The sequence below is a fragment of the Xenorhabdus stockiae genome (assembly GCF_002632825.1).
GTDB lineage: Bacteria > Pseudomonadota > Gammaproteobacteria > Enterobacterales > Enterobacteriaceae > Xenorhabdus > Xenorhabdus stockiae.
This window is the reverse complement of sequence record NZ_NJAJ01000002.1, coordinates 115,343-173,013: the sequence shown is the minus strand read 5'-3', so window position 1 is coordinate 173,013 and position 57,671 is coordinate 115,343. Positions and strand designations below refer to the sequence as shown.

The following is a 57,671-nucleotide window of genomic DNA, read 5'->3' as shown; positions in this document are numbered from 1 at the left end:
TCTAATGCTAAAAGGTTCTTATTTACTGGATCAGTAGAGCCATCAAATTTAACTTTGGCATGTTTAATTGATTCTGGACAGCCTGTTAGTTTTATACTGAATTTTGTTGCAGCAGCTGTTCGATTTCCTTCAAGTAGAGTTTGTGCACTGACAGTGCCCATAGTGACAGTTTGATTTTTAGAATTAGAATCAATTTTACATGCATCAGCGATTACGCTTCCGGTAAATTTAACATGACCGTCATCGGCATGTGCTAAAGGCATAAATACAGAAGAAATGAATAAGGATGAAATAATTAACTTGGTTTTCATTTTTAATATATCCCATCCCTGGTGTATGAATACAACAGGGATATAGCTGATTTAATTAACATTAAAGCCGTACAAATATAATACAGCAAATGAGTAGTCTAAGTTGATATCTGAAAGACGGTACAAGAAGATACCAAAGTTCTCTATCCGACAGATATTGCAAAGCATATAGTAGCGATCAATTACCAAAGGTCAAAATAATAACTCGACAAAGCACAATATTCGAAACATTATTCTGCCAACTTTCCATTAATAGAATTGTAATTCAGAAAATAGAATATTTTTCAATCTTGAATGTATTTTTATTCTATCTTATAAGTTTAACTATTAATTTCGGGAAATCTCAGAAAATAAATATGAAGATAAAAGTGCTTATTTTTGTAGTTTTATATTTTTCCTATATATTTAACTAAATATTATTTATTTGTGACGCAAGTCGCAAAATTAGCATTAATGCCTGATATTTAGCATTAGTCAGCTCCTTAAGCTATTTTTTTTCAAAAAAGCAAGACTTAAAACCAACTCAAGTTAACTGGCTGTTAATAATAACTGGTATGACATGATTTGTATGATGAATACTATTAAAAAATAGTGTAACGACGAAACTGAATAAATATTTATGTATAGGTTATTTTACCTCCAATAAAGCCGAGTATTAGTTACAACATACTTTTAAAAGAAACCTAAAACAACACTCATCAATATAGAGTACAAAAAAGCTTAACAAGGTTTATTTTCAAAAAATGGCGCGAGGAAAAAACAAGAAGAAATATTTTAAGGATTGTTGGAGGGGAGAGAACAACTTCTCTCCCTATCTTTAACAAAGAATGCAGCTTAGGAAATATGCTGTAAATATTTTAGTGCATCAGTAACCATGTAGAAGGAATTGTAGTCAATAATAGAACAGCAATTGCAGATTTCTCTATTTTATTCAGTCTACTACTATCATCCATTTGCTTGCGTGCATATAGAAAAACAAGTAATCCTGGTGCATATAGGATGACCGAAAGCAGCAAATGCATTAAGCCAGAGGCATAAAGCAGCCATAAGCCATACATGCAAGCACCTGTAGCAATAAATAGTAAGACGCGGTTACTACGCTCAAAAGAAACTTTTGCTAAAAATGCACCGACTAAAAAGTAAGGTACGAGCACCATTTCTGATGCGATAGAAAGCAGGGTATTGTAATCGCTTCCACTTAACCAGATTAAAATCAGAGCAACCTGAACAGCACCATTTGTGATCCACAATGAAGATGCTGGCGCTTTTTTGTCATTTTGCTTGCTAAATATTTTAGGAAATGAGTTATGTAAAGAAGCAATGAAGGGTACTTCTGCCGCCATGATTGTCCAGCTCAGGTAAGCACCACAGACAGAAACAATTAAGCCTGCAACAATAATGAATTGGCCTGCTGAGCCAATTAATCCTACCATCAGGTTTGCCATAGAAGGATTACGTATTGCAGCCAGTTCCGGTCTGGTGACCAGACCCAGGGAGAGCAGGGTAACCAGCACATAAACGCCTAATGCTGAAATCACAGCCAGTAAGGTCGCAATTCCAATATCTTTACGCCTTTTAGCTCTACCTGAAACGACAACTGCACCTTCAACACCAATAAAAACCCATAGGGTTATCAGCATGGTATTTTTGACTTGTTCCCAGACAGGAACCCCCATTTCAATGCCAGTAAAATCAAATGTAAATACATCCATTTTAAAGGCAATGATGGCCAGAATAATGAATATCCCTAAAGGTAACAGTTTGGCCATTGTTGCTAATTTATTGACGCCAGCCGCTGTTTGTACACCTCTGAGTACAAGCCAGTGAACAAACCAAAGCAAAACAGATTCGCCGATCAACGCCTGCCAGGTATTCCCATCGCCCAAAATTACGGAATGTTCGGTATCAGTAAAAAAGCTTAATGCAGCAAAGACAATGACTAAGTAAGAAACATTAGCAATGATTGCGCAAAACCAATATCCCCATGCAGAACAGAACCCGACTAATTCACCAAAACCTTCTCTGGCATAGGTAAAAATTCCGCCATCCAAATCAGGACGCAAACGAGACAATAAAAGTAAAGAAATGGCTAAAAAGAGAATGCCTATGCCTGTGATCCCCCAACCTATCATTAAGGCAGCGGGGCTTCCTGCGTTTGCCATATTTTGTGGCAAGCTGAATACACCCGCTCCAACCATTGAACTGAAGACTAATGCGGTCAGAGAAGTGAGGCCTAATTTTTTTTCCAAAGATACGTTCCTAAAAGTCAGATAAAATCAACACGATTAGCCAGAACACTTATTCTGAATATCGAACACATATTGGACATTTATTGCATCCATGCGATGGAATGCAGAAATATTCAGTGGTTAAATCTAAAAACAGGGGGATTTTACGGAGTGAAAGGGCTGTATGCAATGGAAAATTATGCAAAAAAACACAAAATTTATGCATAAAAATCTTCATTTCCTAATGAAATAAACAAAAAATAGTTTTCTGACGTTTGATATTCATCGGATTGTCAGTGATATCACAGTAGTAATGAAATGGTACAGTCAACAGAGACAATTTCTAAGGTGACAGGGATGCTATTTCAAAAGGGAGGTTAATGTTCATATTATAAACATTATTCATAAGATAGAATTTATTTTACTTTTAATAAACAAACGATAAACATTTTGGGAAATTATTTAACTAAAAGACAGGTAATGAATCTTATAGATATTACAAAAAGTAGATATATAGATGTGAAATATAGATGTGAAAGCAACAGAGGAGGAAGAATAAAAGAAGTACACATTATTAATGCATACTTCTTTGGTGAGGCTGTTATTTAAACAGATCTGCGCTAATGGTAACGTTTCCACCATTAGACTGCCACTCACGAGTAACATGGTAATATTTTGCCCCTTTTTCTGCGGCACGCTTAGCGACCTGATAAGAGACTTCAGGCGCAGTTGTGTAATAACCGGAGAAAGTAATAGAGTCAAAAGGTACCATTTGGGCGGCAGAGGCTTTATTCAGTTCTTCTATTTTGGTTCCGTTCGGTAGAGTTACAGTGTAACGTCCACCTTTTGATGACTGGGTTTCAAAAAAACGACCAACGATATTACTGGTTGATGTTGATGAAGCGACACCCGGGATTTCTACTTTTTCAGCAGCTTCTCCACCTTGTGCTAAAGCCTGACGTCCTGCTTCAGAATCAGCCGGGATCACCGCCTTATTAGACTGAACCTGACGTTTTGGCGCATCCTCTTTATAGACATAAGCAGTGACGACCTGATTACCTCCATTGTTTGGTGCAATATCACGGGCAATAAAGAAAGACGCAGCATTTTTCTTTTTAGCTGCTTTGGCGAGAGCTTCTTTCAGGTCGGGGTCAGTCGGGAAATAACCACTCACGGTTACTGTATCGAAAGGTTCCAGAATAATAGCTTCAGTTTTAGGCAGTTCTTTAATTCCTCGATAAATACGATATTGAGTCGTCTTATCTACTTTTTCTGCATCCTTATGATATAGATCAGCAACAACACGTAAATTACCGCTTCCATTGAAATCATCCAGACTTTGAATATAGAAACTGTCAGCGCCTTTTTTATCAGCCTGACGGGAAACAGCATCGGCTGCTTCATAGATCGCATTAAAACGCCCGGTTACTGTAATTCGTTCAAAGGGTTTAATCTCAGCAGCTTTCTCTGGTGTTAATTCTTTCGCCGCATTTGCCGTGGTAATTGTCGTTAAGGAGAAGATCGCTGTTGCGATGATCGTAGTTTTCAGCTTCATAAAAAATCCTTTCGCCTTGCGCATTAAAATATTTATAACGTGCTGAACATTGTTCTTTATCACATAGCTTGCAATTATTGCATGTAATAATGTTAATTGTCGCAAAAATTTATTCTATCTAAATAACTGCTTACCTATTTTTGGTAGATGTCGCTAATAATTTTAATAAAAATAGCGATTTATATAAAAAGCATCATGGCTTACATTAAGGGTTGTTTTGCTTTCTACAAAAACGATTATCCACAATGTTTTATTTTCCATGTGATATTATTTCATTTGTTATCACTGAGTGCTTTGTTGATAAATCTCATTGATAGGTTTTACTGATAGTAGTAATAACAACAATCGAATCGTTAAATTAGCTTCAGCAGGTAATAATCAGCAATATTTCATTCTTAGAGAAGGAAACATTATGCATATTGGTGTACCAAAAGAACGATACCCCAATGAGGCTCGGGTTGCTGCTACACCGTCAACTGTAGAGCAATTACTGAAATTGGGATTTAATGTAGTCGTTGAGTCAGGAGCAGGGCATCTAGCCAGTTTTGATGATAATGCTTACCAAAAAGCAGGGGCTGTGATTGCAGAAAATAATGAAGTCTGGCAATCAGATATTATTTTTAAAATCAACGCGCCGGAAGAGAGCGAAATCTCCTTAATGAAGGAAGGCGCTACGCTGCTCAGTTTTATCTGGCCAGCACAGAACCCTCAATTAATGGATAAGTTATCAGAGCGCAATATTACCGTTATGGCAATGGATTCTGTTCCGAGAATTTCCCGCGCTCAGTCACTGGATGCTTTGAGCTCAATGGCGAATATTGCTGGTTATCGTGCCATTGTTGAAGCCGCTCATGAGTTTGGCCGTTTTTTCACTGGGCAAATTACCGCTGCCGGTAAAGTAGCACCCGCTAAGGTTATGATTATTGGTGCTGGTGTTGCGGGCCTTGCAGCCATTGGAGCAGCAGGTAGTCTTGGTGCTGTGGTTCGTGCTTTCGATACTCGTCCTGAGGTTAAGGAACAAGTGCAAAGCATGGGCGCTGAATTCCTTGAATTGAACTTTAAAGAAGAAGCCGGTAGCGGAGACGGTTATGCAAAAGTGATGTCAGAAGCCTTTATCAAGGCGGAGATGGAACTTTTCTCTGCTCAGGCAAAAGAAGTGGATATTATTGTTACAACAGCGTTAATTCCGGGTAAGCCAGCACCAAAACTGATTACTAAAGAAATGGTTGAATCGATGAAACCGGGTAGTGTCATTGTCGATTTGGCTGCACAAAATGGCGGAAACTGTGAACTGACAGAAGCCGACAAACTTGTTGTGACAGATAATGGCGTCAAGATCATTGGTTATACCGATTTACCCAGCCGTTTACCTACTCAGTCATCACAGTTGTACAGTACCAATCTCGTTAACCTGATGAAATTGCTGTGCAAAGAGAAAAACGGTGAGATTACTATTGACTTCGACGATGTCGTTATCCGTGGCGTTACCGTTATTAAAGAAGGTGAGATCACATGGCCAGCGCCTCCAATTCAGGTCTCAGCGCAACCTCCCAAACCTGAACCCGTCAGGAAAGAAGATAAACCTGTTGAAAAGCCCAAATCTCCGTGGCTGAAATATGGATTACTGTCGCTGGCAATGATTCTTTTTGGCTGGCTGGCAAATGTTGCGCCAAAAGAGTTTTTATCCCACTTTACCGTATTTGCTTTATCTTGCGTGGTTGGGTACTACGTTGTATGGAATGTCAGTCATTCATTACATACTCCACTTATGTCAGTTACCAATGCTATCTCTGGGATCATCGTTGTCGGAGCCGTGTTGCAAATAGGTGAAGGTGGTTGGATCAGTTTCTTTTCTTTCATTGCAGTGCTGATCGCCAGTATCAATATCTTTGGTGGCTTCACTGTTACACAACGTATGCTGAAAATGTTTCGGAAAGGATAAGGGGTAACTTATGTCGAACGGAGTAGTCACTGCGGCATACATTGTTGCTGCTATCTTATTTATTTTCAGTCTCGCCGGTCTTTCACGTCATGAAAGTTCGAGACGAGGCAATATCTTTGGCATTATCGGAATGGCGATCGCCCTGATAGCGACTATCTTGGGGCCTGATACAGGAAAAGTGGGTTGGCTTATTCTGGCGATGATTATTGGTGCAGTTATTGGTATTCGTCTCGCTAAGAAAGTAGAGATGACGGAAATGCCCGAATTAGTTGCCATCTTACATAGTTTTGTTGGTCTGGCGGCTGTTTTGGTAGGTTTCAACAGTTTTATTGCCCATGATATTTTTGCTGATGCCATTATGGAAAACATTCATCTGACAGAAGTTTTCCTTGGGATCTTTATCGGTGCAATAACCTTCACTGGTTCAGTTGTGGCATTTGGTAAATTACGCGGGAAAATTTCCTCAAAGCCATTAATGCTGCCTCATCGCCATAAACTTAATCTGGCCGCTTTAATTGTCTCTTTTGTACTAATGGTTATCTTTATCAAAACGGAGAGTGGCGGTTTACAGGTTTTTGTCATGCTAGCCATGACTGCGATTGCCTTAGCATTTGGCTGGCATCTGGTTGCATCCATTGGCGGTGCAGATATGCCGGTTGTGATTTCCATGCTGAACTCCTATTCAGGCTGGGCCGCCGCTGCCGCTGGTTTTATGCTGAGTAATGATCTGTTGATAGTAACAGGTGCTTTAGTCGGTTCATCAGGGGCAATCCTCTCTTATATTATGTGTAAAGCGATGAATCGTTCCTTTATTAGCGTTATCGCTGGGGGTTTTGGTAGTGATGGCGTCTCAACGGGCGATGATCAGGAAATGGGAGAATATCGAGAAACAACCGCAGAAGAGGTCGCTGAACTATTGAGGAATTCCACTTCAGTCATTATTACCCCAGGGTATGGTATGGCTGTTGCTCAGGCTCAATATCCGGTACATGACATTACAGCAAAATTGAGAGAAAAAGGAATCAATGTTCGTTTTGGTATTCATCCAGTGGCGGGACGTTTGCCGGGTCATATGAATGTATTACTGGCAGAAGCCAAAGTACCTTATGATATCGTTTTAGAAATGGACGAAATCAATGATGATTTTGCTGAAACAGATACCGTTCTGGTTATTGGTGCCAATGACACAGTTAATCCGGCTGCACAGGAAGATCCAAACAGCCCGATTGCGGGAATGCCTGTATTGGAAGTCTGGAAAGCGCAAAATGCGATTGTTTTCAAGCGCTCGATGAATACCGGCTATGCAGGCGTACAAAATCCACTGTTCTTTAAAGATAATACACAAATGTTATTTGGTGACGCAAAAGCAAGTGTTGATGCAATATTACGCGCACTATAAACATAAATACCCATAAATTAAAAAAATCGCCTTGAATCAACATTCAAGGCGATTTTTTTAATTCTTAAAATGATTCTCCAATTATACTCTGACTTTTAATTGAACATGTGAAGGTGAGATCCTTTTCTATTTATGAGGTGTGATTTAATCATATTTTGTGGTGAAATATTTCACTATAAAAATAGTTACAGATGAACCATGAAAAATTTATGAACGTTATTGTGTCAGGTTGGGAAAAAGAGCGAATCAGTAATTTTTACCACTAAAATATTTAGAAGAAAATTAATAATAGAATGGGTAAAGAGTAAATATATAAATAAAAACATCCTTATGGATGAGGTTCCTTTTCCATTTTCCATTTTCCATTATCAAATTTAACATAGGTTTTATAATTACTTATCTATTAAAAAATATTATGATTTTATTTTGTTTTTGATAACCAAGTCAAACAATAAATTTGATGGATTTTAATGATGGTATGTTAAGATAAACATCAATCGATTCTTATTATTAATTGAGTGCCATGAAAAAAATACAACAAAACAATCTAAATCTTAAAAACATAAAAGTAACAACCTCGCTCCATTTAAAGCCGCAAGAAAAATAGCCTTATAATATTTGTTAAAGTTCACATTAAAAATATAAGGTCATTTATCCTTCTGAAGAAAAATAATTAAAACAAACTCATTTGATGGATTAATCTTTTATATAAAAAGATTAATAAAATATGTTTTAAATTATTTCATATAAAAGGTGACATATGAAGAATGCCGCTCAAATTGTGGATGAGGCTTTAAATCAAGGGATTACTCTGTTTGTGGCTGATAACCGATTACAATATGAAACCAGCCGAGATAATATCCCGGAAGAATTATTAAATGAGTGGAAATACTATAGGCAAGATTTGATCGATTTCCTGCAACAACTCGATGCAAAAGAAGAAACACAAACATATCAATTGCAGAATATTCAACGAAATAGTAATGCTGAGCATTATCCACTTTCATTTGCTCAGCAACGCTTGTGGTTTATCGATCAACTTACTGATGGCAGTCCTCAATACAACTGCCCCGGCTATCTGAGATTACGGGAAAAGCTCAATGTAAAGGCTTTTAAGGCGGCGGTAAAAACATTACTCGAACGTCATGAAGCATTACGCACCTGCTTTAAGGTTATAGATAACGAACCACGGCAGGTTCTGGTGACTTCCTATGATTTACCTATCACGCAGCATGATTTGACGATGCTCTCTGAAAATGAAAAAGAACACCATATTCAACAATTCAGCAAAGAAGAGGATAACCAAGTTTTTAATCTTAGTGCTGACCTAATGTTACGTATTCGGCTAATAAAACGAGCTGAAAATGATTATGTCGTTCTCTATACCATCCACCATATTGCTTGTGATAGCTGGTCAATAGAAATCTTTATTCATGAACTTATCACATTATATAAGGCTTACTCTCAGGGAATGACCAACCCGTTACCAGAACTAAAAATCCAATATAGTGATTATGCTCAGTGGCAAAAAAATTGGCTGCAAGGGGATATTCTGGAAAAACAACTGGATTACTGGAATAACCAGTTATCAGGTATTTCTCCGTTGCACCGTTTTCCACTGGATAATCCACGGCCAGAACAACAGAGCTTCAAAGGGCTTCTTAAAGAACAACATATCTCAAAAGATCTGGCGCAGGAGATCAAAACATTATGTCACCAACATGAAGTCACATTATTTATGTTTCTGGAGACTGCTTTTGCTGTCTTACTGAGCCGTTACAGTAATGAAAAAGATATTCTGGTAGGAACGCCGCTTGCAGGAAGAACTCATCATGACATTGAACCTCTGATTGGTTTTTTTGTTAACTCTCTGGTGATCAGAACCGATTTATCTGGCCAGCCTACATTCAGTGAATTATTAAAGCGAAATAGCCGCACTATTCTCGATGCTTATGAACATCAGGATCTGCCATTTCAAATGTTGGTAGAGAAAATCAGTCCGGGAAGGAATCTAAATTATAACCCTGTGTTTCAAATTGCGTTTACGCTGGAAAATACCCAGCGGGATGGGACATTGGTGCGGGATAAGAATATTGAGACCGAAGAACGTCTACTTTTGAAAACCCGGTTTGATTTAGAAATTCATATTTATGAAGAAGAGGGTGGCGGGTTATCCCTTTTATGGGTTTATGACAGTAGTCTGTTTAACGATATTACTCTTGAAAGATTGCTTGCCAGTTATGAAACGCTGCTTACTAATATTGTCAGCATGATGAAGCCACGTATCGGCTCAGATCTGATATATAAAGAGCTTTCTGTTCATGCTATTCCACTGCTAGCTGAAGCTGAAATACATACTTTATCCCAATGGAATGGGAGACAGGAATATAATCCGTATAGTGGCTGTTTTCATGAGTTATTTGAGAAACAAGCTGCCGGATATCCTGAAAAAACCGCCGTTGTTTTTGGTAGTGATTCATTGAGTTATCAGGAGCTGAACCAACAGGCTAACCAGCTGGCACACTATCTGATAGCACAAAAGATTAAACCAGAAACATTAGTTGCACTCTGTATTCCCCGTTCAATACGCGCATTAGTTGCACTGCTGGGCGTCATTAAAGCCGGGGGAGCATATGTGCCGTTAGATCCTGATTATCCGGTATCCCGTCTCCAATATATGCTGGAACACAGCGAAGCAGAATTTATTCTGACAGAAACGAGTCTGATAGAAAAACTGCCGATTAGTCAGCAGAAAATTGTCTGTTTGGATACCGAGGCAATACAGTCACAATTGCAGCAAATGCCTATCGACAATATTACTGAACGCCCATTCCCGTTGACGGAAAATAATCTGGCTTACGTTATTTATACATCCGGCTCTACCGGAAAACCGAAAGGCGTTATGTTGGAGCATAAAGGATGGGTCAATCTGGCACTGTCACAAGCGAAATTATTTGGTGTTGATACGCATAGCCGGGGATTACAGTTCGCGTCATGGAGCTTTGATGCCATGATCTTAGAAATATCTATGACACTGGCGTATGGCGCAACACTTTACTTAATTTCAGAAGCCCAGCAGCATTCTCCTGAATGTCTGGACGAAATCGTTGAAAAACATCAAATCACCCATGCTGTATTACCTCCTGCTTTATTGCCTTACCTGAACTTTAACAAGTGGTGTTCTGTTTCAACCTTGCTTTTAGCGGGAGAAGCTGTACCTCCACAACTCTCTGTTCACTGGTCACAGAATAGGAGGCTGTTTAACGTATATGGCCCGACAGAGTGTACAGCCATAGTAACTTCAAGCTTATTAACTGATGAAAAAATTACAATCGGGAAACCGTTGCCGAATATTCTTATGCGTATCCTTGATCCATCAGGGAATCAGGTGCCTATTGGTGTTGCGGGAGAATTATGTATTGGTGGTGTTCAACTGGCGCGCGGCTATTTGAATGCACCTGAAATGGACGCAATCAAATTTATTAAATATTGCAATGAACAAACGGATGAATCCCAGCCTCAACGTTTATACCGAACGGGAGATTTAGTTCGTTGGTTATCTGATGGCAATATCGAATTTATCGGTCGGATTGACTCTCAGGTCAAAATAAGAGGATTCAGGATTGAGTTAGGAGAAATTGAAACCGCACTGAGTGGACATGAAGCTTTAAGTAGTGCTGTAGTTATTACATATGGAGAAGACAAAGATAAAAGGTTGGTTGCCTATGTTTGCCCGACTATCAGCTGGCTGGAAGAAAGAAGCTTGCAATTTGATACCGAAGATATCTCCCAATACTCAGTGATTAAAGCTGAACTTTCAAAATTACTCGAATCTGCACTAAAAAAACAATTACCCGAATATATGGTTCCCAGCCTTTATATTCCTCTAGAGCAAATGCCACTGACACTCAATAACAAGGTGGATAAAAAAGCGTTGCCAGCGCCGAATAGCAGTGATTTTCATCAACAAGATTATGTTGCACCAAGAAATGAAATAGAGAAAAAAATCGGCCAATTATGGGAAGAAGTGCTGGGTATCAGTCAGCCCGGTATTCATGACAATTTTTTTATACTGGGCGGTCATTCCCTCCAGGCAACTCGCCTTATCAGTTCGATACGCAATGAACTGGAGATTGAAATACCACTAAGCAGTGTCTTTGAACATCCGACACTTGAGCAGTTATCAACAATTATTGAGATCCACCTTGTGAAAGAAAAGAGAAAACATTTCCAGACTGAGCAAGAAAAAACACAAAAACTATTGGAAGGTCATATATGAAAAATGCAGCTAAGATTGTGAACGAAGCTTTAAATCAAGGAATTACTCTATTTGTTAGCGATAATAAACTAAAATATAAAACCAATCGTGATAGTATTCCATCTGAATTACTTGAAGAGTGGAAACAGCATAAACAAGAATTGATTGATTTTCTGACTCAGCTTGAATCAGAAGAAGAATCGGATAATCACCGATTACAGGATATACCTCGTTATGAGCGTGCTGAACATTACCCACTTTCATTTGCTCAACAGCGTTTGTGGTTAATTGACCAGCTTACTGAAGGTAGCCCTCAGTATAACTGTTCTGGCGATTTCAGATTACGTGAATCAGTCGATCTTAAAGCCTTTGAAATGGCAGTAGGGGCATTGCTAAAACGCCATGAATCTTTACGTACTCATTTTAAAATAATTGATAACGAACCACGTCAAGTGATTTCTGATTCTTATGATTTGCCCATTACACACTACGATCTAACCGCACTCTCACAAACCGAGCAAGAATATCGGGTTAAACAACTCGGTGAAAATGAATGGAAGCAACCTGTTAACCTCAGTACAGACCTGATGCTACGTCTTCGCTTATTAAAATTGGCAGAAGATGATTATGTGATTCTCTATACGATCCACCATATTGCCTGTGATGGTTGGTCACTGGGGATCTTTCTTCATGAGATCCTCTCGCTATATCGGGCATATTGCCGAGGTGAAGAAAACCCTCTGCCACCGTTAAATGTCCAATATACTGATTACGCTCGTTGGCAAAGAGAATGGCTGCAAGGCGATATACTGGAAAAACAACTTAATTATTGGCAAAACCAATTATCTGGTGCGACGTTAGTTCACCACTTTCCACTGGATAATCCCCGACCAGAAAAACAGAATCTTGAAGGATTTTTACATCCACAGCGTATTTCAAAGAGCTTGACTCAGGAAATCAGGGCACTGTGCGCAAAACAGGGCGTGACATTATTTATGTTTCTGGAAACTGCATTTGCCGTACTGTTGAGTCGCTACAGTAATGAGAAGGATATTCTGATTGGCATGCCGCTGGCCGGGCGCAGACACCGGGATACAGAGTCCCTGATTGGTTTTTTCGTCAATTCAATGGTAATCAGGACGGATTTATCTGGTCAGCTGACATTCAGTGAACTGTTAAAACAGAATAGCCGTACTATTTTGGATGCCTATGCAAATCAGGATCTGCCTTTTGAAATGCTGGTGGAAAAACTTAGCCCGGAACGAAACTTAAATCATAACCCTATTTTCCAGATTATGTTTGCTGTGCAGAATAACCAGCGCAATACAACACTGGATCAAGGCAGTGTGATTGAAGATGGTGAGCGCTCGCTTCTGACAACCCGATTTGATTTGGAAGTCCATATATATGAAGAAGAAAGTGAAGGTGAGCTATCAATTCAGTGGATCGCGGATACCAGCCTATTCAATATAGCAACCCTTGACAGACTACTAGCCAATTACGAAACATTGTTGACTAACATTGTTAATGTGATGAATCATCATACCGGTAACAGCGAACCATCAGTCCATGATATTCCATTACTGGCAGACTCTGAACGAAACACCTTACTTCATCAGTGGGGCAAGCCACAGGTTTCTTACCCAACAGGGAAATGTTTCCACGAACTCTTCGAAGATCAGGTATCAATACACCCTGAAAAAAATGCATTAATCTTTGGTACTGATTCTCTGAGTTATCAGTCGTTAAATGAGCAATCCAATCAATTAGCACACTACTTGATTCAGCAGGGTATTAAACCGGATACGTTGGTTGCGCTTTGTGTACCAAGATCATTACAGGCGGTTGTAGCGCTGCTGGGGATTCTTAAAGCGGGTGGGGTTTATGTACCTTTAGACCCTAGCTATCCGAAAGCCCGTCTTCAATACATGTTAGAGCACAGTGAAGTTGAATTTATCCTGACTGAAACGCAAGAGGTAGAAAAACTGCCTATCACGCAGCAGAAAGTCATTTGTTTAGATACTGATACGATACAATTGCAGTTACAACAAATGCCTAGGGGTAATATCACCGAAAATGAGCGGCCATATCCACTGACAGAAAATAATCTGGCTTATGTCATCTATACTTCTGGCTCAACCGGCAAACCGAAAGGCGTTATGCTGGAGCATAAAGGGTGGGTTAATCTGGCTCTCTCACAGGATGTTTTATTTGACGTTAACTCAAATATTCGTGTATTGCAGTTCGCCTCCTGGAGTTTTGACGCCATGATTTTGGAAATGTCTATGACATTAGCCTATGGCTCAACACTGTATCTTATTTCTGAAACTCAGCGGCGTTCCCCTGAATTGATGGATGAACTTGTTGAAAAACATCAGATAACCCATGCAGTTTTACCACCTGCGTTGCTTCCTCATCTTAATTTTGATAAATGGCGTTCTGTTTCAACATTACTTTTGGCCGGTGAAGCCGTGCTGCCGCAAATCGCTGTTCAATGGTCGCAGAATAGACAATTGTTCAATGTGTATGGCCCGACAGAATGTACCTCTATCGTTACTACGGCTTTATTAACTGACGAACGTATTACTATTGGAAAACCTTTACCTAACGTAGTCATGCGTGTTCTTGATCCAGAAGGTAATCTGGTTCCTATGGGAGTTATCGGAGAGTTGCATATCGGTGGTGTTCAATTGGCACGGGGTTACCGCAACTCACCGGAAATCACAGCAAAACAATTTATTCGTGATCCATTCAGCTCACATTCAACGAATGAGCGGGAAAACAGACTGTATCGTACTGGCGATTTAGTTCGCTGGACACACGATGGTCAATTAGAATTTATCGGTCGCATTGACTCTCAGGTTAAAATTCGTAGCCATCGTATAGAGTTAGGTGAAATAGAATCTGTTTTAAGTAAGCATAACGCCTTAAGTAGCGCTTCTGTGATCGCTTATGGGCAGGATGAAGATAAAAAACTCATTGCATATGTTTGCCCAAGCGCAGAGTGGTTAGGTAAAAAAGCCACTGAATTTAACGCACACAGTGTAGATAACTGGACAGAAATTTTTGATGAACAATACCGTCAAACGGATAATACACAAAAAGACCACACAGATAATGCAGTGACAGCAGAAAGTGATTTTGGTGGTTGGATGAACAGTTACACTGAACAGCCAATTGCCGTTGAACAAATGGAAGAATGGTTAGCTGACATAATGAAGCGGATTGACTCCCTGAATCCTCACCGTTTACTGGAAATTGGCTGTGGTAGTGGATTATTGCTATATCGCTATGCTGAACAATGTGAATCAGTAGTCGCTACCGATATATCGTCTGAGGTGTTAAATCGTCACCAACATATGCTGCAACAGCGTGGCTGGTCACATGTGGAACTCAGAAGAGGGGATGCTCTCAATTCAGGAACATTACATACTGGCGAATTTGATTCTGTCGTAATTAACTCCGTTGTCCAGTATTTCCCTAATGTTCAGTATCTGGAAAAAATGCTTGAGCAAATAATACCTGCATTGACAGCAGGAGGAAAAATTTTGCTGGGCGATATCCGCAACTTAGATCTCTTAACCGCTCACGCGACTACAATAGAACAAAGTCGTCTCAATGGACAACGTATTCAGGTGGGTTCGCTGGCAAATCGTATTCAGCGGCGTTTACAGCAGGAACCGGAATTTTTACTCAGCCCAACTTATTTTGCCCAATTGCCGGAACGTTACCCAGAAATCAGCCGGGTTGATATTCTGGTGAAGCGGGGTGTGGGTGACAATGAAATGATGCGTTATCGCTATGACGTCATATTACATAAAAGAGATGAAAATACAGGATCTCTCTGTGAACGTTCGATAAATTGGCACAATTTTGATTCTTTGGAAAACCTGAAAAACAGACTACAGGCAGGAACAGAAGAGACATTTGGTATTTCAGGTATTCCTAATGTCAGAATTAAAGATGAGTTTGTGTTGGCAGAAGGGTTACGCCACTGGCCCGCCAACCAGATAATCACCCCCCCGGAAAATGCCAGCAGCTTTTCTCCACAAGCATTAAAACAGATTCAGGAACTCGAATCCTTACTGCAATATGCTGAACAATGCGGTTATCAGTGTGGCGTGACATGGTCACAACAGCAACCTGATTTACTGGATATTATTTTCAGCCGGGGCGAATTACCTCCTGTGCTGGCGCGTACTGAATACAATCAGGTACATTTGGCAAATTATCCGCAAATCTCCGCCATTAATGGCGAACTTTCAGAGTTACTGGAATCGACCCTGAAACAGCAATTACCCGAGTATATGGTTCCCAGCCTTTATATTCCTCTGGAACGAATGCCACTTTCGTTAAATAACAAAGTGGATAAAAAAGCGTTGCCAGTCCCAAATGAAGATGATTTACGTCGGCAAACCTATGTCGCTCCAAGAAGTGAAATAGAAATTAAAATCAGTCAGTTGTGGAGAAAATTACTTAACGTTAATCAAGTCGGCATTTATGACAATTTCTTCACTCTCGGAGGTCACTCACTTCAGGCAACTCGTTTTATTAGTTCGATACGCAACGATTTAGGAATAGAAGTACCATTAAGAAGCGTGTTTGAACACCCGACACTTGAACAATTATCGCAAATTATCACCATTCATCTTCTCAAAGAAAAAAGAAAACATTTTCAGGCAGAGCAAAATTCATCTCAGGAATATTTAAGAGGTGAAATATGATAGATGCAGCGCAGATTGTGGATGAAGCGTTAGAGCAGGGGATTACTCTATTTGTTGTTAACAATCGGTTACAATACGAAACCAGTCGTGACAGCATTCCCACTGAATTGCTCAATAAGTGGAAACAACATAAACAAGAGTTGATTGATTTTCTTAATCAGCTTGATTCAGAAGAACAAACTAAAATACACGTTGTTCGGGGTGAGATTCGCAACAATGATAAGCACGAAATATCTAATGGAAAAGTGCCTATTTCTTATAGCCAGAAAATGTTTTGGCATTTTGTTGAAGAAAAATTATTGGAGGATTGTTTCCACGTACCAATTGCTCTACTAATGGAGGGGGAGCTGGATCACTGTGTTTTGGAAAAGAGTTTAAATACCATTTTAGAGCGACATGAAAGTTTACGTTTTAAATTTTATAAGGAAGATGAACAGATCTTCATACAGCCTGATAACAGCATGAAAATAAACCTTCAAGTTATCAAAGAGTTTTCAAAAGGAATGGCGAAGGAAAAAATTGGTATTGAAGTTAATAAACTTTGGCAAACTAAATTAAGAATACCTTTTGATGTTTACAATGATCCACTAATCAGGACATTCTTAATTCCTATATCGGAAAAAATAACGGTATTATTGATTGATATCCATCATATTATTTCCGATGGATGGTCTGTCAATATCATTATGAATGAGTTTAAACAATTATATACGGCCTACTCACTTGGACAAGAAAATCCGTTAGCACCAATTGCCATGCAATATTCTGGTTATATTTATTATTTACAACAAAGTCATACTACTGAGGCAGTTAAAAAACAGATTGAATTTTGGCAGAAACAATTTTCAGATGTTATTGCTGAACGCGAGTTTCCAATTTCCTTCAGCAAACATCCGGCGACAAAATATCGGTCTCATGCCCGTTTAATTAAAACTCCAGACTCACTAAATAAAGTTGTTTTACAATATTGTGAAGATCATAATATTACGCCATATATGTTGTTTATGGCGTTGTTTCATACATGTCTTTTTATGCATTACGGGGGGTCTAAACATATCACTTCTTCACCAAAAGCTGATCGTCCTCGCATAGAAATGTATCAAACAATAGGATTATTTTTGGATGATCTTATGGTCAAATCGACCATAAGTAAAGAAATGAGCCTACAAGAAATTATTAATCAGGTCAGTCAATATATTTATAGTGCCATAGATAATTCAAGTGCCCACATTTCTTCTTTAATTGACTCTGTGGGTGAAAAAATAATAGATAATATTTTTAATGTTGTGTTCAATTATGTAGATATTAAAAGTTTATATGATTTCATCGATATATCTAAAGATGGAAAATTATCATTGCCAAATCTTGATGTTGAATTGATAGAAGTTGAAGTGATTCCTTTTGAATCACTCGGGATGAATTTATTATATATGCCGGAAAGTATAGAGTGTGAGCTGAATTACAACCCGGAACTGTATACAGAAGAGACGATTGATAGCCTGTCTACATATTATGAACGACTGCTCAATGTCATCGTATCTGGTCAGGAAAAAGAGAGTATCAGCCAGTTTTATGGATAAAATCTTATCGTGAACGACGAAAGATGCGTGGCTTCAGGGATGAAGCCTTTCATCGCGATGAAATCCGAATTCTGTTTGGTGTATTGCCTTTAATTGAAATAATGTTATTTTCTACGACCTTTTAAAAAGTAAGATATTAGATTGGTGTGCAAATATGTATGAGGAACTTAGCCCAAAGGGAAAAGCAAAATATAATCAAATTCTTGATGCCGTTCAGGTCGTTATTTGCCGGGATGGTATTTATGAGTGTAATCATCGGGCGGTGGCATCAGAAGCAGGGGTTCCACTTGGAACAACAACATATTATTTTAAAACACTGGATGATATGTTAAGCGCAGCGCTAGAAAAATACTTTAATAACTTCATAGAGTTGTCACATAACTGGTTTCAAGAGTCGCTATTTGAAGATCCGGCCGAAAATCTGACGGAGTTCATCTCATGGACATTCGCAGATTATTCACGCTTAAAGTCAGAATATGAGCTTTACGTTGCGGCTATCTCCCGGCCATCTTTAAGGCCACTTGCCGTTAACTGGATGCAGGCAACAAAAGACATCATTTCTCAATACATCACTAACGATGAATCAAAAGCCAAAGCGCTCACCGCTGTTTTGGATGCTTTCTTTCTTCAGTCTCTATTAACCGGAGATAGTAATTTCAGCAAAAAAGAGTACATCAGGCCATTTATCAGCAAAATTTTGTCAGATTGAGTATGTATCAGCTCGATGAATTTCAGGATACGCAGCGACGGGCAGGGAAGCAATAAATTCGTCGGAAAGGAATTTACTCCACCAAAAACAATCTTCTGTTTATAACTCTATTGCACGTGAGTTTTTATCTTCCACAGTGTTCAGCTCGGTTGTGTGAATAATTGTACTTATGTACAATTATAATTTTCGTGCAGCATAGAGAAGATTAGATAAGGTTATGAGTAGATTTGAGCAAAATAAAATACCGGCATTTGCCCTGTTTTTGTTGGCGTTAATGACTGCTTTTGATGTGATGGCAATCGATATGTACTTGCCAGCATTTAATGCGATAAAAGAAAGTTTAAATACAGAGCTTGTTAAGGTAGAAACTTCATTATCCCTGTTTTTAGTAGGGTTAGCTATCGGGCAGGGAATGTTAGGGCCGGTGATTGATTATTATGGACGAAGAACACCTTTATTATTAGGTATTCTTATTTTTTCACTGGCCTCTTTACTCACTTCAACTACTGATGACATCGTGCTTTTCAATATAGGCAGAATTGTTCAAGGGTTATCAGGAGCTGTTACTTTAGTCGTCCCTCGGGCAATCATCTCTGATACATGTGATGCACATACTTCGGCACGACTCTTTACCATTTTGATGCAAATCGTTGTGATTGGGCCAATAATTGCTCCGCCATTGGGTAGTATCCTTCTTTCTGTTTTTGGCTGGAGAGCGATATTCCTGATGTTATTTGCTTTATCGTTTTTCACGCTTATTGCTGCATATCGTTTTATTCCAGAATCTCTGCCGAAAGAGAACAGGGAAACAGGTAGCCTGTCAAAGCAATTATATTCGTATATTAAAGTTACTAAAAATTCATATTTCCTTATGAATGTATTGTCTTCAAGTTTCGTTATGGGGACATTATTTGCCTATATAAATTCATCGGCATTTATTTTCCTGAATCACTTTGGGTTCACACCTAAAGTATACAGTTATTTCTTTGCAGCCAATGCGGTTGGTATGGTTTTCTTCGGTTTCATTAATATGAAACTACTGAAATTCTATAAAGCTGCTGTTGTGCTGAAATGGTCTTTATTGGCTAACCTGTTTTTTGTCATGCTATTGCTGATTTCGGTAACTACAGGATTGACATCAATATACTTCGTCATTCCATTGTTATTTATGTCAGTAGCAACACTCAGCTTATTATTCGGGAATGGAATATCCGTTACGATGAACAGCGTCTCAAGAGCTGAAACAGGAACTGCATCTGCTGTTTTAGGGATGATTCAGTATCTATTTGGTGGATTTGCAGGTTTATTAGTGGGTTTATTAAATAATGGAACCTTGTCAGGAATTGCTCTCACTATGTTTATTTGTTCAACCGGAGCATTAGTGACATATCAAATGGCAAAGCAGCCAAAGGGTAAAAATGATACTGCGGAAGCTCTGGTGAAGTAACCCGCAATACTAAAAAACATTGCTGAAAAATAGAGTAAGAGTTGGTTAATGATTTTTTTCATAACCAACTCTTAAAATCTCCAGATTTTGAAGGTAAGGCTTTGCATGACTGAATCTTTAAAGTAGAGAGGGCGTCAATACCATATTAATAAAATTATCCCGCAAGCAATCCTTAATCTCTGGATTCCAGGCGATCCCTATCTGCCACCTAGTGTATATCCCGTCGAGGGGCACGAGCTTTACGCCCATAGGTAAAATATGATTGACTCCGGCTGGTAGTAAAGCAACCCCATTTCCGGCAGCAACCAGTGCCAGTAAAGTCTGAATATCGTCAGCAGCAGATACAGTTCGGGCATTAAGCTTATTTTCTCTGAGAAAAATGGCTATCTGAGCCACTAGCCTGTGCCCGCGATGTGGCGAAATTTGCAGGAGTTGATGTGCATTCAGTACATTCTGAATATTGGTTGGGTCTATGTGAAGCGTTGTATTTACAGCAAGAACCAGTTTTTCTTCCATTAGTGATTCTGCTTTCAGTTTCTCCGGTACAGGAAGACGTACAAACCCAGCTTGAAGTTGGCCTTCCAGTAGCATTTGGTATTGCACTTCGGAAGGAATGTCGTTCAAGAAAATTTCCACATCAGGAAACAAGTTGCGAAAAGCTGTTACCTTGACGGGAGCAAGCTGAAATGCCGATACACCAAATCCCAGAAGTAATTTACCAACATTTCCTTTCTGCATCTGGCTCACAAATTCGCCAAAATCATCATGCTGCTTGAGTAATTCGCAAGCCCTAGACAAAAGTTGCTGCCCAGCAGTTGTTAGTCTGGCACCGTGACGCCCACGTTTAAACAATTTAAATCCGACAAGATTCTCCAGTGTCTGAATTTGTTTTGTCAGAGCCGGTTGTGTCAGACAAAGAATTTCCGCCGCTGCGCGATATTGCCCTTTCTGAGCCAGAATGGCGAATGCACGTAATAGTTTTATATCCATTCCAGTTAGTTATCAAATCCAGAAAAATTGTGATTATACAGTGCGTTGTCTATTTGGTGAAATACTCATCACTTTCTGTTTGAGGAGACGTGTTATGAAACAGAGTATTCAAGTAGCCACCGTTCAGTTCTGCCACCGAGCTAATGACAAGCAATATAACTTATCGGTTATGGAAGAATTCATTCATCAGGCTGGAGAACAGCATATAAAAATACTGGCTTTCCCTGAAATGTGCATTACCGGTTACTGGCATGTGCCAGATCTTACAGGCGAAGAAGTGATGCTTCTGGCTGAACGAATTGATGGTAGCCTATCTTTGTCACGTATCATTTTACTAGCAAAAAAATATGAAATGGCAATAGGCGCAGGACTTATCGAACTGGGCGAAGATGAGCAATTTTATAATGCTTACGCGGTATGTATGCCCGATGGTCAGATACATGTGCATCGCAAACTTCATGCATTTGAGCGCCCTGACTTCGCTAGTGGGAATAGTTTTACTGTGTTTGATACCCCTTGGGACATAAAAGTTGGAGTTCTTATCTGTTGGGATAACAATTTGGTTGAAAATGTACGGGCAACAGCACTTCTTGGTGCTGATATCCTGATGGCTCCTCACCAGACGGGAGGCACTAATTCTCGTAGCCCTTACGGCATGAAACCAATTCCGGTTACTCTCTGGGAAAACAGGCACAAAAATCCAGATGCTCTGGAGGCTGCATTTCGTGGCGATAATGGCCGCGGCTGGTTAATGCGCTGGTTGCCTGCACGGGCACATGATAATGGTTTATTTATCTTGTTCAGCAATGGTGTTGGGTTGGATAACGGAGAAATCCGTACAGGCAATGCTATGGTTATCGATCCCTATGGTCGTATTATTGAAGAAACTACTTCTTTTGAAAATACCATGATAACGGCTTGCCTTGATCTGGAATTACTTACTATGTCCACAGGAATGAGGTGGATCCATGGCCGAAGGCCTGAACTGTATCATCTTTTGTGCGAACCTCAGGGATATGAACGCGATGCACGAAGTGCACGATTCTCTACAGAGATTCCTTTTTTGAAAAAAAAACCAGTAAAAATGTCGTAATTTTGTAGTATTTATCAGGTTATTATTAATTCTGAAAATACATATCTAATAGGTATCCAGTACACCATGAATATTGACTGACTCCACAAAAAATTACCCTCAATAAAATACTTGAGTGCAGTAATAAGCTTTTTTTCATGGGTTTTCCTTATCCTAAAATTTTTCCTCTTATTTTACGCTAAACTCTAATACGGATAATTAAGAGCAAAGTGTACTAGTGAGCTGTTAACCACCGTGAAATTAACTTATCCCCGGTGGTTAGCGCACCGGGATAAAGGAGGATGAATGTCTTCTGATAACACCAGTATTTCTTCGGCGCTTGCCTCTGGAGAGTTAGCGCCGGTTCCCGGTAAGTCACTGAGTTTTCTCGAAGGTGTAGCGATGATAGTCGGCACCAATATCGGCGCAGGTTTGCTGTCCATTGCTTATGCTTCACGAAAGGCCGGCTTTTTGCCGCTGATGTTCTGGCTGGTGCTGGTGGGGGTACTGACCACCATTACTATGCTGTATGTTGCTGAATCTACGCTGCGCACCCGCGCTCACTTACAACTTAGTGGGCTGGCAAGGCGATATGTCAGTGGGGTGGGTGCTTGGGTGATGTTTTTTTCAGTATGTATCAACAGTGTTGGTGCGCTGACCGCCTATATGAGCGGCAGTGGCAAACTGTTACAGTCGCTGCTGGGTATTTCACCGACATTAGGTAGCCTGTTGTTCTTCGTACCAGCAGCAGGAGTATTGTACCTCGGACTGAAAGCAATTGGCCGTGGTGAAAAGTTTATCAGTATTGGCATGTTGGTCATGCTATTAACGTTAGTAGTAGCAACGTTGCTGAAAGACACTACTCAGATGCGCTACCTGCTGGATGGTGACTGGCTTTTCATGGTGCCATTATTCAATGTTGTGGTGTTTAGTTTTTCGGCACAGTATATCGTGCCGGAAATGGCGCGTGGCTTTGCCGATAAGCCAGAACAACTACCGAAGGCGATTATTATTGGTATGGCAGTGATCTTTGTGCTGCTAGCGATGGTGCCGATGTCTGTGATTGCCCTTAATGGTCTAGACAATATCTCTGAGGTAGTGACGATTTCCTGGGGACAAGCGTTGGGAGAGTGGGCATTCTTCTCTACTAACCTGTTTGCATTATGTGCAATCTTAACCTCTTACTGGGGATTGGGCGGCAGTTTCCTGACTAATATCTTCGATAAATTCCGGCTGGGTAATGACGAACAACCATTGCGTCGTTTCGGCGTGCTGTTGTTGGTGGCTGTGCCACCGTTCGTGCTGGCTTACAGCGGACTTGTGTCATTTGTTAATGCTCTGTATTTCGCTGGTGTATTCAGTGGTGTGATTCTATCAATCATGCCGATATTGATTTTACGTGGCGCTCGGAAATACGGCGATCATACTCCATGCTGGCAATGCAGCTGGATCACGCATCCATTGCTGCAAATAAGCATTGTGCTGCTGTATTTGGCCAGCGCAGTGTATGCCATCGCTTCATTGTTCGGCTATCTGCCTGCAGGGTGGTAATTTCTCTTTTCTCTTCTTTATCCTACTAAAATACCTCACAAAAAAGAGTTAGCTACCAGTAGCTAACTCCCTATCTCAAAAATATATTGGCGAAATTAATAACTCAGAATTGTTCACCTTACGTTTATGTCGTCGGTGTCTTGTTATTCAGATGAGACCACATAAATTCACTGAACATTGTATTCTGGAATGCTGTCTGTTTTTTATCGGCCGCAGCGCTGTGTCCTCCCACGGTATTTTCATAAAAATAGACTTGCTGGTAACCCATCTTCTGCATACGTGCTGCCATCTTACGTGCATGCGACGGATGAACTCGGTCATCACTGGTTGCGGTGTAGAACAATACGGGCGGATAGGCCACGTGTTCCTTAATATTGTGATACGGCGAGAAGGTTTTGATATATGCCCACTGATCCGGCTGGCTCGGATCGCCGTATTCGGCAATCCATGAGGCCCCAGCGGAAAGCTGGCTATAACGCTGCATGTCCAACAGAGGTACACCACAGACTATGCAACCGAACAGTTGCGGATACAGCGTCAGCATATTGCCGACCAGCAAACCCCCGTTGCTGCGGCCACGAGCTCCAATATGTTTTGATGATGTTACTTTTCGTGCAATCAAATCTTGCGCTACCGCTGCGAAATCTTCATAGGCGCGGTGGCGATTTTGCATGAGAGCGGCCTGATGCCAGGCCGGGCCATATTCACCACCGCCACGGATATTGGCAACGACATAAACACCACCACGCCCCAGCCAGGTTAGTCCTTCAGTGCCTATATAGTTTGGCAGTAGCGATATTTCGAAGCCTCCGTAACCGTTCAGCAGCGTCGGATTGCTGCCGTTCAGTTTAAGGCCTTTAGCTGAGATCTGGAAATATGGCACACGGGTTCCATCTTTTGACCGGGCAAAATGTTGACTGACCTGATAGTTGCCAGCATCAAAATCTTTTGGTCCCTGTTTCAATAGCTCCGCTTCACTACCGTCAAGATTGCCTATATACAGCGAGGCAGGATGCAGGAAATTATTGATGGTCAGGAAGTAATCATTGGTTTCCTCATCAATACCGGTGGCGGAAATATTGCTCATGCTACCCGGATTGCCCAGAGGTTGCCGTTGCCAGCTATTACCCTGCGGCGTTAATACTTCAAGCCGGTTTACGACATTATCCATAATGCTGAGGATAAGGTGATCACGCGTACTACTGTAGCCACTCAGCGCTGTCTGCTCATTGGGCGTGAAAAGCACCTGTAACTCACGCTTACCTGCCAAATAATCGTCGAAGTTCGCTGCCAGCAAAGCACCGGACGGATAGCGTTTCCCTCCCACATCCCAGTCTTTACTCGGTCTTATCAAAAGCCATTCACGGTGGCTATTAATTTCTGCGTCTTCAGGGATATCAATCCTGACTTTCTGATTCTGTTTTGTCAGTAAGAAATATTCACGACGATAAAAATCCAGACTACGGCCTACATAATCACGCTCAAAGCCGGGTGTGCGCTCACGATAGGCGAATACCGCCATATCTTCCGGCTTGGCTTCATACAGTGTTTCGGCTGCACTCAATGGTGTACCACGCTGCCAGCGTTTAGCGATTCGCGCATAGCCGGACTGAGTCATTGAACCGGGGCCAAAATCAGTAGCGATAAACACGGTGTCTTTATCAATCCATGACACTCTGCTTTTGGCTACGGGGACATTGAATCCATTCTCAACGAACCGCTTATTCTCCAGATCAAATTCACGGATTTCAACAGCATCTCCACCATCCGGTGACAGCTTCATCAGGCAGTAGCGATATTCTGGTGCCAGAGGCTGTAAACCGTGGTAGAGCCAATCCTTACCTTCTTCCTTACCCAGTGCGTCAATATCCAGCACTGTTTCCCATGCTGGTTTGGCCTTACGGTACTCTTGCAGCGTGGTACGCCGAAGCAGGCCGCGAGGGTTAGCCTGATCCTGCCAGAAGTTATAGTAGTAATCGCCATGCTTATTGACCCACGGGATCCGAGTGTCTTTATTAAGGATATTCAGTACCTGCTGCTCTAACTTACGAAAGCCTCCCCCCTGAGTATAACGCGCGATGGTGCGCTGGTTTTCCTGCTTTACCCACTGTTGCGCGGTCTCACCCTGTAGATCTTCCAGCCACAGGAATTCATCGCTGGTGACAACCCCGTTGTCTGCGGCTATTGCAAGACGAATACTGCCGGGCAGGGCCGCCATTGCAAAGACGCCTCCTGCGGTTTGCGCACAGATTTTAATAAACTTGCGTCGATTAGTAACTGGCAAAATCAAGCTCCTTCTAATAGTGAAAAATAAAATAAGCGTTATTTCCAACATATATTTCAGCATGAAGAAAACAAAAACATTTTCTTTACGTGAATAAATAGGGCTTTCAGGCAGCATTATATCTCTAATGTTAACGTTATTTTATTTTTATATTGAGTTTTATGATGTCAAAACACTGAGAATTTCTAGATATTATCGACAGAGCAGAGTTTTGTGTTGTTCATTTTTTCATCTAAATTAATCTTGATTATATTTTGTCAAGAAATTATCTATATCATTTTTTATTATCATGACTGTATATTTTAGGTGTTAATATCAATGATGGATCATGTCCAAAATATTTTTTATTAATATAAAATAATATGCCGTAAATTATTTTATAATTGTGATCGTTTCATTTTGTCACTAAATTCATTCATGATTTAAAACAGTAACTAAATTTGAAAGTGACAAAATAGGATATGGTTATTTTTTATCAGTGATGATTTTAACTTACTGATTTCATATGAAATAGTTTGTTTTTGATATTAATCATAAGTGTGAAAAATACAGTAATGACTTGTCGAAATTTCCTATCGATATATTCAATCCATCCGTTTTCATTTAGTTGTGTAATTAAGCGCCTATTAATAAAAATTGCGGTAGATCAAAGACGTTTATCTAAGAACAGGGAAAAAATGAAATAACTTCTCCCAATTTATTAAGTGAGCTGTTTATTCCGTTGTGGCGGGGATGACTGCTGCCTGATTTTTGGTTGGCAGATTATTAACCGAAATGGAAAAACTAATACCTGAGAGAAAATGTTTCCTGAGTATATTTCGATACTCGGCGTGCCCGTTCTTATTTTCTCAAAAAATAAAACAAAACAATTGTGATAGTTACCTGACGTAAATAAGCAATTTAAAAACAGCAGATATAACAGTTTTCAAATATCCAATAGATTCGTTGAGGTAGTAAAAAAATGAAAGACAGCATTACCAGCAAGAATAATATTCTTGAAGCTGGGGTAGTGGATATGTCGTCAGAAAAAATGAGTGATGACATATTTACAGAAAAGTTTAATGGCTTATCTGAGACTGAATATTCTCTGTTGCCGGAAATCTGCAACTCCACGGAAACCCCGTATCCTGACCATCTATGTATTCATCAGTTATTTGAACAACAGGCTGAGAGAACGCCAACTGCCACAGCATTAATTGCCGGCAATCAAATACTGAATTATGCGGAGCTGAATGCTCAGGCTAACAGGTTAGCGGCTCAACTGATTGAACAAGGTATTTGTCCGGATGATCATGTAGCGATTCTGTTGGAGCGTTCCATTGAATTGGTGGTAGCTCAGTTAGCTATTCTCAAGTCTGGTGCGGTTTATGTTCCTATTGACCCGAATGTGCCGGATGAACGGAAAAACTGGCTGATAAGCGATTGTTCCGCCAAATTACTGCTGACTGATATACAGATGGCGACCCCGGCTGAATTAGTTGTTCCCCGGCTCAGTCTTACCCTCGCAACAGAACCTATTGGAAAAGAAGAATATCGCAATCCTGATTTACGGGATACCAGTACCGGGCCAGCGTATATCATGTATACCTCTGGTTCGACGGGTCTACCGAAAGGCGTCATTGTGCCACACCGGGCTGTTGTCCGGCTGGTTATTAATAATGGTTATGCTGATATTAAATCTGATGATCGCATTGCTTTTGCCGCTAATCCGGCTTTCGATGCCAGTACTTTTGAAGTATGGGCACCACTGCTCAACGGAGCTGCTCTGGTGGTTATCGATCATACTACGTTACTGACGCCACCGGATTTTGTTCAGGCTTTACAGACTCACAGTATTACTATTCTATGGATGAGCGTCGGGTTGTTTAACCGTCTGGCTGACGAGTTATCTCCGGTGCTGCCTCAGCTTAAGCTATTGCTGGTTGGGGGAGATGTCCTCGATCCGCATATTATTGCTCAGGTGCTGTGTAAAAATCCGCCACAAAAATTATTGAATGCTTACGGCCCGAGTGAGGGAACCACGTTTACCACGACCTACCATATTCACGAGTTAGCTGCGGGAATAACCTCTATTCCTATTGGTCGGCCCATTGCCAACACGCGAGTTTATTTGCTGGACTCTGATGGGCAACCGACAACACCGGGAATGACGGGTGAAATTTATATCGGGGGTGATGGCGTAGCCTGTGGTTATCTCAATCGCCCGGAATTGAACGCCGAGCGCTTTCTCATCGATCCGTTTAGTGAAAAAGCAAATGCTCGCATGTACCGAACCGGAGATCTGGCTCGTTATCTACCGGATGGCAATCTGGAGTTTCTGGGGCGTAATGACCAACAGGTTAAAATCCGTGGTTTCCGCATTGAACCGGGGGAAATTGAAACCCGGCTGGTGGAATATCCGGCGATACGTGAAGCCGTCGTGCTGGCTTCAGGAGAGGGGCAGGACAAACAACTTATTGCTTATGTGTTGACTCACGAGGATCACGGATTAGCTACTCGCCTGCGTGAACATCTGAGTATGCGGTTACCGGATTATATGGTACCGGTGGCCTTTGTGCGTCTGGATGAATTCCCGCTGACGCCGAATGGTAAATTGGATCGCCGGGCATTACCGACTCCGGGAGAAGATGATTTCGCCCGTCAGATCTATGAAGCACCTCTGGGAAAAATGGAAATTGTGCTGGCAACCCTTTGGCGTGAATTACTGGGTATACAGCGAATTAGCCGGCATGACAGTTTCTTTGCTCTTGGCGGTCATTCATTGCTTGGCGTACGGATGATTGAACGCCTGCATAGTCTGGGGTTAACTCTGGCTGCCAGTAATCTATTCCAGTGTCCGGTGCTGTCAGAATTGGCTCAAACTTTGGAAAAACATCAGGCGGTAGTGATACCACCGAATGCGATTACTCCGACGGCCACGATGCTGACTCCGGCAATGTTGCCACTGATTGATCTGAACCAATCTGAGATTGATCTTATTGTTGAGCAGGTGCCGGGCGGGATTGCTAATATTCAGGATATTTATGCTCTGTCACCATTACAGGACGGTATCCTGTTCCATCATTTGTTGGCAAAGGAAGGTGACCCGTATTTGCTGGCTTATCCGATGGTTTTTGCTGACCGTGCGCTGCTTGATCGCTATCTGGCGGCCGTACAAAAGGTGGTTGACCGCCACGATATCCTGCGAACCGCTTTTATCTGGCAGGGATTATCTACACCAGCACAGGTAGTCTGGCGTCAGGCGTCTTTATCGGTCACTGAACTGACCTTGTCCCCGGCTGACGGGCCAGTCAGTGAGCAATTGGCTCACCGTTTTGACCCTCGCCGGTATCGCTTTGAGCTAAATCAGGCTCCATTATTACGCTTTGTTGTATCACAAGAGATTGATGGTCGCTGGCATGTGTTGCAATTACAGCATCACCTGATTGGCGACCATACGACAATGGAAGTGATGCACCGCGAAGTGCAGGCTTGTTTGACCGGGCAGGATGATCATCTGCCGATACCGGTACCATTCCGCAATCTGGTGGCACAGGCCAGACTGAACAGCAATCAGGCAGAACATACCCGTTTCTTTACCGACATACTGGCTGATGTCGATGAGCCAACGCTGCCGTTTGGCTTAACCGAAATACATCGTGATGGTTCGCAGGTAACACAATCGCACCGGATGTTAGCGCCGGAATTAAATAATCGTCTCCGTCAGCAGGCAAAACGTCTGGGTGTTAGTGTGGCAACTTTGTGTCATCTGGCTTGGGCACAGGTACTGGCGCGTACCAGCGGGCAGGGCAAAGTGGTGTTTGGTACCGTACTGTTCGGACGCATGGCGGCGGGAGAAGGGGCTGACAATGGCATGGGGCTGTTTATCAACACCTTGCCGTTGCGGCTGGATATCGATGATACATCGGTACACAACAGCATACGGTTGGCACAGTCACGGCTGGCTCGGTTACTGGATTATGAACATGCTTCATTGGCGCAGGCTCAGCGTTGTAGTGGTGTTGCCGGCGGTACGCCGCTGTTTAGTGCATTGTTGAACTATCGGCATAATGATCAACCGATTATTCCGCATGAAGTCTTACCGGGGATTGAATTTTTAGGGGAACAGGAGCGGACTAACTATCCACTTGTACTGTCAGTGGAAGATGGCGGCTCTGCTCTGGGGCTGACTGCGCAGGTAGTACAGCCATTTGAGTCGGATCGGATATGTGGTTATATGCAACAGGCGCTGGAAAGTCTGGCAGAAGCGCTGGAACGGGCACCGGAAACACCGGTACGGGCACTGAATATTTTGCCTGAAACGGAACGTACGTTATTGCTGGAAGGCTGGAACGCGACTGAAACAGTCTATCCTAAGCAGTTATGTATTCACCAGTTATTTGAACAACAGGTAGAAAAAACACCAGATGCCACAGCGTTGGTGTATGAAGGGCAGACCCTTAGCTATGCTGAATTGAATGCTCATGCCAATCGATTAGCGCATCAACTGATTGCATTGGGAATGGCACCGGAACAACGGGTGGCGATCTGCATGGCTAGCTCTCTGACGCGAGTGGTGAGCTTGCTGGCGGTACTGAAAGCAGGTGGTGCTTATGTCCCACTCGATCCCGCTTATCCGGGGGAACGTTTGACACATATCCTGAATGATGCGGCTCCCTCAATCATATTAGCCGATGCAACCGGACGTATTGCGTTAGGTGAGGAAGCGCTTATCGGGCTGACTTTGCTTGAACCAAGTATCTTATCTGGTGCTTTATCCGATCAACCGGATAACAACCCGCAAATATTAGTGCTAACCTCACACCATTTGGCCTGTGTGATTTACACTTCCGGTTCGACAGGTGTGCCTAAAGGAGTGATGGTTGAGCATCGTGGGTTGGTCAATCTTATTCAGGATAAAATCAGCCAGTTCAGCATTAATTCCGATAGCCGGATGTTGCAGTTCGCTTCGTTTGGTTTTGATGCCAGTGTCTGGGAAACCATGATGGCGTTGAATAGTGGCGCTAATCTGGTTATTCCGGTGGATAGGGTTCGTCAGGATCCTCAGCGCCTCTGGCATTTTCTGGAAGAGCAATCGATAACACATGCTTGTCTGACTCCGGCGCTATTACGTGACGGCGCTGATTTACCTGCGCTAACGATAAAGCCGACCATAATATTAGGTGGTGAAGCCCCCAGCCCAACACTTCTCCAGACATTGAGCCGTCAGGCAACTGTATTTAATGCCTATGGCCCGACAGAAATTACCGTATGTGCCAGTCACTGGCACTGTCCGTTAAATTATACCGATACACTAGCCCCTATTGGACGCCCGACAGCGAATACCCGTTTTTATCTGCTGGATGATGGTGGCCAACCAGTGCCTTTAGGCGCAGTGGGGGAGCTTTATATTGGCGGTGACGGTGTAACGCGTGGTTATCTCAATCGCCCTGATCTGACTGACGAACGTTTTCTGCCCGATCCATTTACTCACGTTGTTGATGCGCGTATGTATCGTACTGGCGATTTGGCCCGTTATTTACCCGATGGCAATCTGGTCTTTGTTGGCCGCAATGATCAACAGGTAAAAATCCGTGGTTTTCGGATTGAGCCGGGTGAGATTGAAGCCCGGTTAACCGAATATCCGGCTGTGCGCGAAGCGTGGGTACTGGCGCAGGGTGACGGGCAGGAAAAACGCCTGACCGCTTATGTTGTAATAGAAGATGCTGAGGCAGAAAAAGATAACAGATTAGCTACCCGTCTGCGTGAATATCTGAGTGCTATCTTGCCTGATTATATGGTGCCGGCAGCGTTTGTGCGTCTGGATGCTTTCCCGCTGACACCGAACGGTAAACTGGATCGACAGGCATTACCAGTACCGAAGCAGAGCGCATTTGCCCGTCAGATTTACGCAGCACCACAAGGGGAAACCGAAACTACACTGGCGGCTATCTGGAGCGAATTACTAGGTATTGAGCAGATCAGTCGATATGACAACTTTTTTGCGTTAGGTGGTCATTCGCTGCTGGCGGTACGGGTGATGAATCGCCTCGCTGCTTTAGGTGTTGAGTTGCCGCTGGCTGCCTTATTTACATCACCGTCACTGATAGCTTTTGCGGAGAGAATCAGTGCGCAGCGTAATGAGGAAAAGGATAATTTATCTGACATTATCCCCGTATCCCGTGACCGTAATAATAGTAGCCCTTTACCGTTGTCATTTGCTCAGCAGCGTTTATGGTTTTTGGCGCAGTTTGATGGGGTCAGTGATACCTATCATATTCCGCTGGCACTGTACTTGCGGGGTAAGCTTAATATTTCCGCATGGCAACAGGCGCTGAATCGTCTGTTTGCCCGTCATGAAGCACTACGTTCCGTCTTCATTATGGTTAACGGTCAACCTCAGGTTGAGCTGTTGCCAGCGGAATTGACTCTGCCAGTGAAGCAATACGACCTGCGTCATCTGCCTGATGTCGATAAGCAACTTAACATTTTGTGTACACAGGAAGCAGAAACACCGTTTGATCTTGCCCGTGGCCCTTTAATCCGTTGTGCACTCATACAGCGGGCCAATGAGGATTATGTCTTCTTACTGACTCAGCATCACATTGTGTCTGATGGCTGGTCGTTAGAGATATTGAAATCAGAGCTGAGTGCCCTTTATTCGGCTTGCCTGAATGAACAGCCTGATCCATTACCTCCTTTGGTAATTCAATATCCTGATTATGCCGCTTGGCAACGTAAAGTGTTCTCCGATGAAAAAATGCGAGCGCACAGTGATTATTGGCGTCGTACGCTGGCTGATGCGCCAGTATTACTGGAGTTACCAACAGATCACCCTCGTCCTTCCCGACAGTCATTTAGTGGCGGCCGGATACCGGTACAGATTGATGCTACGTTGGTACAGGAACTGAAACAGCTGGGACAGCAACATGACAGCACTCTATTCATGGTATTGCTGACTGCCTGGGCTGCATTATTGTCGCGTCTATCCGGGCAGGATGATCTGGTGATTGGTATTCCGAGTGCCAACCGCAATCGGTGGGATATCGAGCCACTGATCGGTTTTTTTGTTAATACGCTGGCATTGCGTATTGATTTATCCGGTACGGATTCATTCGGCACATTGGACATGGAGACGCTGCTTGGGCGTGTACGACAGACGACACTGAGCGCACAGGAGCATCAGGATTTGCCTTTTGAGCAAGTGGTTGAGATCGTACAACCACCACGCAGACCAGAACATACTCCGCTATTTCAGGTCATGTTTGCCTGGCAGGAGAATGACACGCAAGAGTGGAAACTGCCGGGCTTAGCGGTGACTCCCGTTGTACAGGGATACGATATCGCTAAATTCGATCTACAACTGGAGCTGACAGAAAAGGCGGGAGAAGTTGTTGGGGAACTGAATTATTCTTCTGCTTTGTTTGACCCTGAAACAATTGAAAGGCAGGTCGGCTATTTACAGACCTTATTGCAGGCGATGGTAAGCCATCCTCAACAATCCATCACTACCGTAGATATTTTATCACCTGCTGAGCGGACACTATTGCTGGAAACCTGGAATGCCCCTGTAGCGCCATATCCTGAACAGTTGTGCATTCATCAACTGTTTGAACAGCAGGTCGAACAAACTCCGGATGCCATCGCGGTAAGGTATGAAAACCAGACAGTAAGTTATGCTGAATTGAATGCCCGATCTAACCGATTAGCACATCAATTAATTGCATTAGGTGTAATTCCAGATCAGCTTGTCGCGATTTGTGTGACACGTTCACCAGAGAGAATAGTGAGCTTGTTGGCGGTGTTGAAAGCGGGTGGGGCTTATGTGCCATTAGATCCCGCTTACCCGGGCGAGCGTTTGGCTTATCTGCTCACTGATGTTGCCCCCACTATTTTGCTGGCGGATGATATTGGTCGGTCGGCTCTGGGTGAAGAAACCCTGAAAACACTGACTGTACTCGAGCCAAATACTCAGCCAAATCAGCCTGACAGTAATCCGTGTGTCCCTGAACTGACCTCTAAGCACTTGGCATATGTGATCTACACCTCTGGCTCCACGGGTAAACCGAAAGGAGTAATGATTGAACATCAGGGGGTGGTTAACCTGACGCTGGAGCAAAGTGCCCGGCTTAATATCAGTGCAACCAGTCGGGTATTGCAGTTTGCTTCATTTGGTTTCGATGCCAGTGTCTGGGAAATCATGATGGCGCTGAGTAGTGGGGCCATGCTGGTTATTCCGACAGAAACTATCCGGCAGGATGCACATCGCCTCTGGCATTATCTGGAAGAGCAATCGGTAACGCACGCGTGTCTGACTCCGGCTATGTTTCATGATGGCGCTGGTTTGCCGGAAATAGCCATAAAACCCACATTAATCTTCGCAGGAGAAACACCGGCTTCAGCCTTATTTAAGGCATTATGCGGTCGGGCTAATTTGTTCAATGCGTATGGCCCGACAGAAATCACCGTCGGTGCCACCATCTGGAACTGCCCGCCAGATTATACGGGAAGATTAATTCCCATCGGCAAGCCAACCGTTAACAAACGTATTTATTTGTTGGACAAATATGGTCAGCCAGTGCCGCAGGGTGCGGTAGGTGAGTTATATATCAGCGGCGTAGGTGTGGCCCGTGGTTATCTTAATCGCCCTGATTTGACCGCCGAACGTTTCTTACCGGATCCGTTTAGCGATGATGCTGATGCTCGTATGTATCGCTCAGGGGATTTAGTCCGTTATCTACCGGATGGCAATCTGGTCTTTGTTGGCCGCAATGACCAACAGGTGAAAATTCGCGGATTCCGGATTGAGCCGGGAGAAATCGAGGCGCATTTAACCGAACATCCGGCAGTCAGTGAAGCACTGGTACTGGCGCTGGGGGAGGGTCAGGATAAGCGTCTGGTTGCCTATATAGTGGCAAACAGAACGGATAACGAACTGGCCACCAGCCTACGTGAATATCTGAGTGCTATTTTGCCTGATTATATGGTGCCGGCAGCGTTTGTGCGTCTGGATGCCTTCCCGCTGACTCCTAACGGTAAACTGGATCGACAGGCGTTACCGGCTCCTGATCAACATGCTTTTGCCCGTCAGGTTTATGAAGCTCCACAAGGTGAAGCTGAATGCGCGCTTGCCACTATCTGGAGCGAATTGCTGGAGGTTGAACAGATAAGCCGGCATGACAGTTTCTTTGCGTTGGGCGGTCACTCTTTACTCGCTGTACGGATGATTGAACGTTTGCGAAATAGGGGGCTGGGCTTATCGATTCAAACACTATTCGAATCCCCGACACTCTGCATTCTGGCTCAGTCTCTGGTGCAACATTGTGAAATCACAATACCCGAAAACAGTATTACACCGGATACTACGACGCTGACGCCGGAAATGTTGCCGCTGATTGATCTGACTCAGCCTGAGATTGACCGTATAGTTGAACAAGTTCCGGGCGGAATTAGCAATATTCAGGATATCTATGGTTTGTCACCGTTACAGGATGGCATTTTATTCCACCATTTGTTGGCAAAAGAAGGCGATCCTTACCTACTGATAACCCAACAGGCTTTTGCGGATAGGTCTTTGCTGGATCGATATCTGAGTGCCGTGCAACAGGTCGTTGACCGCCATGATATTCTGCGTACCGCTTTTATTTGGGAAGGGTTATCCGTTCCGGCTCAGGTCGTTTGCCGTCAGGTTCCTTTATTCATCACAGAGCTAACGCTCGATCCGGCTGACGGGGCAATCAGTGACCAATTGTCTCAACGCTTTGATCCGCGCCAGCAACGTATTGACCTGAGCAAAGCGCCGTTGTTGCGCTTTGTCATTACTCAGAATACAGATGGCCGCTGGATCCTGCTACAGCTGCTGCATCACCTTATTGGCGACCATACCACGCTGGAGGTGATGAACAGTGAAGTACAGGCGTATCTGGCTGGTCGGGGAGATAGCCTGCCGGCTTCGACGCCATTCCGTCATTTGGTGGCACAAGCCCGGTTAGGAACAAGCCAGGCGGAGCATACCCGTTTCTTTACCGATATGCTGATGGCAGTGGATGAGCCAACGTTGCCGTTCGGATGGGCAGAAGTACACCATGACGGTTCGAAAGTGGCAGAGTCACATAGAATGTTAACGTCTGCACTGAATCTTCGTTTGCGTCATCAGGCCCGGCGTTTGGGTGTCAGCGTGGCTGCACTGTGTCATCTGGCCTGGGCGCAGGTGTTGTCGCGCACCAGTGGTCAGAAGCAAGTGGTGTTTGGCACGGTGTTATTCGGGCGCATGGCTGCCGGTGAAGGTGCCGATAATGGCATGGGGCTGTTTATCAATACTTTACCATTACGTTTGGATATGGATGAAACTCCCGTGCTGGAGAGTGTACAAATCGCCCATACTCGATTAGCGGGATTATTAGCTCATGAACATGCTTCACTGGCGCTGGCACAGCGTTGTAGTGGAGTCGCCAGTGGCACACCGCTGTTTAATGCGCTGCTGAATTATCGGCATAATACACAACCAGTCATGCTGGATGAAACCACCAGCGGAATTGAGCTTCTTGATGCACAGGAACGGACTAACTACCCGTTTGTGTTGTCAGTAGAAGATGGTGGTTCTGATTTGGGGCTGACTGCGCAGGTAATACAGCCATTTGATCCGGAAAGGTTGTGTGATTATATGCAACAGGCGTTGGAGAGCCTGACTGAAGCACTTGAGCAAGCACCGGAAATGCCAGTACAGATGTTGGAAATCCTGCCTGAATCAGAACGGAATTTGTTGCTACAAACATGGAACGCGACGGAAACCGAATACCCTGACCAGTTGTGTATCCATCAACTGTTTGAGCAACAGGTTGAGTGTGCACCAGACGCTACCGCGTTAGTGTACGAAGATCAATCTATTAGCTACGCAGAATTGAATGTTCGGGCTAACCGGCTGGCCCACCAGCTTATCGAACTGGGTGTTGTACCGGATCAGCGGGTGGCAATTTGCATGGCAAGTTCACCGGCGCGGATAGTCGGGTTATTAGCAGTATTAAAAGCGGGGGGAGCATATGTACCATTGGATCCGGCTTATCCGGGCGAGCGCCTGAACCATATTTTGTGCGATGCTGAACCGGCTATCTTATTAGCCGATAATACCGGACGCTCAGCGTTATCAGGCCAGACACAAGATGAGCAATCAGCACAAATGATTGCGCAGTTAATTGTACTCGACCCGAATTCATTACCCGAAAAACCGGATAATAATCTGCAAATCGCTGCATTAACCTCCAGTCATCTGGCGTATGTGATCTACACCTCTGGCTCTACGGGTAAGCCGAAAGGGGTAATGGTTGAGCATCGTGGGCTCGTCAACCTTATCCGGGATAAAATCAGCCAGTTCGGTATTCATCCCCATAGCCGGATGTTGCAATTCGCTTCATTTGGTTTCGATGCCAGTACATGGGAAATTATGATGGCATTGGGAAGCGGCGCCAGTCTGGTTATTCCGGATAATACTGTTCGTCATGACCCTTGTCGTCTCTGGCATTATCTGGAAGAACAGGCAGTCACTCACGCTTGCCTGACCCCGGCTCTGTTGCAGGACGGTGCTGATTTACCGGCATTGAAGATAAAACCGACTATTATTTTAGGCGGTGAAGCACCCAACCCGTTACTTATTCGGATACTGAGCCGTCAGGCAGCCGTATTTAATGCTTATGGCCCGACAGAAATAACCATTTGCGCTACTGTTTGGCACTGTCTGCCAGACTATCAGGGAGAGCAAATCCCTATTGGACGCCCAACTGCTAATACCCGGATTTATCTGTTGGATACCTGCCACCAGCCAGTTCCTTTAGGAGCTGTGGGTGAGTTGTATATTGGCGGTGACGGTGTAACGCGTGGTTACTTCAATCGTCCTGAATTGACGGCTGAACACTTCATTACAGATCCATTTAGCAATAAACCGAATGCACGGATGTACCGAACCGGCGATTTAGCCCGTTATTTGCCGGATGGTAATCTGGTCTTTGTTGGTCGCAACGATCAACAGATCAAAATCCGTGGATTCCGGATTGAACCGGGGGAAATTGAAGCCCGGTTGACTGAACATTCCGCAGTACGGGAAGCATTAGTTTTGGCATTAGGTCATGAACAGGATAAACGGCTGGTGGCTTATGTGGTGGCAGAAGCGGATGATGGACTGGTGAGTCTTCTGCGTGAACATTTGAGCACATTATTGCCTGATTATATGGTGCCGTCGGCTTTTGTGCGTCTGGATGCCTTCCCGTTGACCCCTAACGGTAAACTGGATCGCCGGGCGTTACCGATGCCGGGAGAGGACGCATTTGCGCGTCAGGTTTACGCAGAGCCACAGGGGGAAACAGAAATCGCACTCGCCGCTATCTGGCATGACTTACTGGGCGTTGAGCAAATCAGCCGATATGACAGTTTCTTCGCACTGGGTGGTCATTCATTGCTCGCAGTGCGCATGGTCGAACGGTTGCGGAGTCTGGGCTTAACGCTGGCAGTGCGTGATTTGTTTCAATCTCCTGTGTTGTCTGAACTTGCCCAAACCTTGACACAAAATCAGGGGGAAGGTGTACCAGCCAATGTTATTACACCGGAAACGACTGAACTAACTCCTGAGATGTTACCGTTAATTGATCTCACTCAGCCTGAAATTGATCACATCATTGAACAAATACCGGGCGGGATTGCCAATATTCAGGATATCTATGCGCTGTCGCCGCTACAGGATGGCATTTTGTTCCACCATTTATTGGCAAAGGAAGGTGACCCGTATTTACTGGCTGGCCAGATGGCTTTTGCGAACCGGACTCTGCTGGATCGTTATCTGAATGCCGTTCAACAAGTTATTAATCGGCATGATATCTTACGTACTGCTTTTATCTGGGAAGGGTTATCCGTTCCTGCTCAGGTGGTTTGCCGTCAGGCACGATTATCAGTGACTGAACTGACACTCGATTCCGTGAATGGGCCAGTGAGTAAACAGTTAGCTCAACGTTTTGATCCCCGTCACTATCGCCTTGATTTGGGGCAAGCGCCATTGCTACGTTTTGTTGTGGCACAAGAAACGGATGGTCGCTGGATTGTATTGCAACTGATGCATCATCTGATTGGCGACCATACCGCATTAGATGTGATGAGCCATGAAGTGCAGGCCTATATTGACGGACAAGAAAACAATCTGCCCGTACCGCCACCTTTCCGCAATCTGGTTGCTCAGGCTAGATTGGGAGTCAGTCAGGAGCAGCATGTTCGTTTCTTTACCGATATGCTGGCTGAGGTGAATGAACCAACGTTGCCATTCGGATTGACAGAAGTTCACCATGATGGCTCACAAATCACAGAATCTCACCGGATGTTAACCGCAGAATTGAATAATCGTTTACGCAATCAGGCCCGTCGACGGGGTGTCAGCCTGGCCGCCTTGTGTCATTTAGCGTGGGCGCAGGTGCTGGCGCGTACCAGTGGGCAGGAAAAAGTCGTATTCGGTACGGTGTTATTCGGGCGTATGGCTGCCGGTGAAGGTGCCGACAATGGCATGGGGCTGTTTATCAATACTTTACCGCTGCGACTGGATATGGATGAAACTCCGGTACAAGATAGCGTACAGATGGCACATCGCTGGCTGGCAGGGTTGTTGACACATGAACATGCGTCGCTGGCGCTGGCACAGCGTTGCAGTGGAGTGCAGGGCGGAACTCCATTATTCAGTACCTTGCTGAACTACCGCCATAATGCATTGCCGATGACTTCGAATGAAATCATGGACGGTGTTGAATTTCTTGGTGCACAGGAACGAACTAATTATCCGTTTACACTGTCAGTGGAAGATTTTGGCGAATCATTGGGATTAACTGCACAAATTGTTCAGCCATTTGATCCAGAAAGGGTATGTAGTTATATGCAACGGGCGCTGGAAAGTTTGGTTGAGGCGCTAGAACAGGCACCGGAAATACCTGTGCGGATGCTGCAAATTCTGCCAGAGTCAGAGCGGAATTTGTTGCTGCAAACATGGAACGCGACGGAAACCGAATACCCTGACCAACGGTGTATTCATCAATTGTTTGAGCAACAAGTTGAGAATACACCGAACGCCACCGCCTTGGTACATGAAGGACAGACAATTAGCTATGCGGAATTAAATGGCCGTGCTAACCGGCTGGCCCACCAGCTTATCGAACTGGGTATACAACCTGATCAACGGGTGGCAGTTTGCGTGAAGCGTTCACCATCAAGCATAACAGGGCTATTGGCAGTATTGAAAGCAGGGGGAGCATATGTACCACTGGATCCCGCCTATCCCGGCGATCGTCTGGTTTATATGCTGAATGATGCTGCTCCGCTGGTGGTATTGGCAGATAGTACCGGTCGGGTAGTATTGGGTGAGGAAGCTATCGCGAAATTAACGATAATTAACCCGGATGATATTCGGCCTGACCAACCGGATCATAATCCACAGGTTTCGGCGTTAACATCACGACATCTGGCTTATGTGATTTATACTTCCGGTTCGACGGGAATGCCGAAAGGCGTGATGGTTGAACACCGAGGATTCGTTAACCTTATTCAGGATAAAATCAACCAGTTTGCCATTCATTCTCATAGCCGGATGTTGCAATTTGCTTCATTTGGCTTCGATGCCAGTGTCTGGGAAATTATGATGGCTTTGTGTAGTGGAGCTACTCTGGATATTCCTGCTGATGCAGTTCGTCAGGATCCTCAGCTCTTTTGGCGTTATCTGGAAGAACATTCGATAACTCATGCCTGCCTGACACCAGCGCTGCTGCAGGATGGTGCTGATTTACCGGAGATAAATATCAGGCCAACCTTAATATTGGGCGGTGAAGCGCCAAACCCTGCACTAATCCAGACATTACGCAACCGGGCAACTGTATTCAATGCTTATGGCCCAACAGAAATCACAGTATGCGCTACTGTCTGGCGTTGCCCATCAGACTATCAGAATGGATTTATTCCTATCGGGCGTCCGACAGCTAATACTCAGATTTATCTGCTGGATCATGATGGACAACCAGTACCATTGGGGGTAGTAGGGGAGATATACATCGGTGGTGACGGTGTAACGCGTGGCTACCTCAATCGCCCTGATTTGACTGCTGAACGTTTTCTGGTGGACCCATTTAATCAGGCACCGGATGCACGAATGTACCGAACCGGCGATTTAGCCCGTTATTTGCCGGATGGTAATCTGGTTTTTGTTGGTCGCAACGATCAACAGATCAAAATCCGTGGATTCCGGATTGAACCGGGGGAAATCGAAGCCCGACTGACGGAATACCCGACAGTGCGTGAAGCTATCGTATTGGCGCTGGGTGAGGGACAGAATAAACGGTTGGTGGCCTATGTTGTGGCAGATAAGGATAGCGGGCTGGTTAATTCTCTGCGGGAATATTTGAGTGAGTCGTTACCTGATTATATGGTACCCGCCGCCTTTGTATGTTTGGATACTTTCCCGCTGACCCCTAACGGTAAACTAGATCGCCGGTCTCTGCCGGAACCTGATCAGAATGCCTTTGCTCATCAAGCTTATGAAGCACCGCGAGGAGAGGTTGAGATAACACTGGCTGCTATCTGGCGTGAATTACTGGGGATTGAGAAAATAGGCCGGCATGACAATTTCTTTGCACTGGGAGGGCATTCGTTGCTCGCTATGCGGATGATAAACCTTGCCGCAGATTGTGGTTTGATGTGTACATTGAATCACCTATTCCAATTCCCTGTGCTGGCTGAACTGGTATCAAAAATGACATTAGATCCACTGTCTCAACCGCAAAGCAGTGCGATACCCGTGCGCTCATCCGGAATGGAACCACCACTATTTTTTGTTCCCAGTGGTATGAATGACTACTCTTATGTTTTTGGGTTATCTCAATACATTAATCCCAGCTATCCGGTCTATGTATTACCCTGGCCTTCCGTCAATGAAGAGCAGGTATCAACTATTGAAGCGTTAGCCGACAAAATGATTACTTTTATGAAATCAGTTCAACCGGAAGGCCGATACCGAATCTATGGTTACTCTTCTGGCGGTGTATTAGCTTATGCCATTGCTCAGCAACTTTTGAATGCCGGTGAGACTGTCGATTTTCTGGGATTGATTGATACGCCTGCTCCTCACTGCTTTAAGCAGCAAATCATTCAGCCAAAACTCCAGTTCCTTGCTGAACTGGCAAAACAGTCGGGTGGGGAGCATGAAGAGAAGATAGCGATATTGCATCAGAAAATTGATCAGTTAGGTTTGGTTCAATTTATTGCCGCAGCACAGAAGTTAGAACTCTATCCGGCGAACCTCCGCCCTGATTTGATCGCAAGGCGTTGGGAACAGATGGGAAGTTATGTGCAAATGATTAAAGCCTATGAACCAGAAGTATTGGAGATAATGCTCCACCAATTCTACGCAACAGAGCCTTACCCGCAAATTCCTTTCGTTACAGAAACGCTATTACCTTCTTTAAGTATGGAGCCATCGTTAGGCTGGGAGCAGGTTGTACCTGACACTTTACTCCAGCTGACACCTGTACCGGGCGACCATTTTAGCCTGATGGAAGACAGCACGAATAAAGTTATTTTGGCTAAAATCCTAAGTATGGTGATGGCTATGAATTATGAAGCAGAAATGGTGTAATACTAGTGATGTTGCAGAAATAGCAAGCAACCATTAATAACAATAATGCCCGGTCAATAATATTTACAATGACCGGGCATCTTTTATTTAATCATCCTGGAATTATATGAGGTATGGCGACTAATATTGAATGTTAAAAAAGATAATAATTGACAGAGTAGATTTATGCTATAAATGTCTGATCGTTATCAGGCGGTAATAAATAATGATAATTTTCCAAAAAACATTCCAATCAACACAAAGAGGATTGATATGTTAACTTTTAATGAACGCGTTAATATAGGGATCAATATAACTAAAGAGAAATTAGCTCGTTATGATCCTTCTTTTGTGCAAATAAAAATGAGCGGAACCAATGACGCTGACGTGTACAATAAACTGATAAATGATATTAGCGAATTAAAATCAATGAGTCTAGTATTTAGACTTAATAATTTCGGTCCACATGACCCGGGTGGGGCGTCGATTGATGAGATTTCACCGGGAAAATTTGCAGAACCACAAACTTCTTGGATAGTAGATGGAGTATATAAAAATCTTGATTGGCCTTTTCGTGTAACTTTAGAGGAAGCATTTCAATTGAAATTGGAACATGGCTATACCTCATCGTTTTGGTACGCCCAAGCTCAAAAATTATTAGCACCTAAGCATACAATAGTTACGAAATCATGTTTTGTTTTTCTCCAATGTGACGAATCAAAAATTTTTATTGATGCATTGACTAAAGAAGTTGTAAAAAGATGAATAATCAAAATGTTATATTAATTCGTTAACCAAAGAAGTTAGAAAAAATCATCACTCAGGTTTACTTCTCAGATAGGTTTCTGTCGTATTAATATGACAGAAACCTAAATAGCTAAATCTGATGTCATTTTCTTATTTCCCGTAGATAAAAAATACTACAACATGTTGTATAATAAGCCCTTAAACATAGGGAGAGTTATGATTAAGCCTAGAAAAGTATAGGTAGTGCAGGTATAGTATTAATTCCAGAGTAAAGTAAGTTAATATTCTTCTTATCCATTTCCCTCACTTAATTTGATTGAATGACAATCTACAAATTATAGCAAGTGAATAATATTATGCCATGAAACAAAATATTATCTGGTATTATTTCGTTAATATAACCGAACCATTTTAGTTATTCGCAATAGTGAAATTTATTTTTTAAATTATTAGCTGAGATTACTCTTATTTTGGTGCTTGTTTAAAATTGAAAATATAATATATAAAATATTTCATACGCCTCAATTACGATGTATTGATAGACTCTTCCAGCCATGTGCTGATAATTTTTACCAAATTAATAGGCTGTTCAAGTGGCAGCATATGCCCGGCGTTATCAATAATACGTAATGTGGATCCTGGAAATTCACGTTGCAACGATTTCGCTTCTGCCAGCGTTCTCAATTCATCACAGGCTGAAGCGATGATTAATACGGGGTAATTACGAGGGCTAGATAAATAAGTTGGATTATCCCGTTGCAGCATTAACTGGCGGATAAATACATCTGGTCCTAGCCGTAGGCTCATAGCACGGATGAGTTCAATAAAATACTGATTATTTTTATTATTACCATGAAGCGATGTCCGAATGGTAGTTAGGCTGAGTCCGTCAAAGAACCCATTTTTCACTATTTCTGCCGTGCGGAATTTTATTGCTTTCTGATTATCGCTGTCTGAAAAATTTGAAGTAGCAATGAGCACTAAGGCTTCGATCCTTTCTGGTACTAGACTGGCAATCCAGCGAGCAACGTATCCTCCTAAAGAAAACCCCACTAAAACAAATCGGTCTGGTGACATGGCGATATTATGAAGGGCAATTTCTCGAAGATTTTTCCCCAGAGAAATATCACCATAGACGATATTACCCAACGCAGATAATGCAGGTTCCATCTCTTGCCATAATGTTTTATCAGTCATAAGTCCCGGAATTAAAAATAGATTCACTTTTTCTCCTTGCAAACAATGATAAGCTCCGATAATCCTGCTCTGAGAATAAGTTTATCCGGATGACTGGATAGTTCTATTCAACCAACGCTTCATAATAAAATACTGTGGAAGGATCAGACCCTGAGCGATCTGCACGGGTCTGGATAATTTCTTATTGTAGAATGTGTTATGGAGCATTTAAGGTCTAACCGCAGTAACCTCTATCTCAACACGCCACGCCGGATTACCTAATTTTGCCACCTGAACAGTAGTGCGAGCCGGTAGATTAATGGAGTTCTTCTCATTGAAAAATTGAGAGTACCCTGCCATAAATCCTTTAAAATCCATATCTCCGTTAGTCTCTTTACCGCCGACCAAAAATACCTGCATCTTGACAACATCTTTCATTCCCAGACCAAGTTCCCCAAGGTGAGTCTGGATCTGTTTCAGGACACTGACGGTCTGCGCCTCCGTGTTACCATACGAGGAAAGTACATCATCTGGTGCATCTTTCTTTATTTTAGTCGGCACTTTTCCACTAAGGAAAATGATATTTTTGCTGTTACTGACTTCCACTGACTCCGAGATCGGCATACCTTCCAGTTTGTGGTAACGAACACTTTCAGCATGTGCGATCCCCCAAATAAAAGGAAGACATAACAGCATGTTTTTATAACGCATAATACTTTTTCCTTATGAATTGAATCGTGAAAGACTGAACGGAGCCGGATCAATAATCGGTGTCTTACCCGTTAGGATATCGGCTGTAACTTCAGAAGACGCAGGCCCTTCAGACATCCCCCAAATTGTTGCTGTATTAATGACAAGTCCAGGGTATTTTTCCACTTCCGAAATAATTGGAAGTTCGTCAGCAGTTGGGCTGACAACCGCTCCCCACCGTTCTACGATTTCAGAGTTTTTGAATACCGGGAATTCAGCTTTCATACGCTCAAATACGCCATCCAGATGCTCATTGTTTTGCGTTGCTGTCGCAATGCGATGTGTTTCAAATGGTGTAACCTCATCCAGACCCCACTGAGTCGCTATATTGAATGAGTTAAACAAATCTTCCCCGAGTTTGAATTTCAGTGGCAGCTCACCTCCACCCAAAAGGTGCGAAAATTGAGATCCTAATAGGAAACTGTCTTTCACAATAGAACTGGTGAAAATACGTGGCGCAACGGCGTAGGTTCCATCAGCCTGCTCGCGGAAGTGAATACCATTTGGCAGATGAACATTACCGCGAGGAGCTCCCGGGGCACCAGAAACCCGTTGTTGTGACAAATAAACATTCAGTGTTGGGATATCAACACCGAGATTTCCCATGAAGAGACGTGACCAAATACCACCAGCCAGAACAACAGATGGTGCCTTAACGGAACCTCTTTCAGTTACGACACCGGATACTTTCCCTCCAGCGGTTTCGATACCGCGTACCGCGCAGTGAGTGAATATTTTCACCCCGATTTTTTTGGCATACTGAGCCAGAACTGGCACTCCGGTTTCCGGATCGACACTCCCTGAATCCTCTTCGAATCCAGCAATTTTCCATGGTGTTTTTGCATTCGCCAGTCGTTTAGTTAATTCATTACCTCCAATAATTCGTGTGTTCAAAGGCGTACCAAAACCGGCTGTTTCTCGTGCGGATATGATCCAGTCAATAGAACGAGCTAAGTCCTCTTCACTCGAAGGAACCTCAACACGGCCCTGCGTTCTATAACTGGTATCTGCGCCAATCTTTTCATTCATTCCCCTCCATAGCTTTTTGCTGTAGTGGTGCAATGGGAAAATTTCAGGAGAGGTTTTGTAGCTGATAACCTGGCTGTAAGCACGGCCTGATTGTTCGCCCGCGATGGCACCTTTTTCAAACAGAGTAACGCTCATTCCTCTTTCCGCCAGATTGATAGCCGTCAGGACGCCTTGAATTCCTCCCCCAATAATCACAGCATCAGCTTCTTTCGGTAATTCCCCGCTAGTGCCATCTACGGGTAATGCTCTGGATTTAGTGACGATAAATTTACCGTCACGACGAACCATTGGAACTAAAGCTGAGGCTCCGCTAGCCAAGACACCCGCAGCACCTACTCCTAACAGCAACTTTCTTCGAGAGATTTGCATATTTACCTCGACTGCCCTTGAAAAAGGGCGTTAAGCAACACACTAAAACTCCAATCATTGTTCTGAAAGAGAGCGCTGACTTCAGTCCACACAAAGAAAATCAAGTCGTTGCTGAACTCGCCAACAAAACGCTTGATCCTTTGTTCGTACCTCGCCAAACCACGGAAGGAAAATCACGGAAGGAAAAACTACAGCGAAGAATACTCAATACGCGCTCTGTATCATTACGAAAAAAATCCCTGAATAATATTGATGGAGAGCACGTCATCTTCCACCACAAACCTATTCTATTGATTAACTATATTCTCTGATCTGCATTCGTCAACGCAGAACAATGTTTGATTTTTATGAAAAAGAGGGTTTAGTACCAAACTTGTGACAAGACCGCGGTTTTTAAATTAGTTTTTTATCGAGTGAGAATGCGGATAACCATATTAACAAACTTGCCATAGGGTGGACGTAGTAGATCTGTCAGTGACGGATTGTATTTGCGCAAAATAGGCATGGCCTTGGAAAAGGTTTTAAACCCTTCATACCCATGATATTGCCCCATACCGCTCGGGCCTACACCACCAAAGGGTAAACCTGTACATGCAAATTGATATAGCGTGTCATTGATGCAGATGCTACCTGCGACGATGTGCGATAAAGCCGCCTCAATGTACTTGTTATTTCGGCTAAAACAATAAAAGGCTAATGGGCGTTCATGACTTGCAATATAGTGGATTGCTTCATCATAAGAATGGTAAGTTTTGACTGGTATCAGGGGGCCAAAAATTTCTTCTTGCATAATGGTGCTGCCATCGTCTGGGTTCAGAACTAGCGTAGGGATGAAAACACGCTGCTTTAGTGCTTGTTCTTTATCAGTGAGGGGCATAAGTGGAATGGCCTGATGACCACGAGTGATCGCATCTTCAAGTAATTTGGTAAGACGCTGATACTGGTTGTCATTGATAATGCTTGTATAGTCTGGAAAATTATTTGGTTGGGGATAGCGTTTCGATACTTGTTCCTTAATCTCTGCGATAAACGGCTCAATGACGTTTTCCGGCAATAAAATGTAATCTGGTGCTATACAGGTTTGTCCTGAATTGAAAAGCTTGCCCGTTATAATGCGGGCCACCGCTTTTTTCAAATCAGCATCGGGAGCAATCAGTGCCGGAGACTTTCCGCCAAGCTCCAGCGTAACAGGGGTAAGATTTTGTGCGGCAGCTGCCATGACCTTTTTACCATTCGCCTTGGAACCCGTGAATAACAGGTGATCAAAGGGGAGGGCAGAAAAATCGACTGCAATATCTGCTCCGCCTTGTGCAATACTGACACGGTTTTCAGGAAAAATTTTACCGAGTAATTTTTCTAAATAGGCATTGGTGTGCGGTGTATGTTCGGAAGGCTTGATAAAAACATGATTACCTGCGGCAATCGCGGCTATTAATGGTATGAGAGTCAAATTTACCGGATAGTTCCACGGTGCCATGATACCAACAACACCAAGTGGAACATAGCGTATTTCAGCCTTTGCCGGCCATAATTGCCATCCAGCCTTGTATCTTTGAGGTTTTGCCCACTTTTTAAGAGAGCGCAAGCAAAGATCAATTTCATTCAACACAATCACCGCTTCTGCCATTATGCTCTCATGCCTAGAACGATGACCGAAATCACAAGAAATTGCTTCCGTCATTTCATTTAGGCTGGCTTTAAAATTTTTGCGGAGACATATCAAATCATCCCGGCGTTGTTTCTCATCAGGTCGATTTTGTTCCCATGCTTGACGCAGAGCATTAAATTGAGTGTTGATTAGTTTTGTCATTGATCTCGCCTTATCACTGAGCGGCTAAAACACCATTGAGCGATATAATAAGTGCTGAGTACCAAAAATGGGCTTAATGGAGTTTCAAAGTAAAAACGACCATAAGCGAGCAGGCTATCACTGATAGCAAAAAAAATACCGCCAATCGCCGCTGTATTCGCTGCATGTTGTGCTAAAGGAATTGGATTTTTAAATGGATAGACAATAGCTCTATTTACCGCTGCTCCAGCCATGAAAGCCAAAATCGTAGCATAAATAGCGACAGGAATTCTCATACCGTTAGGTAGATTATTCAACAGCCCGATAAATATTAATAATGCGATTATTATAAATATGATAAAGATCGCCAATATAATGAAAACCGTACGAATAATTATAAATTTTGAATGAGAAGAGTGATTTTTAATATCAGAAATAGAAATACTGTCGCAACATAGAGCATAAATGTAAGCGCAATGAGTGAGTAGAAAACAAAATAGGCCAGCCAAAAAATAGTCTTGCGGTAACATCAAAAAAAAGTCACCCCCTGCGGCAAATGCAAGCCCGAAAGCAATAGCGTTGCGGTAACGTATTGAGATAGGTGTGCGGATTAGTAGAATCCAAAACATTAACAGTGCCGTAGCAGTGGGTTTAGTCAGATAATGGAGCCAAATCCATGATGGATTTACAGATATACTAAGTAAAACACCAACTATGGCGCTGGCTGAAAGGAGCGTATAAAGTAAACCTATTCTGTTAAAAACACCATGTCGAGGAGTGCAATGATTTGATAGCATATGCCTCATCCCGCTGTTTCTTTCTTATTTACAGTATCAGAAAAACTATTACCTGCAACTAACAATTAATTTTGTTTATCTTTCTAAGATAATACTTTTAGGTGATATTCAATATTGTGCCAACATTACTGTTGCTGTTTAACTATTCCTATATTTCCCCCAACTTTTTCTTTTTGTGCCATTATCTTAAATTTAATAAGAGTATTGACCCTTTAATTGGATTGATGATACAGTTTTTTACCAATCGTTCCAGAAAGGAAGTTTTATATCTGATGAGACCAAAAGAATTCGATCTTGATGTAATAGCTAAAGCCGCAATGCACGTTTTTTGGCTAAAAGGATATGCGGGGACAAGTATTCAAGATCTCGTTGAAGGCACGGGGCTAGGTCGAGGGAGCTTGTACAATGCTTTTGGTAGTAAGCACGGACTCTATGAATTTTCCCTGCGGCATTATTATGAAATGACATCTAGTAATGTTGAACTTCTTGCTAAGGAGGGATCAGTAAAAGATTTGATTCAACAATTATTCATGAAGATAGTCTTGGAAGAGCTAAATGATACTGAAAACTTAGGGTGTATGGTGGCAAATGCTTCTTTGGAAATGGCCCGCCATGATAATTGTATTGCTGACCTAGTCGCTATGAATTTGAGTAGGATGGAACGCGCACTGAGCACACTGATACTTCGTGGTCAAGCGATGGGCGAAATAGATCCAACTAAAAAACCCATCGCTTTGGCTCGATTTATTGTCAGTATAATTCAAGGAATTAGAGTTGTCAGCAAAGGCGCTTCTCGAACGGAGCAATCTGAGAGGCTCACTGATATTGTTGAGGTTGCAATGAGCGTAATCGAGAAATAGCCATTTTGTGAAACAAAAAAATTTGCAAAATTTTGGAATGACCGTTCAAGAATGAGTGCTTGTTTTAAATTTTTAATCATATTGTTTAATAATGCATCGAATTTAAGCAGGTGAAATAAATATCTCATATACAAAAGGATAAAGTTATGTCTCAAGTAGTACAAAAATGCGTTAAAAAAATTGCGGTACTTGGTGTAGGTATTATGGGAACAGCTATTGCCCGGAATTTACAAAAGAATGGTTTTAGCGTCAGCGTATGGAACCGCACTTATGAGAAAGCAAAGGCCTTAACAGAATTTGGGATATCAGTATATGAACAAGTAGAAAATGCCGTTGATGATGCAGATATCATATTAACCATGCTTAAAGATGGAAATGCAGTATTAGAATCTATGAATCTTGCACTACCTAGTTTATCTAAAGACACAATATGGATTCAGGCCAGTACAGTTGGTATTGCAGCGAATGAACGACTTGAAGCCTTCGCTGCTGAAAATGGTCTTAAGTATTTTGATGCACCAGTTCAGGGTACGAAAGGTCCAGCAGAACAAGGTAAGTTAATTATTATTGCTTCTGGACCACTGCTTGATCGTGATCTTGTTCAGCCAGTGTTTGATGTTATTGGTCAACGTACAGTGTGGGTTTCAGAGCAAAGTGGTGTGAGTAGTAAGCTTAAACTTGCTTTAAACAGCTGGGTTTTTGCTTTAACACATGGGATCGCGGAAAGTTTATCTATTGCTGAAGCTATGGGAGTAAATCCATCACTTGTTATTGATGTGCTCAAAGATGGTCCTATGGATAATATGTACTTCCAGCTTAAATCTGCTGCAATAATGTCTGGAAATTATGAGACTAGCTTTTCTTTGGATAATGCGATAAAGGATGCTGAATTAGTTGTCGATGCTTCTAAACGAGCTGGTGTGAAAGTTGATGGCGTTGAAGCCGGGCTCGAGCGCTTCAAACGAGCACAAAAAGTGGGCTATGGTCATAAAGACATGATCGCAACTTATTTTGCCAAGTAATTATAAAAGTGTCTGATAAGAGGAAATAATGAAAAATTCACTTGGCTATCATGTAACAGCAGAAACTTTGGGTAATGTTGAAAGGGTTCCGATACTCAAGCTTCTAGCTTTCACCTTAGCGGGTTTTATCACAATTATGACTGAAACAATGCCAGCCGGCTTGTTATCACAAATCAGCCAAGATCTTAATATTTCTGAGTCCCTTGCTGGACAGCTGATTTCCGTATATGCGTTGGGGTCAGTAATTGCTGCGATACCTATTGTTGCTGCCACTCGTAGTTGGTCGAGAAGGCCTCTATTTTTGTTGGCAATTGGTGGGTTACTTGTATTTAACTCTCTCACAGCGCTATCTTCCAGTTATGCGATTATATTAGGGTCACGTTTAATTGCCGGGATGTCGGCTGGAATTATTTGGGGAGTGCTTGCGAGATACGCCAGACATATGGTGCCAGTGCATCTTCAGGGTAGAGCACTGGCTATCGTAGGAGTGGGTCAACCTATTGCCCTCTGTTTCGGAGTACCTTTGGGGACATGGTTAGGAAGCCTATTTGATTGGCGCGGCGTGTTTTGGGTTATGTCAGCACTCGCGTTAATATTAATAGGTTGGGTGAGTACAACACTTCCGAATTTTTCAGGACAAAAATCCACCAATCGCCAGTCGGTGAGGAAAATATTCCTTCTTCCCGGTATTCGTTCGGTATTGTGGGTTATCTTTTTGTGGATATTGGCGCACAATATTCTTTATACTTTTATTTCTCCCTATCTGAAGTCAGTTGGTCTCGGGAATCATGTAGACATGGTTCTGCTATTGTTTGGTATTTCATCAACCTTGGGGATTCTGATCACCGGTGTTTGGATAGATCAAGCATTACGCTTACTGACAATGTTTAGTCTGACTGGCTTCGCTTGTGTCGCTATTTTGCTTATTGCAGGAAATACTCACGTCTGGATAGTTCTTTTAGGTATTACGCTTTGGGGCATAACTTTTGGTGGTGCTCCAACATTGTTACAGACAGCAATCGCTGATGCTGCTGGTGATGATGCAGATGTTGCCCAATCGATGTTAGTGACAGTTTTTAATCTTGCTGTTGCTAGTGGAGGGTTAATCGGAGGAGGGTTACTTCAACAGATAGGACCTTCATCATTTGCAATTACTATGTTTGCTTTGGTAATACTGAGTATTTTAGTCGTTTTTCAGGCTAAAACTTATGGATTTAAACCCGGACCTCGGGGTTAAGACTAACACTATATATATGCCTTGAATTGTGCGGGAGGCCCAAAGTTATACATCGGGATGCCAGCTACAATGAGATCAGCACATAACACTTCGTCGATCAATACATCACTCATTCGAAGTTCTTCTTTCATCCAGTCCTCACGGGCATGCTCTGGAGTGAAAGCTGCATGTATCCATTTACCAGTGACTGGCGGTGGTGCTTTTTGACCCACATCTCGGTAAAGCACTTTCGTTTCGGGATGTAAGCTCAGCCATTGTTGTACGAAACGAGCGCTCAAGCGACGAGTATGCGATCCGTGAGAAGTTTTGTCAGAACGTCCATCGCGTGCACTTGCATCAATGTGTAATAGTGTAGTCATGTGAGTTTAAGCCTTTACAAATGATATTTATTCAAGTATCACTAGTTTCTACTCAATTGTAATGGCTGACAAACGATCTATTTTCAACTAATAGATGATATAATATCACTTATATATGATTAGACGACTCCCTTCTCTAACATCACTTCGTGCCTTTGAAGCCGCAGCGCGTTTGCGGAGTTTCAAAAGGGCAGCTGAGGAATTATCTGTCACTGCGACGGCGATAAGCCACCGAATTCGGGTCTTGGAAGAGTATCTCGAATGTTCTTTATTCTTACGCAAAGTACGAGCGGTTGAATTAACACCAAATGGACTTACACTATTTACTGCGGTGCATAGTGGTTTCGAAACTATCTCTACAGCTATTAAACATATACAAAAACCGCGTCGGCAATCAGTCATGTTATCTACGACACCTGCATTTGCCACCAAATGGCTTATCCCTCGACTATCATTGTTTCAGGAGGCACATCCTGACATTGATCTACATATTCATACATCCAACACGCCTGTAGATCTCAATTCCGGTACAGTAGATTTGGCGATTAGGTATGGTTTTGGTCAGCACGCAGGTGCAGTCGGTACATTGCTTCTTGAGGATCATTTTGCACCTGTCGCTAACCCAACACTCCTTAAGACAATAAATCAAGATATTTCACAATGGCCTTTAATTCATTTCGATTGGCATCGTACTTTACCGATAGATCTAACATGGAGTGCTTGGGCTCAAGCTACTGGGCTTAAATCATCTGATTTGTCCACCGGTATTCGGTATTACGAGGAAAGTCATGCTATACAAGCAACTATCGCAGGTCAGGGAGTGGGATTGTTGAGCTTATTATTAATCGAGGAAGAACTAAGGCTAGGGGTATTGCAGATTGTTGCCGAACCTTCTCTAAAGGGGATGGCTTACCATGTTCTTAAAAGCAATCAGGATCCAGCATCCGAAGCTGCTACTATTGTGGAAGATTGGTTATTATGCATCGCTCATCAGACTCGGTGAATATTATGAAGTAGCAGAATTGGGTCATGTATTCAAGGCGTTGTTCTTCATCTAAAATGCCTATTTTGCGAGATAACAAGTATGGCCACAGTAGAAGTAAAATGTCGATTTTGTCACCAGACGAAGGACATTAAAAAATAGGGTATTGGCAAAGGTGGGCACCAACATTATCGTTGTTTATCCTGTCATCGTACTTTTCAGCTCGATTATTTTTATCGCGCTTATCAAGCCGGAATAAAAGAACAAGTCGTTGATCTGGTTATGAACAACGCTGGTATTCGTAATGCTACCCGGACGCTACATATCAGCATCAATGCTGTTGTCCGCACGTTAAAAAACTCTAGCCACGATGCGTAACGACACTCCCGTTGGATAAAGTCGAAGTTCAGCTCATTTGTGAAGTTGACGAAATGGGGTCATTTGTCGGAAATAAAAAATGTCAACGCTGGTTGTGGTATGCCTGAGAGCCTCGTCTGAGGCGTATCATTGCTCATACATTTGGAACGAGAAGCAAAAAAACACTCAAGAAACTGCTCAACAAGCTCGCATCGTTCAATGTTATTTTCTGATGTACAGATAATTTCAAGGTTTACAACCTATTACTAAAAAGCCAGCATCTTGTTGTAAAAACTTTCACTCAACGTATTGAGCGGGAGAATTTGACATTGCGCAACCGACTTAAGCGGCTCAATCGTAAAACGGTGGGTTATTCTAAGTCGCCGGAAATACATGATAAAATCATCGGCACTTTCATTAAAAGTGAATACTATATTTAATACAAATCAACAGATTAAATCTATGATCTTTGAAGGGCGTTTGGATAATGTGATAACGTTGTAACCGCTAAATTAACGTGATACAGAATTCTGAACGCCCTCTTAATTTATAAGATTAATTTATTTAAATTCTATCTTAATTTATGAGATTAGTTTATTTAAGGGTTTGTTTTATTATTGAAGATAGGTTTTATAATTTTCAGATGATTATTTTTACTCTTAACTCATACTAATAATATCGGATAATAAAAACTTAAACCATTAATTAGCTAAAATTGAAAGCTAGCTATGTGTCACATAATCTTTAATAAATATCTTCTTTAATTGAATCGCATTAATGCTAACGTGATGCTAGACTTTTATGGTGAGTTGAAATGACATAGCCGCTCCTTTATAACTTTAAGTCGTCAAAAATAGAGAAATAAAGGAATAAAAGGCTATGTCACAGCAAGATTTTATCATTTGGATGTTTTGTTGGGTAGATGACAATTTAACGCAGTTACAGCAAGGTAGGCGATTCAGAAGCCGGGGATATCCGCCTAAACTGAGCGATGCAGAAGCCATCACGATGGAAGTGGTGGGTGAATTTTTAGTATTTTCAACAGATAAAGGCATTTGGACGTACTTTAATAGCCACTGACGCGAATGGTTTCCGGGGCTAGGTTCACGCGCCAATTTCGCTAAACAGATTTCGAATCTTTCGGCTACTGCAAGAAAAGCTGGCGAGGTTATTGGGGGCGCTCGACAGCGCCGGTACATATTATCGACGGATTTCCGCTGCTCATCTGTGGATTCAAAAGAGCAAAAGGCTGTGCCAACTTCAAAGGACAAGCCGATTATGGGCCGCCAAAAACGAAACTGACTACGGCTCAAAGGACATCTCATGATAATGAAATCTGCGTGATAACCGGGTTTACACTGATGCCCGCTAATATCAATGAGCGTGAAGCAATCTGGGATGTGCTCGGCTCGATAAAAGACTGTTTGCTGGGTGATAAAGGGTATTTAAGCGTTGAATTTAAACAGGAAAGGAAAGCAGAGGGGATTGAAATGATTACCCCGGTGCATGCCAATATGGATGATCCCATCTGTTATTAATTGTGTAGCTTAAATGTCATATTCAATTGATTTTTGTAAAGTAGATAAATCTTTTTCCACTTAATTTAAGGTAATTATCATTTAATAAATAAGTTTATATGAGGATGTATTCATTCTCATAGGGATTGTTTTTCCGGAATTTTCCTCCGAATTATTTATACGGTTATTGAGTATTTATTTTGATAAAGAAAATAGTAAGTTAGAGAGATGAAATCCAAATGAAAACGCATATTCTACATTTTGACCTAGCTCAAAGTCATTTACATACCCAATCCAGTAAATTAAACCTTTGGGTTGGTGAATATAATATACTGTTGCAAGAACATGATGAGTCAAGTTTAGCCAGAGCAGCTGGAGAAAATCCTGCAATAGATATGGTTCTGCGTTACGGTTCACACAATATTAGCCATTTTGCGGAGGTACCTGAACACTGTTTTTTACCCCATCACGTTACGCTAATTAAAGTGGTTGGTGATAAATCCGGGCCTTATCGTTCTTCATTACCGGTTCTTTATCATCTTTCTTATCATATTCCCAATGCTCATTTACATCGTTATGCCAAACGTAACATAGAAAAACTGGCAGTAAATAATATAGAGATGGTTTTGCCGGGTAAACTTAGTTCTCTTGGTGTTAATAGCCAACATTTAGCGCGAAATTCTATTAATTGCGGCGATTTGTGGGTTGCGACTAATGAAGTGAAAACACCGTGGGATGTTGCTTGCTCTATTGTGTTTTCCCATCCGGAATTGTCTAACAGTCAGGCTTATGCAGCATCAATTGTCATGAATGCACATATTGCCCCACCGCAGGCAATAGACCCACTGCAATATAACCGAGTTTATGAACTGGCTATATCAATATCGAGTCAGGGACCCGCGACAGAGACAGGTGGTTTTGCCACTTATGGCCAATTGGTTGCCCCTGATGGCAGCGCAATGTTTTACGAATTTGACTGGGTAGGTCAAGACGGACAGGTGATTTTCGCCGAAGGTGATCCGGTGATGCAATATAACCTATCGGATGAAACGGAGAATTATTCTGGCTCGCCAGCATCTAATGCGCTGAAAACTTCGCATAATGATGGTCGTCTGCAAAATCATAATTGGAGTGTCAGCCAAAGTGCGTCTCTGGACGTTGCTGAATTCAAAGATCAGGCAACAGCATTGGCTGTTAAGCGGGACACGGACACCAAGCAAATTTGGACTGCCACCAACCGTACTCCTAATCACGGTATAGATGTGTATGCCGACAGCATCCGTTACGATAGCAGCCAAAGTAATTTTTCCATTGATTTTAAGAACAAATACTTACGTCAGCTAGGTGTCTATATTCAGTTCTTTAAAGACACTAAGATGGAACAGCCGATCGATAATCCAAAGGTTGACGGTAATTGGCCGTTTTATTTCCCTCAAGAGCTGGCTGCGTTATTCGAAACGCCATCACAAAAGGCCCTGGGTGTATTGGCTAATGTCAATACGATCATGGGGATCCCGATGCCCACGGATCCCACTAACTTTGGCTTGCTCTGGCCGGCTGAAGCCCAGGCAGCTAAATTTTTGTTTGGCGGCCTGGGAACCTCCCGGTGGGAGAACCCGATTGTTTGGCCGGGTGTGATTTTGACCGGTATGTTCCAATACGCTATTCCGACCCTGATGATGTTAGCTGGGGCCATGGTAACTAACAGCCAGTGGTATAAAGCTTTTATTTCTAATAAGGATAACGTTACCATACTGGCCAATATTGCTTTCCCATTGATTGTTGGTCGCGCCGCTACCGGTTCACCGTTATTCAATACTAAAAAGGTGCTATTCAGTTTAGCCAATATTGCCATTGGTATTCTGGCTGAAAAAGGGATGGAAAAGTTAGCGACTTATGTTACAAGCCAGATAGCAGCTAGTGCGGTTGCGCAGGCGGTTCCGGTGGTGGGTTGGACGTTCCGGCTAGCTGCGATTACGCTTGATGGGGAACAGATCGCTGTAACCACGGATGAATTACTTTCCTCG

At 42.8% G+C, this 57,671-nt stretch carries 28 protein-coding genes and 2 pseudogenes (2 of these 30 running past the window's edge); 19 read left to right on the top strand and 11 right to left on the bottom strand.

Features of this window, described 5'->3' with window-relative positions; genetic code table 11:
* From Xsto_RS01125 to ydgH, 3 genes are all read right to left on the bottom strand, one after another.
* A protein-coding gene (locus Xsto_RS01125; RefSeq protein ID WP_099123850.1) for a fimbrial protein crosses the window boundary here: on the bottom strand, positions 1-311 show its 5' portion. It extends 214 nt beyond the left edge of the window; the window shows 311 of its 525 coding nt (coding positions 1-311); it begins with the start codon at positions 309-311; its stop codon lies off the left edge, out of view.
* A gap of 857 nt (positions 312-1,168) precedes the next feature.
* A complete protein-coding gene (locus tag Xsto_RS01120; RefSeq protein WP_099123849.1) occupies positions 1,169-2,560 on the bottom strand; it encodes a basic amino acid/polyamine antiporter in 1,392 nt (463 codons plus the stop codon).
* A gap of 580 nt (positions 2,561-3,140) precedes the next feature.
* Positions 3,141-4,094: a DUF1471 family protein YdgH gene (gene ydgH, locus Xsto_RS01115; RefSeq protein WP_099110117.1), complete on the bottom strand. Its 954-nt coding sequence runs from the start codon at positions 4,092-4,094 to the stop codon at positions 3,141-3,143.
* Positions 4,095-4,506: 412 nt separating this feature from the next.
* On the opposite strand from ydgH, the gene pntA reads away from it, so the two are divergent.
* From pntA to Xsto_RS01080, 7 genes are all read left to right on the top strand, one after another.
* Entirely contained in the window at positions 4,507-6,036 is a 1,530-nt protein-coding gene (gene pntA / locus Xsto_RS01110; RefSeq protein WP_099123848.1) for a Re/Si-specific NAD(P)(+) transhydrogenase subunit alpha, read from the top strand.
* Positions 6,037-6,046: 10 nt separating this feature from the next.
* A complete protein-coding gene (gene pntB / locus Xsto_RS01105) occupies positions 6,047-7,435 on the top strand; it encodes a Re/Si-specific NAD(P)(+) transhydrogenase subunit beta (RefSeq protein ID WP_099110115.1) in 1,389 nt (462 codons plus the stop codon).
* 760 nt (positions 7,436-8,195) lie between these two features.
* Positions 8,196-11,714, top strand: coding sequence for a non-ribosomal peptide synthetase (locus Xsto_RS01100; protein ID WP_099123847.1), 3,519 nt, complete (start codon positions 8,196-8,198; stop codon positions 11,712-11,714).
* Positions 11,711-16,417, top strand: coding sequence for a non-ribosomal peptide synthetase (locus Xsto_RS01095; RefSeq protein ID WP_099123846.1), 4,707 nt, complete (start codon positions 11,711-11,713; stop codon positions 16,415-16,417). The genes Xsto_RS01100 and Xsto_RS01095 overlap by 4 nt, the downstream gene beginning before the upstream one ends.
* Positions 16,414-17,997 (top strand): condensation domain-containing protein, encoded by a 1,584-nt coding sequence (locus tag Xsto_RS01090; protein ID WP_099123845.1) that lies wholly within the window; start codon positions 16,414-16,416, stop codon positions 17,995-17,997. Before Xsto_RS01095 ends, Xsto_RS01090 begins: the two co-directional genes overlap by 4 nt.
* A 154-nt stretch (positions 17,998-18,151) precedes the next feature.
* Positions 18,152-18,706, top strand: a complete 555-nt coding sequence (locus Xsto_RS01085) for a TetR/AcrR family transcriptional regulator (protein ID WP_099123844.1) — start codon at positions 18,152-18,154, stop codon at positions 18,704-18,706.
* Between the two features lie 217 nt (positions 18,707-18,923).
* Complete coding sequence (locus tag Xsto_RS01080) at positions 18,924-20,153, top strand: multidrug effflux MFS transporter (RefSeq protein WP_099123843.1); 1,230 nt, start codon at positions 18,924-18,926, stop codon at positions 20,151-20,153.
* A gap of 117 nt (positions 20,154-20,270) precedes the next feature.
* Here the strand turns inward: Xsto_RS01080 and Xsto_RS01075 are convergent, their stop codons facing one another.
* The gene (locus Xsto_RS01075) at positions 20,271-21,143 is read right to left on the bottom strand and encodes a LysR family transcriptional regulator (RefSeq protein ID WP_099110109.1); all 873 of its coding nucleotides are present in this window, start codon (positions 21,141-21,143) and stop codon (positions 20,271-20,273) included.
* Between the two features lie 94 nt (positions 21,144-21,237).
* On the opposite strand from Xsto_RS01075, the gene Xsto_RS01070 reads away from it, so the two are divergent.
* Entirely contained in the window at positions 21,238-22,236 is a 999-nt protein-coding gene (locus Xsto_RS01070; RefSeq protein ID WP_099123842.1) for a nitrilase family protein, read from the top strand.
* A 285-nt stretch (positions 22,237-22,521) separates the two neighbouring features.
* Positions 22,522-23,766 (top strand): aromatic amino acid transport family protein, encoded by a 1,245-nt coding sequence (locus Xsto_RS01065; RefSeq protein ID WP_099123841.1) that lies wholly within the window; start codon positions 22,522-22,524, stop codon positions 23,764-23,766.
* A 124-nt stretch (positions 23,767-23,890) separates the two neighbouring features.
* Here Xsto_RS01065 and Xsto_RS01060 read toward each other — a convergent pair whose 3' ends face one another.
* The gene (locus Xsto_RS01060; protein WP_099123868.1) at positions 23,891-25,984 is read right to left on the bottom strand and encodes a prolyl oligopeptidase family serine peptidase; all 2,094 of its coding nucleotides are present in this window, start codon (positions 25,982-25,984) and stop codon (positions 23,891-23,893) included.
* Between the two features lie 1,027 nt (positions 25,985-27,011).
* Here Xsto_RS01060 and Xsto_RS01055 point away from each other — a divergent pair.
* The gene (locus Xsto_RS01055) at positions 27,012-42,674 is read left to right on the top strand and encodes a non-ribosomal peptide synthetase (RefSeq protein ID WP_099123840.1); all 15,663 of its coding nucleotides are present in this window, start codon (positions 27,012-27,014) and stop codon (positions 42,672-42,674) included.
* Between the two features lie 174 nt (positions 42,675-42,848).
* A complete protein-coding gene (locus Xsto_RS01050; RefSeq protein ID WP_099123839.1) occupies positions 42,849-43,418 on the top strand; it encodes a hypothetical protein in 570 nt (189 codons plus the stop codon).
* A gap of 507 nt (positions 43,419-43,925) precedes the next feature.
* On the opposite strand, the gene Xsto_RS01045 is transcribed toward Xsto_RS01050, so the two are convergent.
* The 3 genes from Xsto_RS01045 to Xsto_RS01035 all read right to left on the bottom strand — a co-directional run bounded on the left by Xsto_RS01045 (position 43,926) and on the right by Xsto_RS01035 (position 46,724).
* The gene (locus Xsto_RS01045; RefSeq protein WP_099123838.1) at positions 43,926-44,624 is read right to left on the bottom strand and encodes an alpha/beta fold hydrolase; all 699 of its coding nucleotides are present in this window, start codon (positions 44,622-44,624) and stop codon (positions 43,926-43,928) included.
* Between the two features lie 180 nt (positions 44,625-44,804).
* Complete coding sequence (locus Xsto_RS01040) at positions 44,805-45,287, bottom strand: RidA family protein (protein ID WP_099123837.1); 483 nt, start codon at positions 45,285-45,287, stop codon at positions 44,805-44,807.
* Positions 45,288-45,299: 12 nt separating this feature from the next.
* Positions 45,300-46,724, bottom strand: a complete 1,425-nt coding sequence (locus Xsto_RS01035) for an NAD(P)/FAD-dependent oxidoreductase (RefSeq protein ID WP_099123836.1) — start codon at positions 46,722-46,724, stop codon at positions 45,300-45,302.
* Between the two features lie 17 nt (positions 46,725-46,741).
* On the opposite strand from Xsto_RS01035, the gene Xsto_RS21015 reads away from it, so the two are divergent.
* Positions 46,742-47,035: a hypothetical protein gene (locus Xsto_RS21015; protein ID WP_141554479.1), complete on the top strand. Its 294-nt coding sequence runs from the start codon at positions 46,742-46,744 to the stop codon at positions 47,033-47,035.
* Between the two features lie 95 nt (positions 47,036-47,130).
* On the opposite strand, the gene Xsto_RS01030 is transcribed toward Xsto_RS21015, so the two are convergent.
* Positions 47,131-48,534 (bottom strand): coniferyl aldehyde dehydrogenase, encoded by a 1,404-nt coding sequence (locus Xsto_RS01030; RefSeq protein ID WP_099123835.1) that lies wholly within the window; start codon positions 48,532-48,534, stop codon positions 47,131-47,133.
* A complete protein-coding gene (locus Xsto_RS01025; RefSeq protein ID WP_099123867.1) occupies positions 48,531-49,310 on the bottom strand; it encodes a lysoplasmalogenase in 780 nt (259 codons plus the stop codon). The genes Xsto_RS01030 and Xsto_RS01025 overlap by 4 nt, the downstream gene beginning before the upstream one ends.
* A 116-nt stretch (positions 49,311-49,426) precedes the next feature.
* On the opposite strand from Xsto_RS01025, the gene Xsto_RS01020 reads away from it, so the two are divergent.
* From Xsto_RS01020 to Xsto_RS01010, 3 genes are all read left to right on the top strand, one after another.
* Complete coding sequence (locus tag Xsto_RS01020) at positions 49,427-50,170, top strand: TetR/AcrR family transcriptional regulator (protein WP_244590314.1); 744 nt, start codon at positions 49,427-49,429, stop codon at positions 50,168-50,170.
* Between the two features lie 146 nt (positions 50,171-50,316).
* Positions 50,317-51,192, top strand: coding sequence for an NAD(P)-dependent oxidoreductase (locus tag Xsto_RS01015; RefSeq protein WP_099123833.1), 876 nt, complete (start codon positions 50,317-50,319; stop codon positions 51,190-51,192).
* Positions 51,193-51,220: 28 nt separating this feature from the next.
* Positions 51,221-52,429: an MFS transporter gene (locus Xsto_RS01010; protein ID WP_099123832.1), complete on the top strand. Its 1,209-nt coding sequence runs from the start codon at positions 51,221-51,223 to the stop codon at positions 52,427-52,429.
* Positions 52,430-52,437: 8 nt separating this feature from the next.
* Here the strand turns inward: Xsto_RS01010 and Xsto_RS01005 are convergent, their stop codons facing one another.
* Positions 52,438-52,788 (bottom strand): FMN-dependent NADH-azoreductase, encoded by a 351-nt coding sequence (locus Xsto_RS01005; RefSeq protein WP_099123831.1) that lies wholly within the window; start codon positions 52,786-52,788, stop codon positions 52,438-52,440.
* Between the two features lie 115 nt (positions 52,789-52,903).
* Between Xsto_RS01005 and Xsto_RS01000 the strand changes: the two genes are divergently transcribed.
* From Xsto_RS01000 to Xsto_RS00985, 4 genes and pseudogenes are all read left to right on the top strand, one after another.
* Entirely contained in the window at positions 52,904-53,791 is an 888-nt protein-coding gene (locus Xsto_RS01000) for a LysR substrate-binding domain-containing protein (RefSeq protein ID WP_099123830.1), read from the top strand.
* A gap of 81 nt (positions 53,792-53,872) precedes the next feature.
* A pseudogene (locus Xsto_RS00995) lies at positions 53,873-54,567 on the top strand (IS1 family transposase).
* A 439-nt stretch (positions 54,568-55,006) separates the two neighbouring features.
* Positions 55,007-55,656: pseudogene (locus Xsto_RS22785) on the top strand (transposase); the annotation flags it as partial.
* Positions 55,657-55,883: 227 nt separating this feature from the next.
* Positions 55,884-57,671, top strand: partial view of a C-type lectin-like domain-containing protein gene (locus Xsto_RS00985; protein ID WP_099123829.1) — the 5' end (the start) only. It continues 2,667 nt past the right edge of the window; 1,788 of the gene's 4,455 nt are visible here — the first part of the coding sequence; the start codon lies at positions 55,884-55,886; its stop codon lies beyond the right edge, outside the window.

Excerpts from the sequence above, each read along its gene's own strand:
- Xsto_RS01040 (WP_099123837.1), bottom strand. The coding sequence starts at position 45,287 with ATGCGTTATAAAAACATGCTGTTATGTCTTCCTTTTATTTGGGGGATC.
- Xsto_RS01015 (WP_099123833.1), top strand. The coding sequence starts at position 50,317 with ATGTCTCAAGTAGTACAAAAATGCGTTAAAAAAATTGCGGTACTTGGT.
- Xsto_RS01075 (WP_099110109.1), bottom strand. The coding sequence starts at position 21,143 with ATGGATATAAAACTATTACGTGCATTCGCCATTCTGGCTCAGAAAGGG.
- Xsto_RS01100 (WP_099123847.1), top strand. The coding sequence starts at position 8,196 with ATGAAGAATGCCGCTCAAATTGTGGATGAGGCTTTAAATCAAGGGATT.
- Xsto_RS01025 (WP_099123867.1), bottom strand. The coding sequence starts at position 49,310 with ATGCTATCAAATCATTGCACTCCTCGACATGGTGTTTTTAACAGAATA.
- Xsto_RS01060 (WP_099123868.1), bottom strand. The coding sequence starts at position 25,984 with ATGGCGGCCCTGCCCGGCAGTATTCGTCTTGCAATAGCCGCAGACAAC.
- Xsto_RS01090 (WP_099123845.1), top strand. The coding sequence starts at position 16,414 with ATGATAGATGCAGCGCAGATTGTGGATGAAGCGTTAGAGCAGGGGATT.
- Xsto_RS01050 (WP_099123839.1), top strand. The coding sequence starts at position 42,849 with ATGTCTGATCGTTATCAGGCGGTAATAAATAATGATAATTTTCCAAAA.
- ydgH (WP_099110117.1), bottom strand. The coding sequence starts at position 4,094 with ATGAAGCTGAAAACTACGATCATCGCAACAGCGATCTTCTCCTTAACG.
- pntB (WP_099110115.1), top strand. The coding sequence starts at position 6,047 with ATGTCGAACGGAGTAGTCACTGCGGCATACATTGTTGCTGCTATCTTA.
- Xsto_RS01030 (WP_099123835.1), bottom strand. The coding sequence starts at position 48,534 with ATGACAAAACTAATCAACACTCAATTTAATGCTCTGCGTCAAGCATGG.
- Xsto_RS01065 (WP_099123841.1), top strand. The coding sequence starts at position 22,522 with ATGTCTTCTGATAACACCAGTATTTCTTCGGCGCTTGCCTCTGGAGAG.
- pntA (WP_099123848.1), top strand. The coding sequence starts at position 4,507 with ATGCATATTGGTGTACCAAAAGAACGATACCCCAATGAGGCTCGGGTT.
- Xsto_RS01035 (WP_099123836.1), bottom strand. The coding sequence starts at position 46,724 with ATGCAAATCTCTCGAAGAAAGTTGCTGTTAGGAGTAGGTGCTGCGGGT.
- Xsto_RS01000 (WP_099123830.1), top strand. The coding sequence starts at position 52,904 with ATGATTAGACGACTCCCTTCTCTAACATCACTTCGTGCCTTTGAAGCC.
- Xsto_RS01095 (WP_099123846.1), top strand. The coding sequence starts at position 11,711 with ATGAAAAATGCAGCTAAGATTGTGAACGAAGCTTTAAATCAAGGAATT.
- Xsto_RS01010 (WP_099123832.1), top strand. The coding sequence starts at position 51,221 with ATGAAAAATTCACTTGGCTATCATGTAACAGCAGAAACTTTGGGTAAT.
- Xsto_RS01055 (WP_099123840.1), top strand. The coding sequence starts at position 27,012 with ATGAAAGACAGCATTACCAGCAAGAATAATATTCTTGAAGCTGGGGTA.
- Xsto_RS01080 (WP_099123843.1), top strand. The coding sequence starts at position 18,924 with ATGAGTAGATTTGAGCAAAATAAAATACCGGCATTTGCCCTGTTTTTG.
- Xsto_RS01085 (WP_099123844.1), top strand. The coding sequence starts at position 18,152 with ATGTATGAGGAACTTAGCCCAAAGGGAAAAGCAAAATATAATCAAATT.
- Xsto_RS01070 (WP_099123842.1), top strand. The coding sequence starts at position 21,238 with ATGAAACAGAGTATTCAAGTAGCCACCGTTCAGTTCTGCCACCGAGCT.
- Xsto_RS01005 (WP_099123831.1), bottom strand. The coding sequence starts at position 52,788 with ATGACTACACTATTACACATTGATGCAAGTGCACGCGATGGACGTTCT.